This window comes from Klebsiella sp. RHBSTW-00484 (assembly GCF_013705725.1).
Taxonomy (GTDB): Bacteria; Pseudomonadota; Gammaproteobacteria; order Enterobacterales; family Enterobacteriaceae; genus Klebsiella.
Genome location: NZ_CP055482.1, coordinates 1 through 57,671 on the forward strand (window position 1 = coordinate 1; position 57,671 = coordinate 57,671).

At 43.4% G+C, this 57,671-nt stretch carries 53 protein-coding genes; 48 read left to right on the forward strand and 5 right to left on the reverse strand.

Annotated elements, in window-relative coordinates; all coding sequences use genetic code 11:
• The 21 genes from HV213_RS29735 to HV213_RS29830 all read left to right on the forward strand — a co-directional run bounded on the left by HV213_RS29735 (nucleotide 1) and on the right by HV213_RS29830 (nucleotide 21,443).
• Nucleotides 1–876 (forward strand): RepB family plasmid replication initiator protein, encoded by an 876-nt coding sequence (locus HV213_RS29735; protein WP_015063098.1) that lies wholly within the window; start codon nucleotides 1–3, stop codon nucleotides 874–876.
• Between the two features lie 1,042 nt (nucleotides 877–1,918).
• Nucleotides 1,919–2,104 carry a hypothetical protein gene (locus tag HV213_RS29740; protein ID WP_032610388.1) on the forward strand — a complete coding sequence of 62 codons (186 nt, stop codon included), beginning with the start codon at nucleotides 1,919–1,921 and terminating at the stop codon, nucleotides 2,102–2,104.
• Nucleotides 2,105–2,393: 289 nt separating this feature from the next.
• Nucleotides 2,394–2,747: a hypothetical protein gene (locus HV213_RS29745; RefSeq protein WP_015063100.1), complete on the forward strand. Its 354-nt coding sequence runs from the start codon at nucleotides 2,394–2,396 to the stop codon at nucleotides 2,745–2,747.
• 51 nt (nucleotides 2,748–2,798) lie between these two features.
• Nucleotides 2,799–3,116 carry a type IV conjugative transfer system protein TraL gene (locus HV213_RS29750; RefSeq protein WP_022652151.1) on the forward strand — a complete coding sequence of 106 codons (318 nt, stop codon included), beginning with the start codon at nucleotides 2,799–2,801 and terminating at the stop codon, nucleotides 3,114–3,116.
• An 11-nt stretch (nucleotides 3,117–3,127) separates the two neighbouring features.
• On the forward strand, nucleotides 3,128–3,913 hold the full coding sequence (locus tag HV213_RS29755; RefSeq protein WP_022652152.1) for a TraE/TraK family type IV conjugative transfer system protein: 786 nt from the start codon (nucleotides 3,128–3,130) through the stop codon (nucleotides 3,911–3,913).
• A gap of 2 nt (nucleotides 3,914–3,915) precedes the next feature.
• Nucleotides 3,916–5,154, forward strand: a complete 1,239-nt coding sequence (locus HV213_RS29760; protein WP_015063103.1) for a TraK domain-containing protein — start codon at nucleotides 3,916–3,918, stop codon at nucleotides 5,152–5,154.
• Between the two features lies 1 nt (nucleotide 5,155).
• Nucleotides 5,156–5,596 (forward strand): plasmid transfer protein HtdO, encoded by a 441-nt coding sequence (gene htdO / locus HV213_RS29765; RefSeq protein WP_015063104.1) that lies wholly within the window; start codon nucleotides 5,156–5,158, stop codon nucleotides 5,594–5,596.
• Nucleotides 5,586–6,944 carry an IncHI-type conjugal transfer protein TrhB gene (gene trhB, locus HV213_RS29770; protein ID WP_022652153.1) on the forward strand — a complete coding sequence of 453 codons (1,359 nt, stop codon included), beginning with the start codon at nucleotides 5,586–5,588 and terminating at the stop codon, nucleotides 6,942–6,944. Before htdO ends, trhB begins: the two co-directional genes overlap by 11 nt.
• Before the next feature lie 8 nt (nucleotides 6,945–6,952).
• On the forward strand, nucleotides 6,953–7,123 hold the full coding sequence (locus HV213_RS29775) for a hypothetical protein (RefSeq protein WP_228288644.1): 171 nt from the start codon (nucleotides 6,953–6,955) through the stop codon (nucleotides 7,121–7,123).
• A gap of 45 nt (nucleotides 7,124–7,168) precedes the next feature.
• A complete protein-coding gene (locus HV213_RS29780) occupies nucleotides 7,169–8,149 on the forward strand; it encodes an IS5-like element IS5 family transposase (RefSeq protein WP_000019403.1) in 981 nt (326 codons plus the stop codon).
• A 170-nt stretch (nucleotides 8,150–8,319) separates the two neighbouring features.
• Nucleotides 8,320–8,658, forward strand: a complete 339-nt coding sequence (locus HV213_RS29785) for a transcriptional regulator (RefSeq protein ID WP_228288645.1) — start codon at nucleotides 8,320–8,322, stop codon at nucleotides 8,656–8,658.
• Between the two features lie 105 nt (nucleotides 8,659–8,763).
• Complete coding sequence (gene htdT, locus HV213_RS29790) at nucleotides 8,764–9,516, forward strand: protein-disulfide isomerase HtdT (protein WP_185757620.1); 753 nt, start codon at nucleotides 8,764–8,766, stop codon at nucleotides 9,514–9,516.
• 9 nt (nucleotides 9,517–9,525) lie between these two features.
• The gene (locus HV213_RS29795; RefSeq protein ID WP_181486535.1) at nucleotides 9,526–10,482 is read left to right on the forward strand and encodes a TraV family lipoprotein; all 957 of its coding nucleotides are present in this window, start codon (nucleotides 9,526–9,528) and stop codon (nucleotides 10,480–10,482) included.
• Between the two features lie 40 nt (nucleotides 10,483–10,522).
• The gene (locus tag HV213_RS29800; RefSeq protein WP_000019450.1) at nucleotides 10,523–11,503 is read left to right on the forward strand and encodes an IS5-like element ISKpn26 family transposase; all 981 of its coding nucleotides are present in this window, start codon (nucleotides 10,523–10,525) and stop codon (nucleotides 11,501–11,503) included.
• Nucleotides 11,485–11,676 (forward strand): hypothetical protein, encoded by a 192-nt coding sequence (locus HV213_RS33635; protein WP_327021807.1) that lies wholly within the window; start codon nucleotides 11,485–11,487, stop codon nucleotides 11,674–11,676. The genes HV213_RS29800 and HV213_RS33635 overlap by 19 nt, the downstream gene beginning before the upstream one ends.
• Nucleotides 11,677–11,684: 8 nt before the next feature.
• Nucleotides 11,685–14,366: an IncHI-type conjugal transfer ATPase TrhC gene (gene trhC, locus HV213_RS29805; RefSeq protein ID WP_015063109.1), complete on the forward strand. Its 2,682-nt coding sequence runs from the start codon at nucleotides 11,685–11,687 to the stop codon at nucleotides 14,364–14,366.
• Nucleotides 14,367–15,225: 859 nt separating this feature from the next.
• Entirely contained in the window at nucleotides 15,226–15,630 is a 405-nt protein-coding gene (tnpA, locus tag HV213_RS29810; protein WP_003031976.1) for an IS66-like element accessory protein TnpA, read from the forward strand.
• The gene (tnpB, locus tag HV213_RS29815) at nucleotides 15,627–15,974 is read left to right on the forward strand and encodes an IS66 family insertion sequence element accessory protein TnpB (RefSeq protein WP_000612626.1); all 348 of its coding nucleotides are present in this window, start codon (nucleotides 15,627–15,629) and stop codon (nucleotides 15,972–15,974) included. The genes tnpA and tnpB overlap by 4 nt, the downstream gene beginning before the upstream one ends.
• A 48-nt stretch (nucleotides 15,975–16,022) precedes the next feature.
• Nucleotides 16,023–17,561 (forward strand): IS66-like element ISKpn24 family transposase, encoded by a 1,539-nt coding sequence (locus HV213_RS29820; protein ID WP_004201219.1) that lies wholly within the window; start codon nucleotides 16,023–16,025, stop codon nucleotides 17,559–17,561.
• A gap of 1,627 nt (nucleotides 17,562–19,188) precedes the next feature.
• Nucleotides 19,189–20,442 carry a ParA family protein gene (locus HV213_RS29825; protein WP_015063110.1) on the forward strand — a complete coding sequence of 418 codons (1,254 nt, stop codon included), beginning with the start codon at nucleotides 19,189–19,191 and terminating at the stop codon, nucleotides 20,440–20,442.
• Entirely contained in the window at nucleotides 20,439–21,443 is a 1,005-nt protein-coding gene (locus HV213_RS29830) for a ParB family protein (RefSeq protein ID WP_022652164.1), read from the forward strand. Before HV213_RS29825 ends, HV213_RS29830 begins: the two co-directional genes overlap by 4 nt.
• A 185-nt stretch (nucleotides 21,444–21,628) precedes the next feature.
• Here the strand turns inward: HV213_RS29830 and HV213_RS29835 are convergent, their stop codons facing one another.
• From HV213_RS29835 to HV213_RS29850, 4 genes are read right to left on the reverse strand one after another with little or no spacing between them, the layout of a single operon-like run.
• A complete protein-coding gene (locus HV213_RS29835) occupies nucleotides 21,629–22,021 on the reverse strand; it encodes a hypothetical protein (RefSeq protein WP_022652165.1) in 393 nt (130 codons plus the stop codon).
• A complete protein-coding gene (locus tag HV213_RS29840) occupies nucleotides 22,018–22,539 on the reverse strand; it encodes a hypothetical protein (RefSeq protein WP_015063113.1) in 522 nt (173 codons plus the stop codon). Before HV213_RS29840 ends, HV213_RS29835 begins: the two co-directional genes overlap by 4 nt.
• Entirely contained in the window at nucleotides 22,532–23,371 is an 840-nt protein-coding gene (locus HV213_RS29845; RefSeq protein ID WP_015063114.1) for a hypothetical protein, read from the reverse strand. Before HV213_RS29845 ends, HV213_RS29840 begins: the two co-directional genes overlap by 8 nt.
• Entirely contained in the window at nucleotides 23,371–24,318 is a 948-nt protein-coding gene (locus tag HV213_RS29850; protein ID WP_015063115.1) for a metallophosphoesterase, read from the reverse strand. Before HV213_RS29850 ends, HV213_RS29845 begins: the two co-directional genes overlap by 1 nt.
• Before the next feature lie 372 nt (nucleotides 24,319–24,690).
• Between HV213_RS29850 and parM the strand changes: the two genes are divergently transcribed.
• The 11 genes from parM to trhN all read left to right on the forward strand — a co-directional run bounded on the left by parM (nucleotide 24,691) and on the right by trhN (nucleotide 39,531).
• Entirely contained in the window at nucleotides 24,691–25,725 is a 1,035-nt protein-coding gene (parM, locus tag HV213_RS29855; RefSeq protein ID WP_015063116.1) for a plasmid segregation protein ParM domain-containing protein, read from the forward strand.
• Nucleotides 25,726–25,751: 26 nt separating this feature from the next.
• Nucleotides 25,752–26,429, forward strand: a complete 678-nt coding sequence (locus HV213_RS29860) for a hypothetical protein (protein ID WP_015063117.1) — start codon at nucleotides 25,752–25,754, stop codon at nucleotides 26,427–26,429.
• A 564-nt stretch (nucleotides 26,430–26,993) separates the two neighbouring features.
• The gene (locus HV213_RS29865) at nucleotides 26,994–27,446 is read left to right on the forward strand and encodes a hypothetical protein (RefSeq protein ID WP_015063118.1); all 453 of its coding nucleotides are present in this window, start codon (nucleotides 26,994–26,996) and stop codon (nucleotides 27,444–27,446) included.
• A complete protein-coding gene (locus tag HV213_RS29870) occupies nucleotides 27,436–27,870 on the forward strand; it encodes a hypothetical protein (RefSeq protein WP_022652166.1) in 435 nt (144 codons plus the stop codon). Before HV213_RS29865 ends, HV213_RS29870 begins: the two co-directional genes overlap by 11 nt.
• A gap of 2 nt (nucleotides 27,871–27,872) precedes the next feature.
• On the forward strand, nucleotides 27,873–28,430 hold the full coding sequence (locus HV213_RS29875) for a hypothetical protein (protein WP_022652167.1): 558 nt from the start codon (nucleotides 27,873–27,875) through the stop codon (nucleotides 28,428–28,430).
• A 121-nt stretch (nucleotides 28,431–28,551) separates the two neighbouring features.
• Nucleotides 28,552–32,850: an IncHI-type conjugal transfer protein RSP gene (gene rsp / locus HV213_RS29880; RefSeq protein WP_040113304.1), complete on the forward strand. Its 4,299-nt coding sequence runs from the start codon at nucleotides 28,552–28,554 to the stop codon at nucleotides 32,848–32,850.
• 278 nt (nucleotides 32,851–33,128) lie between these two features.
• A complete protein-coding gene (gene trhF / locus HV213_RS29885) occupies nucleotides 33,129–33,641 on the forward strand; it encodes an IncHI-type conjugal transfer protein TrhF (RefSeq protein ID WP_015063122.1) in 513 nt (170 codons plus the stop codon).
• The gene (gene trhW / locus HV213_RS29890) at nucleotides 33,628–35,136 is read left to right on the forward strand and encodes an IncHI-type conjugal transfer protein TrhW (RefSeq protein WP_015063123.1); all 1,509 of its coding nucleotides are present in this window, start codon (nucleotides 33,628–33,630) and stop codon (nucleotides 35,134–35,136) included. The genes trhF and trhW overlap by 14 nt, the downstream gene beginning before the upstream one ends.
• Nucleotide 35,137: 1 nt before the next feature.
• Nucleotides 35,138–35,269, forward strand: coding sequence for a hypothetical protein (locus HV213_RS33640; protein WP_022652169.1), 132 nt, complete (start codon nucleotides 35,138–35,140; stop codon nucleotides 35,267–35,269).
• 11 nt (nucleotides 35,270–35,280) lie between these two features.
• Complete coding sequence (gene trhU / locus HV213_RS29895) at nucleotides 35,281–36,336, forward strand: IncHI-type conjugal transfer protein TrhU (protein WP_022652170.1); 1,056 nt, start codon at nucleotides 35,281–35,283, stop codon at nucleotides 36,334–36,336.
• Between the two features lie 18 nt (nucleotides 36,337–36,354).
• Nucleotides 36,355–39,531, forward strand: a complete 3,177-nt coding sequence (trhN, locus tag HV213_RS29900) for an IncHI-type conjugal transfer protein TrhN (RefSeq protein WP_015063125.1) — start codon at nucleotides 36,355–36,357, stop codon at nucleotides 39,529–39,531.
• Between the two features lie 28 nt (nucleotides 39,532–39,559).
• On the opposite strand, the gene HV213_RS29905 is transcribed toward trhN, so the two are convergent.
• A complete protein-coding gene (locus tag HV213_RS29905; RefSeq protein ID WP_015063126.1) occupies nucleotides 39,560–40,432 on the reverse strand; it encodes a hypothetical protein in 873 nt (290 codons plus the stop codon).
• Nucleotides 40,433–40,614: 182 nt separating this feature from the next.
• Here HV213_RS29905 and trhI point away from each other — a divergent pair, with 182 nt between their 5' ends.
• From trhI to HV213_RS29985, 16 genes are all read left to right on the forward strand, one after another.
• Complete coding sequence (gene trhI / locus HV213_RS29910) at nucleotides 40,615–42,423, forward strand: IncHI-type conjugal transfer helicase TrhI (protein WP_015063127.1); 1,809 nt, start codon at nucleotides 40,615–40,617, stop codon at nucleotides 42,421–42,423.
• Nucleotides 42,424–42,796: 373 nt separating this feature from the next.
• Complete coding sequence (locus tag HV213_RS29915; protein ID WP_015063128.1) at nucleotides 42,797–43,672, forward strand: hypothetical protein; 876 nt, start codon at nucleotides 42,797–42,799, stop codon at nucleotides 43,670–43,672.
• A 58-nt stretch (nucleotides 43,673–43,730) separates the two neighbouring features.
• Nucleotides 43,731–44,108, forward strand: coding sequence for a hypothetical protein (locus HV213_RS29920; protein ID WP_022652171.1), 378 nt, complete (start codon nucleotides 43,731–43,733; stop codon nucleotides 44,106–44,108).
• A gap of 60 nt (nucleotides 44,109–44,168) precedes the next feature.
• Entirely contained in the window at nucleotides 44,169–45,155 is a 987-nt protein-coding gene (locus HV213_RS29925) for a hypothetical protein (protein ID WP_022652172.1), read from the forward strand.
• Between the two features lie 59 nt (nucleotides 45,156–45,214).
• Nucleotides 45,215–46,267: an ATP-binding protein gene (locus HV213_RS29930; protein ID WP_022652173.1), complete on the forward strand. Its 1,053-nt coding sequence runs from the start codon at nucleotides 45,215–45,217 to the stop codon at nucleotides 46,265–46,267.
• A 38-nt stretch (nucleotides 46,268–46,305) separates the two neighbouring features.
• Nucleotides 46,306–46,575: a hypothetical protein gene (locus HV213_RS29935; protein ID WP_032610391.1), complete on the forward strand. Its 270-nt coding sequence runs from the start codon at nucleotides 46,306–46,308 to the stop codon at nucleotides 46,573–46,575.
• Nucleotides 46,576–46,646: 71 nt separating this feature from the next.
• Entirely contained in the window at nucleotides 46,647–47,774 is a 1,128-nt protein-coding gene (locus tag HV213_RS29940; RefSeq protein ID WP_015063132.1) for a DUF3150 domain-containing protein, read from the forward strand.
• A gap of 77 nt (nucleotides 47,775–47,851) precedes the next feature.
• Nucleotides 47,852–49,864: a vWA domain-containing protein gene (locus HV213_RS29945; RefSeq protein ID WP_015063133.1), complete on the forward strand. Its 2,013-nt coding sequence runs from the start codon at nucleotides 47,852–47,854 to the stop codon at nucleotides 49,862–49,864.
• A gap of 70 nt (nucleotides 49,865–49,934) precedes the next feature.
• Nucleotides 49,935–50,156 (forward strand): hypothetical protein, encoded by a 222-nt coding sequence (locus HV213_RS29950; protein WP_015063134.1) that lies wholly within the window; start codon nucleotides 49,935–49,937, stop codon nucleotides 50,154–50,156.
• A 114-nt stretch (nucleotides 50,157–50,270) separates the two neighbouring features.
• Nucleotides 50,271–51,503, forward strand: a complete 1,233-nt coding sequence (locus HV213_RS29955) for a DUF7146 domain-containing protein (protein WP_032610499.1) — start codon at nucleotides 50,271–50,273, stop codon at nucleotides 51,501–51,503.
• A gap of 273 nt (nucleotides 51,504–51,776) precedes the next feature.
• Nucleotides 51,777–52,301, forward strand: a complete 525-nt coding sequence (locus HV213_RS29960; RefSeq protein WP_022652175.1) for a hypothetical protein — start codon at nucleotides 51,777–51,779, stop codon at nucleotides 52,299–52,301.
• Nucleotides 52,302–52,378: 77 nt separating this feature from the next.
• A complete protein-coding gene (locus tag HV213_RS29965) occupies nucleotides 52,379–53,257 on the forward strand; it encodes a hypothetical protein (RefSeq protein WP_015063137.1) in 879 nt (292 codons plus the stop codon).
• A gap of 67 nt (nucleotides 53,258–53,324) precedes the next feature.
• A complete protein-coding gene (locus tag HV213_RS29970) occupies nucleotides 53,325–54,260 on the forward strand; it encodes a hypothetical protein (RefSeq protein WP_015063138.1) in 936 nt (311 codons plus the stop codon).
• A 77-nt stretch (nucleotides 54,261–54,337) separates the two neighbouring features.
• Nucleotides 54,338–55,258 carry a hypothetical protein gene (locus tag HV213_RS29975; protein WP_022652176.1) on the forward strand — a complete coding sequence of 307 codons (921 nt, stop codon included), beginning with the start codon at nucleotides 54,338–54,340 and terminating at the stop codon, nucleotides 55,256–55,258.
• Between the two features lie 73 nt (nucleotides 55,259–55,331).
• Nucleotides 55,332–56,267 (forward strand): hypothetical protein, encoded by a 936-nt coding sequence (locus HV213_RS29980; RefSeq protein ID WP_022652177.1) that lies wholly within the window; start codon nucleotides 55,332–55,334, stop codon nucleotides 56,265–56,267.
• Between the two features lie 176 nt (nucleotides 56,268–56,443).
• Nucleotides 56,444–57,400 carry a hypothetical protein gene (locus HV213_RS29985; RefSeq protein ID WP_022652178.1) on the forward strand — a complete coding sequence of 319 codons (957 nt, stop codon included), beginning with the start codon at nucleotides 56,444–56,446 and terminating at the stop codon, nucleotides 57,398–57,400.
• Nucleotides 57,401–57,671 lie beyond the last annotated feature (271 nt).

A 57,671-nucleotide genomic window follows, 5' to 3' on the forward strand; every position in this document is an offset into this window, starting at 1 on the left:
ATGAGTGATAACAATGAGTTAGCACATCCGTTTGATGTGACCAACACGGATACAGGGAGGACTTATCAACTGAGTCCAAACTCTTCGAAATCGGTCCAACCCATTGCTTTACTGCGCTTAAGTGTTTTTACCCCGGTGGGAACTAAAGAGAAGCGATTCAGAAATTTTGAGGTTGATGCTTCTGATGAGTTGTCGAGCATGGAACTGGCCCGGTCAGAAGGATACGATGACATCCGGATCACTGGCCTTAAGCTTTCGATGTCCACGGACTTCAAGTGTTGGCTTGGGTGCATTATGGCGTTCAGTAAATATGGATTCGCCTCCGAGAAAATAACATTGTCGTTCAATGAGTTTGCAAAAATGTGTGGTATCAGTTCTACAAATATCAACAAGCGAACCCGTTCACGATTTCAGGAAGCGCTGGCAAACCTCGCGTCCGTTGTTATTTCTTTCCGTGATTCTAAAACTGAACGCTTCACTGTCACACACCTTGTGCAGAAAGCTATGATTGACCCTAAGAAGGACACAGTAGAGCTCGTGGGTGATCCCTCGATGTGGGAGCTTTACCGGTATGATCATAAAACCCTATTAAGCTTACAGGTACTGTCGGTTCTCGCCAAAAAAGAAGCTGCACAGAGCCTGTACATCTATTTTGAGGCAATGCCTGCCGGAACGTTATTCGTTAACATGAAGCGTTTGCGTGAGCGGCTTCTTTTGACGACTCCAGTACGTACTCAAAACCAGATCATCAGAAAGGCTATGCTGGAGTTAAAATCAATAGGATACCTTGAATATCAAGAGGTTAAGAAAGGTAGAGATATTCAGTTCCAGATTTTTAAGAGAAGTCCAAAGCTTGCTCTGGCAAAACAAAGCTGATCCTCTGGTTCAGTTCGCAGAAAAGTAACTTTGGATGTAATGAGGCGTACGGGCATTCATCCAAATGCTTTTTTGGACGCCTCTGCTGATATGAATACCCTTCCCTGCTTCCCTGCTTCCCTGCTTCCCTGCTTCCTTTCTTACTTTTGCTTAAGCACCCTGGGAATTTTGAGCATTCGATCGAATGCTTTATTTAACTAATTTTCACTGAGTTAGATAACGAATACTAAGCAATTGATTTTGAATGATTTAATCAGAAGTCATTCATCCAGATGCCTTTAGATAAAACTACCCATCAACGTTTGTGCATAGTGGCTATACGTGAAAAATCCCTGTCCTTCTCATGTCACACTGAGATTTGCACAGAAAATTAAAGCCTGTAATTGTCTGGGACATGATTAGAACAGAGGCGTTTTGATAAATATCCAGTTCAAAACAGAGGTCCCATAAGTAAACATAACCTCATGAAAATAAAAGCAAATCGTTTAAAAATCCCATAGTGGTGGTGAAAAGCATTTGCTTCAATGGGGGGAGAAAAGTGACCTTTGTGAAAAGCACTTGCTTCAATGGCGACAGAAAAGTGCCTTTTGTATAAAAGCATTTGCTTGAATGAGTTTGTGTAAGGTGCCTACGTTGGAAACCCCTGGCATGAATGAGGCGGGAAGATGCCTTTAGCTGAAAAGCATTTGCATGAATGGGACAGTAAAAAGGTGCCTTTAGCTGAAAGCATTTGCATGAATGGGGCCGCAAACGGTGGCATTGGTCGAAAAGCATTTGCATGAATGGTGCAGCAAACGGGGCATTGGTCGAAAAGCATTTGCATGAATGGGATAGTAAAAGGTGCTTTTGGTTGACAGGCATTTGCATGAATGGCGCCGTAACGGTGTCTTTGACCGGAAAGCATTTGGATGAATCGACCTGAAAAGGTGCCTTTGGACTGAAAGTACCTCTCTTAATGGGATTCGATAGCTGAATTTCACCAAAAAGCATTTACATGAATGGAATAGTAAAAGTTGCCCTTGGTCGAAAAGCAACTGCATGAATGAGCCCGGAAAAGGTTCCTTTGGTCGAAAAGCATTTGCATGAATGGGTTTCGGATATGTGTCTTTGCTACAAAGGCATTTGCATGAATGAGGCTGGAAAAGGCGCATTGTTTGAAAAGCATTTGCATGAATGGGGCGACACACAGGATGTGGCTGAAAAGCACTTGTATCAATGGGAAAAGTGACTTTTTTAGAATGACATCCTTACACAGAGCTTTCTCAAATATCGGACTGGATGGTTATCACAAAAATGGTGAAGAGATAGACGATGAACTTCTTCCCTATAAAGAAAAAATAACCTGCCTCACCTTCTTCAATCCGATATACACACGGTATTCACATGTGACATTCATAGGCTAAAAAAACACCAGGCGCAATTAAGGGAAAAAAAGGGTGGTTAACAGAAAAATGAAAGAAAAATAAAAAGTATTATGCAAATGCGTTTACGTGAACTCAAATCAACACGGAGTAATTATGGAACTGACATTGAATACTAACGTTGAAAGAGAACAAACTAACGCTTTTGCATTTCTGAAGTCTAAACATGCAAAAGTGCCTTTGTTTATTCTCCTGTTTTTAGCAAGTTGCGGTTTAGCGTACGCGGGTTCCGACGACGGAGCCTTCGGCGATATCTGGGCCTACATGAGCGAAGCATTAACTGGTGCGCCGGGTAAAATCATCGCTTGCGGCATGTTGTTCTCCGTAGCTTATTTCGGCGTTGTAAAACCTAACCTTGGTTTGGCGCTGGTTTCAGCATTAATGATGCTGATTATGGCAAACGGTGAAAAAATTATCAGCACGTTCCTGGATGCTGGTATCCCGCTGTGATTTGTTAGAACAATAACGATGAGGGGGATATTCCCCCTCTCTGGAGTTTTTATGACAAGTCAGTACGAGGTACCTCCACATACCTATCGTTTCCCTTACAGAATTAATATGCCTTTGTTGATTCTATTCTGGGATGCAAAGCAATTGGGTATAACATTCGTGACTATCGCGAGTGGTAATATTTTTGATTTCTTTATAACTTCTGTAGTTGTTGCGGTTGTGTTTTGGTTTGCATATAAAAAAGCAGCTGAAGAAGGAGTTAGAGGAAAACTCAAACACAAACTGTGGTGGTTCGGCTTGTTTCCAGGGAAATCAGTGTTTAGTAGTCGTTACTTTACCGATCCATTTATCAGAAACCTCTATTCTTGATGGAGCTAAGAATGAAACTTCTCAGCAAGCTTAAAATTCCATTCATTAAAAGTGCCAGTAATGGCGATTTTGATAAAAAGGACGAGACTTCGCAAAATGGAGGCGAAGACTCAAAAGGACGCTTTCGGGATTCTAAAGCTCGCTTTAGTAAAGAGATTGAAGCTTCTGAAATTGGAATTACTTATAGTGCATTGATTAAACGTGACGAAAAACTCTTACGTGTGAATTCAATTGCTATATTAGTCATCGCAGTTTTAGTGGTAAAAAATCAATTTCTTACCGATCCTGTGACTATTGTGCTTCCGCCTAATATGACGGAAGAAGTTAAAGTTGTGGGAAATAAAGCCTCAGAGTCATATAAAACTCAATGGGCCTTATTCTTCAGTACTTTAATTGGGAACATAAACCCAACAAACATAGGCTTTGTAACAACAACCATATTGGATGCGCTTTCTCCGGATTTACAGGCGAAAACCCGTGAGTCATTACAGCAGCAGACCAATATTATGCAAGCTCGTGGTGTTGAACAGTCATTTAAACCGATCGATATGTATTATGACACCAAAAATGACATGGTCTATGTCTGGGGAACGAAATCAACGCGTTTGATTAATGTTCCGGACAAAACAGAATCATCAAAATGGACGTTTGAATGGGTGCTGGGTATGAAAAACGGACGACCACGCATAGCCTATGTAAATCAGTATTCTGGTACACCAAATATTAAGAAAATTACAATCAACGGCAAAGAACAACTGGCAACACTCGATAATCCCCCGCCGTCTACAGGTAACTAATTATGACTTCTAAAAAGGGCTTTCGCTGTCACGCGATTACAGCAATGATCTTGCTGGCAACTTCGAATGTAGTCTTTGCTGAAGACTATCAGTTACCGGCGACAGTAAATAACCCGGTTGTTATGCCTGTCGGGGCAGATGAATTTCAGAATGGTGTGAAAAATGCGATTATTAAAGAATCTGGCACCGGCCCCGCGCCTGAGACGTCACAAGCAACAAAACCGACCACTGAACTACCAAGTCTTTCACCTGCAAGTAGTGCCTCCCCAGCTGTCAATGAGATAACTGGCGCATTGTCAAAAAACCCTACGCTTGTCGGTTATCAGCAACAGGTTAAATCCGGAAATTTTGATAGTTACGGAAGACCGGCAGGGAAAGAGCCTCAACAAAATGCACAAAGCACCGGGGCCCCTTCAAAAGCAGATGAGTTATATGTAGAGGCTCGTAATCGCTACAAAGAAGTGCAGCGAGTAAACGTCCCACCGGGTGGGAATATTGTACTGCCAGTTTCACGGGGTCTGCAAAACAGAATTTCAACTTCATTTAAAAACGCATCTGTAAGTACTTCAACGCCAGGTGATGAAGCCAGTATTTTCGTTAACGGCGGCGATGTATTTATTTCAACAAACACGGATAAGCCAATTGGAATAATGCTTTCAGAAGATTCAGTGCCTGAATCGACTTATAACCTGACACTGGTTCCACTGGATGTTCCTGGTGCAATGATTTCGGTCACAACTTCTTTGAGCCCGACAATGCAGGCGAAACGTGAGACATCTTTGGATAAACATAATTATGATGAGATGCTGGCACGATCCCAGTCAGAAGAGTTGGCACCATCTGACCCTCGTCAGGATGACCATAAACAGCGGATCATTGATTTACTGACTCCGGTTGCGCTAGGTGAGGTTCCTTCTGGTTTTAGTTTACAAGAAGACCGCTTGTCACGTATACCGAGCTCAGAGCAGTCCCCGTGTAATTTCAATATGTATTCAAAGTTAGGGCAAAGACTTGTGGGATCTAGGGAATTGATAGATGTCATTCTTGTTAAAAATGACAAGCCTTACGGACAAGTTGTCGCTGATCAGCAATGTATAACTGAAGGAGTAATTGCAAGTGCTTTGTTCGATAAAGCATTTCTTCAGCCTGGAGAGGAAACCGAGCTTTACATTGTGCGGGATAAATTATTTAAAGAGCGCCAGACTCGTGTAACCACACGACCAAGCCTGATTAAAAGATAAAATGAGAAAAGCTACTTTTCTTACAGGGGTCTCATTTGGACTAGTCGTTTTTTTGGGTACCAGTTATTACTACCAAACTGAGTACATTCCAAAAGGAACAGTGAATATAGTTCCCGATGACCACCGACCGGGTGAGACAGTTGACGATGCGTTTGAAGAACATACGATAATTATAAGCGACCCTACCCTTGCGCAAAAATTCGTTGGAAGCTCAACCGAGTTTGAAAGTCGGCGCGGAGTTAAGGAAATTAAAGAAGTTGGTTCGCTTAATAATGGTAAGGATTTTGCCCCTGTTGAATCCGATAATTCAGGATTGAATTTTAAAGATAAATGGCCCAGGGCGGGTGAACCTTATATCGTGCCTCAGATGACAGAAAACGAACGAAATTTGAAAGTTAAGCGCTTCCAGCAACCAAAGAGTGGAGTTAATAATGGACATTAAAAATGCCTGGGAAAATAAAACTGTCAGAATCTCAGTAATTGGTGCTGCGTTGATTGTATTGATTATCGTTATTAGTCAATCAATTTTTTCCACTCCGGTTAAAAAAGAGAAGAAAACCCAGAAAAAAGATATGCAAACTGGGTTCCTGATTGATGATTCACAAATGACTAAGCTGAGTAACGAGGAAAGCCAGAAGACTTATAACGAAATGGTCAGGCAGAACCGCATTGATCAGAATGCGGCAAAGGCAGATCGTGATAAAGCTGAAAAGGCCCAGCAAGAAAGCAAAGTACAGATTGCCAACCTTGCTTCACAAGTCCAGCAGCTCTCGACGCAGTTGACTGACATGCAGACCTCACGAAACGGTAATCGTAATCTCGACGCAGGTGGGTCACGCAAAAACGTCAATGAGCAGGCCCCAGCAACGCCATACCAGCTAAATCCAAATGCTGCGGTGAATGGGGCTAGTTCCGGATACGCTCCGATCACACCGACCCGAAATAGCCCAATGCGGACTATCACGCAGAGTTCAATTAAGACAAATGGTTCTGATGGTGTCATTCAGGTTATGCCGATATCCGAAAGCCGGATAAGAGAGGGGCGTGAGGTCGTTGCTGGCGGTGACAAAGCCCCGACACGAACTATTCGCGGCGACGGGACCGCTCCTGTAGACAGTAAAGCTCGGCATGCGGCACGTAAAGACGAAATGTTTCTCCCAGCGACGTCAATTATCACAGGGGTGCTAATTAATGGTCTGGAAGCCCCAACGAGTCTGTCGTCTAAAGCTGAACCCATGCCAGTCACTATGCGTATTAAAAAAGACATCATCATGCCAAACAATTTCACGATGGATTTGCGGGATTGTAATTTGTTGGGTTCAGCTGTGGGTGATCTGGCGTCACAGCGAGCATACATTCGGGCAACATCAATATCTTGTGTGAACTCGAAAGGAAAAGCTTTCGACGTCAAACTGGAAGCATACGCAGTTAGTGAAAATGACGGGAAAAATGGTATTCGTGGAAATCTGATAAGTAGAAATGGAAATGCGATCGCAGGTTCTGCTTTTGCAGGAGGCCTGTCAGCACTGGCTGGTAGTCTGAGCCCATCTAAGGTGTCTTCGTTAAATATCGATCCTAACTCAACGGCTGAATACCAATCGCCGAACATCGGGGCATTAGGAGCGTTGGCCGGAGCCGGAGCAGCTCAGGGCGGTCTAAACCGTCTTGTGGACTACTACACATCAATTGCTGAGCAGCAGTGGCCAATAGTCGAAGTTAGCCCAGGGCGCCCAATTACGTTTATCGTTCAATCAGGCGCAACAATACCTACAAACCTGACGAGTCGCTGAGGTTAATTATGGAAAATAACATTGAACCAGGAACAAAAAGTGATTCTGCTGAAAACGTGAAGCTTGAGGCGGCTAAACCTGTTGGGGGTATACGTACAACCAAAAAAGTAACTTTGGAAATAGATATCGAGAAAACCCTCAAGTATTTGATGCTAGGGAAGGTGCGAACAAGTCCCTGATATGAGATCATGTTTGTCATCTGGAGCCATGGAACAGGGTTCATCATGAGTCATCAACTTACCTTCGCCGACAGTGAATTCAGCAGTAAGCGCCGTCAGACCAGAAAAGAGATTTTCTTGTCCCGCATGGAGCAGATTCTGCCATGGCAAAACATGGTGGAAGTCATCGAGCCGTTTTACCCCAAGGCTGGTAATGGCCGGCGACCTTATCCGCTGGAAACCATGCTACGCATTCACTGCATGCAGCATTGGTACAACCTGAGCGATGGCGCGATGGAAGATGCTCTGTACGAAATCGCCTCCATGCGTCTGTTTGCCCGGTTATCCCTGGATAGCGCCTTGCCGGACCGCACCACCATCATGAATTTCCGCCACCTGCTGGAGCAGCATCAACTGGCCCGCCAATTGTTCAAGACCATCAATCGCTGGCTGGCCGAAGCAGGCGTCATGATGACTCAAGGCACCTTGGTCGATGCCACCATCATTGAGGCACCCAGCTCGACCAAGAACAAAGAGCAGCAACGCGATCCGGAGATGCATCAGACCAAGAAAGGCAATCAGTGGCACTTTGGCATGAAGGCCCACATTGGTGTCGATGCCAAGAGTGGCCTGACCCACAGCCTAGTCACCACCGCGGCCAACGAGCATGACCTCAATCAGCTGGGTAATCTGCTGCATGGAGAGGAGCAATTTGTCTCAGCCGATGCCGGCTACCAAGGGGCGCCACAGCGCGAGGAGCTGGCCGAGGTGGATGTGGACTGGCTGATCGCCGAGCGCCCCGGCAAGGTAAGAACCTTGAAACAGCATCCACGCAAGAACAAAACGGCCATCAACATCGAATACATGAAAGCCAGCATCCGTGCCAGGGTGGAGCACCCATTTCGCATCATCAAGCGACAGTTCGGCTTCGTGAAAGCCAGATACAAGGGGTTGCTGAAAAACGATAACCAACTGGCGATGTTATTCACGCTGGCCAACCTGTTTCGGGCGGACCAAATGATACGTCAGTGGGAGAGATCTCACTAAAAACTGGGGATAACGCCTTAAATGGCGAAGAAACGGTCTAAATAGGCTGATTCAAGGCATTTACGGGAGAAAAAATCGGCTCAAACATGAAGAAATGAAATGACTGAGTCAGCCGAGAAGAATTTCCCCGCTTATTCGCACCTTCCCTAGCTGGCCTAGCTGTGCTTTTCGTGATCTATGGATACAAGGGGGCGAGTTTTGTTTATGAAAGCGTCAAAGCAATGTCGAATCCGTCCTACCAAATTGCAGTACTTGATATGCAAACTTTAAGGAAAGAATTTAATAAGCAGAATCCTGAGCCGGATTTGGTACAGTCTAAAAACAACTTTGAAAATTACTTTAAAGCATTAATGAAAGTTTACCGTTCTCGTGGCTATTTGGTTATTGATGCATCATTAGCAGTAACAATTCCAGATAATGTTCAAATAGTCTCTTATATCGACCTTGGTGGAAGTTTTGGTGAGGTACAATCTCTACAAGGCGAAACAAAAGAAAGTGAGATACGATAATTGAAAAAGTTACTTTTATCTCTGCTGGTCTCTATGATCACAGTGTGTCCACCCCTTACAAATGCTGCTGAAAATGTATTAAACAACACTGATGCAGCTGCATTAATGGAAAAAGCAAAAGAAGGTGGAGTGTCCACGAAACCTTTAGAGGGCGTACTGGCGAAAATGCAAAGCTATAAGCCTAAAGATGTTATTTACATCCCGACTGGAGGTCTTTATCTGTTCCAGGATGAACGTTCGCAGTTGATGGCTGTGACCACTGATGGACGTTATACAATAACGGGTGGTAGCGTCATGGACATTCTTCAGAGAAAGTCAGTCTTATCCGTAGAAGATGTACGAAAATCCTACTTTATTAATTTAGACGACGCCCCCTTTCCTCTTGATACTGTGGCATTGATCCCTTTAGGAAACCCAAAACTAAAAAGACAAGCCGCTATTTTTATCACGCTTGATTGTGATGGTTGCCAAGATTTAATAAAAAAATTCTATGACGAAAGAGAAAAATACCGGGTTGACATCATTTTAATCCCCTCCCCCGGTGAGCCAAAGCAAGAATTACGTCAACTATGGTGCAGTAAAGAAAAAGGCAAAGTGAATGACCTTGATATCTTGCGTTGGCTTATGGGAAATAAGACCGATATAGAACAAAGGCTCCTGACAAAAAAAGAGGCAGAAACATGTCCGGCTGAGCCATTGGTAGGATCTCTGATGCTGGCAGGTATTTATAAATTACAGGGCGTACCTTCAGTTGTGAGACAAGACGGACTTGCCGGTAATGGCATACCGAAAGATTTTGATTCATGGTTAAAACAAAGTGTCGAACCCTTACTCAAAAACCCATTTGCTACTAATTAAGGTAATGAAATGAACATTAAAAAAGTTATTTTCAGCGCTCTGGTTGTTGGTTCATCTTCATACCTAGCGGGTTGTACTATCGGCAGCTCAGAATCAGAATGTCCGGGAATTGAAAAAGGGGTCGTTTGTAAAGGCCCTCGTGAAGTTATGGAACTAACGAATAACCGTGATGATCTTTCCGGCCTTGCGGAGGAAGAAGCTAATTCGGGAAAGGAGAAATCGGCTGTCAATGACAGCCAGTACCCTGCCCAAATTTCGCCGCCTGGCGCTGTGCAATACCCTAAGTCTGCCGTCTTGGTAAATAAGCCTGTGACATACAAGACGACGCAAATTAAACCTGCTGGCCAAGTCCCCGTTATGTACGATGAGACATTAAAAATGGGCGCGCCAACATCAACAATCGGGCCACGGCCGATAAGCGGCGTTCCAGTTAATTCTAATGTAAGGATGACAACGAGCTACAGCTCAACAGGTGCATCCGGTAACCCTTTTATCCATCCGACTGCTGATGTCATGAAGCAAACAACACAGGTTGTATCTCCGGCACCTGTACCGCGCTACGTTGCGCCAAATTCCGATATCAGTGCTAGTAAAGACCTTTACTCCGTTAATAATGGACAGCCTGTAAACCCTACGCTCAGCTCTGGCCAGATCCAGCAATACCGTACACAAGGGTATAAACAGGCTGTGGTAGCTCCAGAACCGCTTGCTGTACTTCAGCAAGGCCGCGTCATGAGAATCACCTTTGCACCATACACGGACGATAATGACGCTTTAAACCTGCCTGGCTTTGTCTATGTGAATGTCAAACCCCAAACTTGGATTGCGGGTAAAAATTCGACATCAAATCCGGCGCGAATAGTTCCTTTGCAAGTTCAGGATGCCGCTCGTGAAAATATGCAACAGCAACAGCGAGCAACGAAAGCAGTTTCGTCTAAGGAAGGTGCGAACAAGTTCCTGATATGAGATCATCATATTCATCCGGAGCGCATCCCAGAGGGACATCATGAGCCATCAACTCACCTTCGCCGATAGTGAATTCAGCACTAAGCGCCGTCAGACCCGAAAAGAGATTTTCCTCTCCCGCATGGAGCAGATTCTGCCATGGCAGAATATGACCGCTGTCATCGAGCCGTTTTATCCCAAGGCGGGCAATGGCCGACGGCCCTATCCGCTGGAGACCATGCTGCGTATTCACTGCATGCAGCATTGGTACAACCTGAGCGACGGTGCCATGGAAGATGCCCTGTACGAAATCGCCTCCATGCGCCTGTTTGCCCGGTTATCCCTGGATAGCGCCCTGCCGGATCGCACCACCATCATGAATTTCCGCCACCTGCTCGAGCAGCATCAACTGGCCCGTCAATTGTTCAAGACCATCAATCGCTGGCTGGCCGAAGCAGGCGTCATGATGACCCAAGGCACTTTGGTGGATGCCACCATCATTGAGGCACCCAGCTCGACCAAGAACAAAGAGCAGCAACGCGATCCGGAGATGCATCAGACCAAGAAAGGCAATCAGTGGCACTTTGGCATGAAGGCCCACATTGGTGTCGATGCCAAGAGTGGCCTGACCCACAGCCTAGTCACCACCGCGGCCAACGAGCATGACCTCAATCAGCTGGGTAATCTGCTGCATGGAGAGGAGCAATTTGTCTCAGCCGATGCCGGCTACCAAGGAGCGCCACAGCGCGAGGAGCTGGCCGAGGTGGATGTGGACTGGCTGATCGCCGAGCGTCCCGGCAGGGTAAAAACCTTGAAGCAGCATCCGCGCAAGAACAAAACGGCCATCAACATCGAATACATGAAAGCCAGCATCCGTGCCAGGGTGGAGCACCCGTTTCGCATCATCAAGCGGCAGTTCGGCTTCGTGAAAGCCAGATACAAGGGGCTGCTGAAAAACGATAACCAACTGGCGATGTTATTCACCCTGGCCAACCTGTTTCGGGTGGACCAAATGATACGTCAGTGGGAGAGATCTCAGTAAAAACCGGAAATAACGCCAGAAATGGTGGAAAAAATAGCCTAAATAGGCTGATTCGATGTGTTTGCGGGAAAAAAATCGGCCCAGATCCGCGAAATTTTAATCAGCGAGTCAGCTTGGGAAGAAATGACCTGCTTATTCGCACCTTCCCTAACGGTATTATCAGACAACTCTGAGGTCGCGAATGAAATCTGCTAACATCTATAATAAAGAATTAAGTCGCCACCAGTTTGGTGGGTTTATTCCTGTATACGACCAGATTCCTGGCACGAATTATTTTCTAATAGACGGTAATCGGCTTGGGTTTATGTTTATTTGTAACCCCTCACCTGGTGTTTTTGATAATCAGCAGGATGTGTTAGCTGAATTATTTAAAATGGATTTTCCTACTGACACTATCTGTCAGACCTCATTAACAGCACTGCCGGACCTGACCTTGCATTTAAGTGCCTGGTCGGCAGTTCGTGGTGGTCGAATGGAAGGACATGATAAGCTTAAGGGGGACTTACTCACGGCCTACCAGCTGGATTATTATGATAGAAGTCTAAATGAACCCTTAAAACCGGATCATGATAAATTAATGCTTCGTGACTTTCAGATCTGGATGTCATTTTCTATTCCGTTGAAATCTGCGCTTCCTACTGAAATTGAAATTAATCGCATCGATGCACTGTACTCTGACCTAATCAGTAAGTTGAACACACTGGGCCTTTTTCCACATAAAGTTAGCGCCGAAAACTGGCTTTATTGCATGGATAAATTAATGCATCCGGGAAAAACATCACGTTGGGCTGAAGGTCATGTTGAAGTCAACACTATGAGGCGTCTTAACGAACAGCTAAATGTTCCGGGGCGAAAATATACAGTAACTGAAAATAATTTTTCATCTACAACGCAGAGTACTGATGTTTCTGAACATCGTTATTTCAAACAATTATCTGTGGTCAAGTTCCCAGAACATGTAAATTTTGGAAGCATGTATGAACTTGTAGTGAATTGGATGAATGGGCGTAAAACTATATTTAGCCCATTTATGATAACTCAAACAGTCCATTTCGCCGATCCCTTAAAATTAGCTAGAGATAACGTCAGATATAAGGCAATTACTAACAAACAAGCTAGTATCCCAACCGTCTTAACGTTTTGTCCAAGACTGAAGGACATGGATAATGATTACATGGCGGTAACACGTGAACTGGAAGATGGGGCCCGTCTTTTACACAGTTATCTGACATTTACCGTCATGGGGAATTCAGCATTAGATGTCCAGTCTGCCGCAGACCAGTTAAAATCATTTTATCTGGAAAGTCGCGTTAAAGTGGCTGATGATTCATACATCATCTTTCCATCTTTTGTCTCTTGCCTTCCAATGTGTAATGACCCCAAGACGATACTAGATCTGGACCGTTTTGAGGTAGTCAGTAATACTGGTGCAGCGCATATGACCCCTCTATTCGGCCCATGGAAAGGTAATACTGACAGACCTGTACTTAACCTCGTCTCACGAGAGGGCCAGCTGTTGGGGCTTGATATCTTCAAGACTTCTGCCAGCTATAATATGGTTGTTGGGGCGACTTCTGGTGCAGGCAAATCGTTCTGGGTTGCATACATCATTAATAACTATCTTGGTGCAGGGCCGCGTTCTAATAATCTGATCCATTATCGTGATACTTTTGAAGGTTTCAAAAACAATGCTTATGATGCATTTGACCCTGATGGAGCCCAGATTTTTGTAGTTGACGTTGGTCGCTCGTATCAGGGTATTTCGGAGCAATATACAAATAGTCAGTTTATAGATTTTGGTAAAAAGCCTGATTTTACTCTGAATCCGTTCGCATTTTTGACCGATGTCACTGTTGCAGACCGAGTTTTTGATGAAGCGCCTGTTTTCAATGACGACTCAAATAATAACGATGAAGAAAAGGATAAAGTTGCACAGACCATTATGGTCCTGAATCAGTTAAAAATAATGGCATCTGAAAAAGGAAATATTGACGACTTTCAACAATCGGTCATGCTTCAACTGATTGGTGATGAATATAACGAATCACGTAAAGTCGGAAGTACAGGCTCTATTACAGGATTTGCACGCCGCTGTTCTGCCCATGAAGATAAGCGTATTAAAGATATCGGTGAGCAATTAGGGCAATGGTGTGAAGGAGGCATTTACGGAAATCGATTTACCGAAAAGCTCCCGCCAATAAACTTCGGTAGTCGGTTTATAGTTCTTGAGCTTGAAGAGTTGAAGGGTACCCCTCACCTCCAGACAGTCGTGCTCATGTCGATCATTCAAGCTGCTCAGCATGCAATGTTTATCAAAAAGGACGGTCGCCGCCGGTTGTTCATCCTTGATGAGGCATGGGAGTATATTCGCCCGGATAATGCTTCAGGCTCCAGTAATCAGTCAAATCAGTTTTTCTCATCTTTCCTTGAAGCTGCCTGGCGCCGATTCAGGAAAACGAACTGTGCTGGTATTTGTATTACCCAGTCCTTTGAAGATTACTTCACCTCCTCGGTAGGTCGAGCCCTGACGGCCAACTCGCCGTGGAAGATCATCATGAAGCAGGAAAAGGAGAGCATAGAAGCCATGAAGGCTAATAACTACTTCTCCACGACTGATGCTGAATATGAGCGTATGAAAAACATACGAACGATAAAGCGTGCATTTTCTGAGATGCTCGTCCGATTCGAGAATTTCCAGGAGATATGTCGCCTCTATGTAGACAGGAAAATGGAGCTTTGTTTTACGACTGACAGTACCGACCGTGGAAAGCTATGGGAAATACAAAGCCGTCTTGATTGCTCTTACGGCGAAGCAATTGAGATACTGTATGAACAGGAAGTTGCTAGCAATGCAGCTGCATAACGTTTAAGTAGTACTGGATACCTCATCTTTACTGGATGAGGTATCCGTACTTTACTCAAAATACAGGTTTTTAACTGTGTTACACTGCCCTCCCCCGCAACAATTGTTCAGGTTCAGAATTTCTGGATCGAATTAACTCCCCTAAATATCCCTAAATATCCCTAAATTTTATTTGTAGATACTGTTGATTGGCTTCTCTGGGGCTTCTACTTAAGTTGATTGGTGATGTAGCTTTTATACGGCTGATGTTTAATCATGCTCGGCCTGTGCTGAGCTAAATTTCCTGCCTTGGATACGGATGTTGTGGTTGCAAGTGATAACCAAATTTGTCGCGCTACTGTATATTAGATATAAACACTATCTTTATGGTTAGCTAAGCAACCCATAATTTCTTATGTATCGATTTAAAGTTTTGTAAGGCATTGAAAAACAAACAATAACTCATGTCTTGTTGGTTTGTTTAACAAGTTAGAGATAATATTTGTGAGTTGGTTTCTTTTTGTTTTGTTAGTCAATTTTCGTATTTGTGGTTATCTAAACCAACCATAACTATTAAGTTGCAGTTTTGTTTTGAACTAAAATGAAATGCCTTCTATTTAGGTTGGTATAGTCAACCATTTTCAGCTTCAAGTGATTACTAGAATATGGTTAATCGAGATGTTGTAACTGGTTGCTATCTGTAAAACAAGCGTAGTGCCATTTACCAAAAAACCTGAAATTCGCATCTTGAAATTGGGGAAGTTTATTCCTAATAAAACAATTTACTGACGATCCAACCGTAAGCGTCGTCTCAGCACCGTCTGGCAGATCCTGAAATTCCTGAGAGGATAATGGACACCAAATATGGTGGACGCTATCCATGAAATCATTAACCGCAGTGCGTAAAAAAAGCCCTAATTATCCCGTTGAGTTCAAAATCAAAATGGTTGAACTCTCGCATCGACCAGAGATCTCCGTAGCGCAACTCGCTCGTGAGCATGGGATCAACGATAATTTGCTGTTCAAGTGGCGCCAGTACTGGCGCGAAGGAAAACTACGTCCTCCTTCAACAACAGAAAACAACGTGCCTGAGCTGCTCCCGATAACACTTGATGCCGAAGATGTTGTCCCTGCAACCTCCCCCCGGTCACAACCTGTAGCTGCTGCGGCACCTGAATCACTCAATATCAGCTGTGAAGTGACGTTCCGGCACGGATCACTCCGTCTGAATGGTGCCATCAGCGAAAATATCCTGAACCTGCTGATACGGGAGCTCAAACGTTGATCCCATTACCATCAGGGACAAAGATCTGGCTGGTCGCTGGCATCACCGATATGAGAAACGGCTTCAACGGCCTGGCGGCAAAGGTGCAGACGACGCTGAAAGACGATCCGATGTCAGGTCACGTTTTTATCTTCCGTGGGCGTAATGGCAGTCAGGTAAAGCTCCTCTGGTCTACCGGCGATGGACTGTGTCTGCTGACCAAACGGCTGGAGCGCGGCCGCTTCGCCTGGCCGTCAGCCCGGGATGGCAAAGTGTTCCTCACACCGGCACAGCTGGCGATGCTCCTTGAAGGTATCGACTGGCGGCAGCCTAAAAGACTGCTTACGTCACTGACTATGTTGTAGGCCTCTTTATCCTGGTCGACGCTGAATGAGCCTGGTAATATACCCGGTATGAACAGCTTACTTCCTGACGATATCGATGAACTGAAACGTCTCCTTGCCGAACAGGAGGCGCTGAACCGTGCCCTTCTGGAAAAGCTGAACGAGCGTGAACGCGAAATAGATCACCTGCAGGCGCAACTGGATAAGCTGCGCCGGATGAACTTCGGCAGCCGCTCCGAAAAAGTCTCCCGCCGTATCGCGAAGATGGAAGCCGACCTTAAGCAGTTGCAGAAAGAAAGCGATACCCTTACCGGCCGGGTGGATGACCCGGCCGTGCAGCGCCCGCTGCGGCAGACCCGTACCCGCAAACCGTTCCCTGAATCACTTCCCCGTGACGAAAAACGGCTGCTGCCGGCAGCGTCATGCTGCCCGGAATGTGGTGGTGCGCTGAGTTACCTGGGTGAAGATGCCGCCGAACAGCTGGAGCTGATGCGCAGCGCCTTCCGGGTTATCCGGACAGTACGTGAAAAGCATGCCTGTACTCAGTGCGATGCCATCGTGCAGGCCCCCGCGCCTTCACGGCCCATCGAGCGGGGTATCGCAGGACCGGGGCTGCTGGCCCGCGTGCTGAGTTCAAAGTATGCAGAGCACACCCCGCTGTACCGCCAGTCTGAAATATACGGCCGCCAGGGTGTGGAGCTGAGCCGCTCACTGCTGTCGGGCTGGGTGGATGCGTGTTGCCGGCTACTGTCACCGCTGGAAGGGGCGCTTCAGGACTATGTGCTGACTGACGGTAAGCTCCATGCTGATGACACGCCTGTCCCGGTGCTGTTGCCAGGTAATAAGAAAACGAAGACCGGGCGGTTGTGGACGTACGTTCGTGACGACCGTAACGCCGGGTCAGAGCTGGCGCCGGCAGTGTGGTTCGCTTACAGCCCGGACAGAAAAGGTATCCACCCGCAGAGCCATCTCGCTGGCTTCAGCGGTGTTCTGCAGGCGGATGCGTACGCCGGGTTCAACGAACTGTACCGCAATGGACAGATAACGGAAGCTGCCTGCTGGGCTCATGCCCGCCGCAAGATCCACGATGTGCACGTTCGCACCCCGTCAGCGCTGACGGAGGAAGCCCTGAAACGGATCGGTGAGTTATATGCCATCGAGGCGGAAATAAGGGGGATGCCGGCGAAGCGACGCCTTGCAGAACGTCAGCAAAAAGCTAAACCGCGGCTGAAATCCCTGGAAAGCTGGCTGCGTGAAAAGGTGAAAACGCTGTCGCGACACTCAGAACTGGCGAAAGCGTTCACGTACGTACTGAACCAGTGGCCGGCGCTGGCTTACTATACTGACGACGGCTGGGCCGAGGCAGATAACAACATAGCTGAGAATGCGCTACGGATGGTCAGCCTGGGCCGCAAAAACTACCTGTTCTTCGGTTCGGATCATGGAGGAGAGCGGGGAGCGCTGCTGTACAGCCTGATCGGGACATGCAAACTGAACGGAGTGGAGCCAGAAAGCTACCTTCGCCATGTGCTTGATGTTATAGCTGACTGGCCGATAAACCGGGTCAGCGAACTACTCCCCTGGCGCGTAGCACTGCCAACTGAATAACACATCCCCGTCAATACGGTTCTCGCTGCACGCTTACATCCAACCAATTCGCTCCGCCGGGTATGTGCGCCTTAATCTCCAAAATTGGTATATAAACACCTTAAAGTTTATCCCGGGTGTTGAGTAACATTGCTTTGCATAATTTAGCCAAAGGGTTATAGGCTCAGATTCGGCGTGCTTTCTTAGTATTCTGAATGCCATCTTTTGGATCACGAGGTAAGCAGGAAGGATTTAGTTCATTCCTGAATGGCGCCTTAGCCGTCGAAAATTTTGCGGGGGCCTGGCATATTCTACTCTTTTGCCCGGTATTAGAGTCCAGGCTTTAAATTCCAACAAAGTTCTAGCACACCGAAACCTTATTTCGAAAACACTAGAAAAGGTAAAGGAAATTAAATGTTAGTAACATAGAGATAATTAGAACGGCCTACGAGATTTCAGAAGAAGTAATCTGCACAAGTCTCCACAACTTTTGTGAGAACGCCCTCTTATTTTGCTGCGAAGAATTAACATTATTGTCTGGGTTCACGCCGAACCACACGGTACTCTTTCAGTCTGTGCGCTTCAGACCGGACGTCGTCTAACCAGCTTCCCATAAATATGTAGATTTATGTTTGCACCATAAGTCATTACCACTAACGTTAGAGAGGTCCAACCCGCGTTTCATATTTCAACTTTGTACTTTTCAGTTCTTACAACCAAACTTTAATGTTGTTTTGCTTTTATCGTAGGTCATGTATAGATCCCTCCCGGGAACTGATTCATATAACCCCTTAATCGCCAGCTCTAGGCGGGATACTGTCCGGGTGCCGGAACACATTTAACCCCCTTAATCGCCAGCCCAGGGCGGGATGCTGTTCGGGTGCCTGTATATTTAACCCCCTTAATCGCCAGCTCAGGGCGGGATACTGTTCGGGTGCCTGAATATTTAACCCCCTTAATCGCCAGCTCAAGGCGGATACTGTCCAGGTGCCGGAACATTTAACCCCTTTAATCGCCAGCCCAGCGCGGGATACTGTCGGAGCGGCGGTACATTGAACCCTCTTAATCGCCAGCTCAAGGCCGAATTCTGTCCGGGTGCCGGAGCATTCAACCTCCTTAATCGCCAGCCCAGGGCGGGATGCTGTTTGGGTGCGGGAACATTTAACCCCCTTAATCGCCAGCCAAGGGAGGGACGCTGTCCGGGTGTCGGAACATTTAACCCCCTTAATCGCCAGCCAAGGGAGGGACGCTGTCCGGGTGTCGGAACATTTAACCCCCTTAATCGCCAGCCCAGGGCGGGATGCTGTTTGAGTGCCGGAACATTTAACCCCGTTAATCGCCAGCCCAAAAAGAGATGCTTTTGAATACAGGGGAATTGACGTTAGTTGCCACATAGCTGACTCTTGTTAAGTCGGTAGTTTGCTATCGCCAATGTTGAAAGTCATTCCTTATAACTCTCTTTTTACACATAACAAAGTAAACCGATGAGGCTGATATCCCATAATCGACGAAAAAGAAACAGAACGTTAGCGTATAGTTAGAATTACGGTTACAATTAAACGCATAAGGCACGAATGTACGCATTATGCGTAAAGTGTACATATATGCGTTTAATTTCATTATTTAGGTTAAAAGGGATCGGAAGAGAATGAATCTAATTGATAAGATCGCCCTTGTCGGTCAACGAATGAAGAGCGAGCAGATTTCCCTGAAGGAGTCATTATTGGTCTCTTCAAGGGTTTCGGTCTCGGATGATAGTGTTGAAGGTGTAGATCGCCTCATCTATAACCATTGTTTGAATAAAAAAAATCTGTCAGATTTTTTTGGCAAGTCACGCGTCACCTTTAATAAAATCCTTGCCGATCTTGAAGATAGAGGTCTGGTTGGTGCTCCTATCTTTCAGAACAAAAACCATCTCTATACCAGGTGGGACGTCCAAAAAATCATGGATGCTCTGGGCTGTCCTCGGTACAGCGACTATTACCATAGCCGTGCAATCGTAACGCAGAACCATAAGGGCGGCACGGGTAAGAGTACAACTTCAGGGGCTCTTGCTGTAGCCGCAGCGCTTGATATGCATCTAAACGCAAGGACACTTTTGATCGAATGGGACCCACAAGGCTCAATTGGTAGCGGGATGATACAAAGTGTAGCGGAAGATGATGTTTTCCTCACTGCTATTGACGCCATCTTAGGGGTTTATGAAGAGGACTCAGATTACAAAAAATACCTTGATTTAGGGTATTCGGAAGAAGAAATCATTGAGAGTATGCCTTTTTCGACACACCTACCGAATCTTGATGTTATTACAGCATTTCCTACAGATGCGCGATTTAAAGATAAATACTGGCAGTGTTCCAGAGAAGAACGAACAGAGCTATTACTTCGATTCAAAGAAGTTATTCTGCCTGTTTTGAAGAAAAAATACGGCCTGATTATCATCGATACTCCACCAGAGGATTCGCCAATCACTTGGGCAGCTGATGAAGCCGCTGATGGCATTCTTGTTGCCGTATCACCTCGTGAATACGATTATGCTTCCACAACTGATTTCATGTTGACCATCAGCGAGCGTTTCAAACAATCGCCGAGCAAGGGCGAAAATCTGAGGTGGTTCAAAGTGCTGGCTGTTAACGTAGACGATAAGAGTCCATATGAAAAAATTGTTCTGGATAAACTGGTAAGAACAGTGCAGGAACTCTTTATGTCTGCAAATATTAAAAATTCCGAAGCGTTTAAAGCCGCAGCATCAAGGGGCAGAACCGTATTGGATATTAAAAAGTCTGAAGAGCTTTGCTCACCTAAGCAGCTTGATGTGGCTGAAGAATCTGTAATGGCGGTCTACCAGCAATTTATAAATGAGATTAAGAGTTTTTCTGTGAAAGAAAGGAGTAACGCATGAGTGATGAGCAGCATATCGGGAATGACAAATCCCGTTATATTAATGCACCTAAGCGTACTGAAGTCAGCCATCGCTCCGGGCTTCCAGGCCTGAAATCACAGCCTCGACTGAGGAAGCTGTTTGCTTTACATAATGGACGTAAGCTGGAAGCTGAACACATCATTGTACCGGCTGAGAAGGTGGAACTGGAAACCGCAGTACACCCTATGAACCCACGAAACCAGGAAGCTCTCACTGTAAATGCAGTTCGAGATATCCTGGAACAAATTAAGGTACGTGGTGTTGATACAGAAGGCGTTGCTGTCAAACGAAATGGGGTGTATCTGCTTATAGAGGGCAGTCGTAGGCGTTTCTGTTGTATTCAATCTGCGAAGGATTTGCCACTATGGGTGTTGCCGGATGAATTATCCCCGGAAGATATTAATTCCATCATTACAGCAGCACAGACATCACGGAGATTTTCTTACCGTGAAGTTGGATTCCAGTATTTACAGAAAATGAAAGACCTTGGATTTGCAACTAATGAAGAGCTTGCTAATTATCTCGGAATCAGCCATGTATCTGTTTCTAAGCGTATCCAGGCGGCGAAGATAGATAATTCTCTTATTGCTCTCTTTCCTGACTATGAAGGTATTCCTAACTCGTATTACAATCGCTTATCCCGACTACAGAAGTACGTCGAAAAGAATTTATTCTCTCTTGAGGAAGTTGTAGATAATGTTCGGGAGGAAATAAGGAGCTTGGATGTAACCGATATTTCCGAAGCACAGAAGACAGTAATAGATAAAATTACTACAGTAGTTGAACAGCTTGACATAAAACCTCCTAGCAAGGGGTGGGAAACTCGTGAATTAGCCGTGTTTGATAATAAAGATAAATATGCAAGGATTAGCAAAAATGCGTCTGGAAGAAAAATTAGGTTTGAATTTAATAGAATTAATAGCGAATTGATCGCAGAAATTGAGGAGTTTATAAAATCGAAGTTGAAAGAAAAAGAATAATTAAATTTTGCATTAATCCGCATCGCAAGGATGCGGATTTATTACTATGTTGACCTTAATTTCATTCCCTCCATTATCAATACTGTAAAGCCTTAATCATTCTAGATGCGTGTAACTGCATGATCTTTAGAACAAATATCCTTATAAATGAGATTGCAGGTCCCCATGACAGGGACCTAAATTAACTATTGAATGGGTTGATGTACAGGTTCAGAAAGAAAAGGCCTGAGATCTATGTGAACTGCTGCTGCATTACTGTCATTAATTACGTTTAAAGGGGCTTTACCTGGTAAAGACATTGTTGCAACGTCGGGACCTGAAACAGTAAAGTTATTTTCCGCGCTTGGCATTACTGTGAATATTTTTATTGCAACATTCTCATGCCGATACATAGATATCCCGAACGTGGAGCCTGCTTCAGTATTACTGACATCAACTTCAACCGGTGTCCTACCGATCACTTCATTGGTCAGTATATTTTTCACAATGGCACCATCAGGTGCTGTGTAGATGCGATAAGGATAAGCAAAAGCCACCTCGCAGCAGCAAATACAGATGACGGCCAATATAGATTTCATGATTGCTCCTGTTCCAAAAATGCAAGACTTAATGATTGCGTAACTAGCGTTGTGTTTGTTTCACCCGAGCCGGGAAATTCATATCTAATACTGAACAACAATGGCAATGTGGGTCCATCACTCGACTTTTGTGAAATTTTGGTAAATGCGTTATTAATAAACGTTAATTGGTCAGTGTTGTCGTAGCAAAGGCCGAGTAAACCAACAGTCGGAACAGTAAACAATGAAACTGAACCAGGTGTTAATAACAGTTTCCCACGCGATGAATAGGTGCAACGGCTTCCGGCTAGATTTAGATCCGATAACTCAATAAATTCCTTGGTACCATTCTTGGCGAGCAGCCAGACATCAGTGCCTGAACTCTCAATCAGAAAAGTAACTTTTCCGTCGGTATAGGATTCACTTTTGTTGCTCATCACAGGGTCGAAACCTACTGAGGGGAGGTCTGCAATTTTGCTTCCAACCGACTGACAGCCAGTCAAAAGACAGATAAAAATCACTCCGGCTGCTTTAATCATTACTAGCCCTCATAATCGTTTTCTGTATGGTGCTGATATCGAATTCTTCACCTGGGTAAACCGTCAAATTTTTGGAGAAATAATTAGAACCAACGAGGAAGCTGTTACGTTTACCAACCCAAACAAACTCTGAAAACATAAAAGACCTGAGTTTATCAGTCGCTATAATCTCGTAGGTATGTGAGGACGGTAATGATGCAGTCGCGACATCTGGGATTGTGACGGAAGAGTGAATTTTTTTGGGCACATTGAGACGTAGTGCGACTTCTGGTGAAGGGTCATACTCCTTTGAAAAATCCTGTGATTTTGAAGTTTGGGGGAGGGTGAATTTTTTACCCTGGTCTGGTCCAAAAATCGCAATAACGCTTTTATTCAATTTACTTACGGACACTATCGCCTGTAATGGGGTACTGGATAGGTCATTGACGAAAGAGATTGTCAGGCTGGAACCCGGCTCTAACCATAGAATTTTTTTACCGGCTGCATCTTCATCCAGGGATACAATATTTGATAACAAAACGCCATTTTTGGCTATAACGTCAAATGCAATTTTGGGTATCACAAGGTTCAAAGGCGTAAGTGTTGACTGATTTGCGATCTGGAGATAGTTACGCTTAGTCATGCTTGTTTTAATTACAGGTCTTTGTTGACCATTAACAAGCCACATACCGTCGACATATTTTGCAGAAATAGAAATAAATTCATAGTTAGCCTCAGATTTAGCAACTGACTGCTGAGAAGTAGGCATTGGTGTTTTAGTCGATGCGGTTGCATTGATTGATGGCCACACAAATGCCAGCACCGGTAAAATTATCAGTTTTAATTTCTGCATTATAAAGCAGCCTCTATGTTGTTATCTTTTAAATCCAGGTCAAGTGGTGTTGTGTTTTGTGTGTAAATGCCGTTCTTATTAAGGATCATTTGGTGGCAAATTAGGGTTGGTGTTGAGGCCAGTATCAACTCGACCAGCGTTATTGCCGGAACTGTAGTACGAGGTATACCTGGGGCTAGTAGTGCTGGATCGCTAATTGCTGACATGAACAGCGAGCCAGTATTGATATGGAGACAGTTGCCGACGAGTACAGGTAAGTTAGTCAAAGGTAACCCATGAGCCTTTCTGATGCTATTGACCGGATTCCGACCCAGTACAACGAGGTTGACATCGCTAATATTCATTGGGCTGACTGCGTGATCCATACCAAAAAGAAACTGACTCTGAAAGATATTCACGTTTGCCTGATTAAACGCGAGGAGAGCGTTATAGGTATTGTCGAAACCCTGTCGTATGTCCGTGTAGTCGGATGGACAAACACCGATAGTAATATTTCCTTTAAAAAGCACCTTCATCACCGTGGCCAGCTGGGTGGAGAGCAGTTTGCTGATCTCCTCTTCAAGATAACTGCGGTTAATTTGTTTATGCCAACGTCCGCCTCTTGCACACCACCGTTCGTTAAGAAATGTGCTTGGGTAATAAGTCCTACGATCATTATTTGTGGGTAAGAGCTTCTTCATCATCTCTTCACCAGCCCCGGCTGCTGAGAACACTCGCACAGAACGTCCATCAAAAATACCAGTGTTTATCGCTGTCATTAACTCCATGGGCTCAGGACCATAATCAAAGAGATTCCCGGTAGGGAAAATGATTAGTTCCTCATCTGGGCTCGATATCGAATGGATAAGATTACAAAGCGTCGAATAATGTCCATGGGGGTCTGCCAGAAAGAAAACCCTTCCGGAATAATTAGTCAGGTCAATTGTCTGGACGTGCTCAGATGCCATAAATGCCTCTTCTAGAAAGTACAGTAATAATACCGGATGAGTGTCGGCAATATTTTCGTTAAGAGGGCTAATTTCTGCGCTTAGGCAAAATAGAAGTTGAATTCATCTGTAGTATCCGCACAGAGAGACTTTTAAGTGCCGTCTTTGGATAGGATTTTTTAGTGTCGTAAAGCTGAAGAAAACGTCATTTATGTGTGTTTTTATCAAGTGTACATAAAGTAGAGCAAGACAATTTTTAAAAACGAAGGATTCTTTTTTAACAATAACTTACGTGTGTTTCTTGCCTCGTTTTTGTTGGCCTAAAGCAACCATTAGTGTATAAATCCCATATCAAAAGTGGTGGGTTAATTAAACCAATTCGAGGGGTTCTGCATGACTGAATTAGTAAAAACAAAACTGGCTGTAGCTGAATCAAACTCTACTGAATTAGAGACACTTAAAGTTGTTATTGATGATGGTAGTAAAGCGGCAAAACTGGTTTGTGTTAACAATCAAGGTGACCTTGTTCCCTTATTGACTCAAAATAGTTTCGTTGCAGATTTCCGGGTAAGCCATGACGGGCTTATTCCGTTTAATTACCTTATTGATGGCCTTCAACGATTCTCTCATCACAGTGAATCTAGTAATGCCCTTGAAACTACCGACGTTGCGCATCAGTACGATGAGATCAGTCGTCTGAATGTTCACCATGCTCTTCATTCCTCTGGTTTAGAGCCGCAGGATGTTCATCTCTATGTAACATTGCCACTTAGTCAGTTTTATACCGCTTTGGGTGAAACCAATGACGAAAACATCCAACGGAAAAAAGACAACCTGATGAAGCCGGTTGAACGTTATATTGATGGTAAGCGTGTTTCATTTAATGTTGTTTCAGTTACCGTGTTTCCTGAGTCACTTCCGGCGGTAACTCGTGCAGATGAAATTGAGTTAATTGAATCTTTTGAATCAAGCCTGGTTATCGATTTAGGTGGGACAACACTTGATGTAGCAAGCATTACTGGTCAGCTGGAACAGATCTCCCGAGTCAAGGGTTTTGACCGTATTGGTTGTTCTATCGTATATGATGAAGTCCGTCGTTATCTGGATTCTTCAAAGCTGAACGCAAGCTACGCGTATATTCAACACTTGGTCGACAATCGTGATAACAAAGCCTCACTAAAGGTTTCTTCCGATGATCTTGATGGTGTCTTCCAAGCCGTAAATAGTGCCGTAGCGCAACTTCAAGAAAAAGTGATCAAAGCAGTCACTCAGGTGGAAGAACGTCCGCACAATGTATTCCTAGTCGGTGGGGGTTCTTACCTGATTGAACCGGCAGTGCGTGAACATTTTGATAAATCGAAAATCATCATGGTAGATAATCCGCAATTCGCTCTCTCACTGGCTATTGCAGATACTGTTTTTGCGTGATGATGGTTTTGTAAAGGGGGGGGGGTATGACAAAAAAAACTGAGAAGGAAAACGATCGCATCCAGATTAGCGCGTTTTGGTTATCGGAAAGGCAATCTCCGTATGCCTATAATTTTCTAAAAAAAAGTGACTTAACACATCGTGGCGAACAGCTTTCCATAATAAGGTCTGCAATCACTACGGGGTTAGTGCTAAATAACCTCTTCCCCGAGCTATCAAGTTTTATTAATGGACTGAATGAGAGATTAACGGCTGCTGATCTAAATCGGTTTTTTAATGATGAATTTAAAAAGAGTGATTTAAGTAATGAACAGTTGAAAGAACAAATAAGTCTTATGCTTGATTCGAAATTCAACGATTTAATTTTAAAGATTAATAATTGCAAGAATCCTGCTGCTGTATTTTCAACTAATTGTCAAACTGATGTCAGTGATGCAGTAAAGCCTGAGACAGCAAAGGAACAGCGGTTGGAATTAATGTCTACAGAACTGGCCAAAAACTCCATGCCTGTGACTGTAGAGACCTTGCCGCCTGTTGCGATCGCAAATCAGAATGATTCAGTTCTAAAAACTAATCATGGTTCTCCGGACGTTAACTTAGCTCAAACCGAAACCATGGCGCTCAGTGAACAAGCGCAAGTGCAGGGTGTGACAACAAAGCAGAAGAAAAGGGCAAATGCAAACCTCGCAAATCTTGCAAAGTAAATATAGAAGTATCAATTGATTAAAATTTGTAATCTCTCAAAAAAGTCAGCTTACCAGCTGGCTTTTTTGTTGGTATATTATTAGTAGATGAGGTTGGATGGTGAACCGGTTACATGTAGTTAATGGAACACTCAATGCTGCATAGCAAGTTAAATAATTTCGTAGAATTATAGATCCAACTCAAAAACTCATTATGAACCTCTTTGGTTGTTTCAGGTCTAACCAGTTTGTTTTATGAAACCTAATTTTAGTTATGTATACTACTAAAAAAAAGGTGGTTTAGCTCCTGTTTATGGTTGTTCGTTTGCACGATTTAAGAACAGGTGTTAAAACGGGTACAGATTTGTCCTAAAGTATTGGTTGAAGTAAGAAATATCTTACTAAAATTGGTACTTATTTATTATTTTATGTAAAAAATCTCTATGCTTTACTGGTCAAGTTAGGTTTTTTTGTTACCCTAGCACCCTATGATCCTAAGAGTTTCTGCCGTGCAATCTGGATGAGCGTAAAGAAACTAACGGCATCATGTGTAACTGTTTGATTATTATAATGAAGGCTGACTGAATGTTATCACGCAACTCACTAATACATGGTTTACGTCGAGATCAGTTAATCGAAGTTCTGTCTATTTCTGAATTCCCAGTTGTCCTGGTCGAGAATCCCTTCATTCAGCCTGAATCAACGGGCAAAAAACCTGTAATTTTTAATATTGATGAATTTCATGTTTCTATCGCTCCAATTTCCTCCCTTAAGTACGACTGGGAATGGGCTCCAATTGATACAATACTCATCGAAGTGGTCATTCCACCTGCGGAAGCAGACCTCGTAAGCGCCGAGAATGATTTTCTTCGCGATGCGGGTATTGGCCATATTCAATGCGAGCCTGGTGGTGTATCGATACGCCGTACAGTGACATTTGTTGGTGGTATCACCGCCGACAATTTGCTGTATCAGCTTAGGCTTATGTGCGTGAGTGCTTTACACCTGATTGGAGAGGAACTGGAGGATGAAAGTTAATTACAAGAAACTATTACCTCTTGTAGTGCTCGGTTTAACAATTGCGGGGGCTTACTCGCTTTTCAACGCAAGACCGGCGGAGCCCGACTTGTACGATTTTACTGGCAAAGTTCTTAAAGCCACGTCTGTTTTCCAACCCTGTGATAAAGAATCCACACCTTCGTTAAACGTTAAAATTGCAGATAACGGAAACATACATATCAATGGTGTTGCATCAAAAGTTACTTTTGTTGAAAAAGTTTCGCCTGATGAAATTTCTGTTAAGTGTGCTGGGTTACCAATCAAAAATGCTCGGCTTGTGCATACGAGCTCTTACACCATGATAATTTCGGAAGGAAAAGGTGGTTTTGTTATTTCGGATTTGATACGCATCCAGGATAATGAAGTCATCTCCGGTATATGGTTCTTTAAGAAGAGAGCATAGCAATGAAAGAACTGGAAGCTATTGGAACGAAGGCTCTACGGGCTAGGGTCTTCAGCCAGTCAGTGGCGATGGCATTTGAAGTGAACGTCGACATAAGTCGGTCTGCTGATAATTCAGCCTTCATAAGCGAGGCTGAAAAATATTACCTTACTCTCCAATTCGCCCCTCCGGCTGACAATAGAGAATATGGGTGGAATTCAGAGGGAAGTATTCTCATGAAACTATCCCAAAACGAAGCCATGGCGCTGGCTTCTGTCTTCCTGAGAATTAAACCTACACTTAAAATTGAAAAGAGAAAAACCACGCATCGCACACACCAGGCTTACAAAAATATCACTATCGGCCCAAATGACCGTGGGGGCTTGTTAGTCACGTCAGGCATTGTTCCGGTCGAAAGGGGTTCATTTAAACCCATAAATTATAATCTTCCCGTAACGCAAATGGATTGTGTTTCAACAGGACTTTTTTTGCTTGGATTCTTGACGCTTAAGATGCCATGGGTATCCTCAGAATCGATAATAACTGCTCTGCGCCTTTCGGAGTCGAAAAGCTGTCAGTGAGTTAAAAATCTTCAATTTTTAGCAAAAAATTAATATTTTTTTTTCCTCTTAACGAACAAGATTTCAGATTTTTTTATCGTAGAGTAATTTTAATTCTGCGTAAAAAAAACAGGTGTTCGTCATGAGAAAATCAGGTTTATGTTTAACCCTGTTGTTTTCTTTAATTGCCTCGATTAAGTCGGTACATGCCGAGGCAATTATGATTTCCGGAAAACTCCAGGCTGATATGCCTGCCGTCACGTTTAATCCCGGCCCGGGCGATTTTGTTGCATTCGTAAACAATAATATAATTACTGCCTCAGGCTCTGGAACCGCATGTAATGTGACGGTTGATGATCGTGCGACATCAACGGTGGATAATCTTGTCTGCTTCTTTGAGTGGCTTCCAAATAGCTCTGGATTTACTGCTAACGGGTTCACGTTAACCGGGATTCCAAACAGCTCAGGAGACCTAAAACTCCCTTACAAAATTTCCTATTTTTCCGGTACAGAAAGGCAAAAAGTAGAAGTAGTGAAAGGGGAGTATACAGTTAATGCTCTCGTACCGGTTAAACCGACGATCACCGGCCTAAAGTCGTCTATGAATGGGCTGGTTCAAGAGGGTTACACACTTAAATCTTATATTAAGGATGAAGTGATCAGGAGTTTTGCCGTCTCAGTAGAACCCCGCAATTTTGTGCAATATATTTCTATCGGATCGGGTTCTGCCTGTGAAGTCCCTATTGGTGGGACCAGTTGCACGATCGATGTAGGAAGTATTAAAGTAAGTGATTCGGATTTATTGATAGGTTCACGGGAAATAACTGTCACCGCTAATTCGAAAAATAATTACTTTGCCCCTCCTGAAGCGCAAAAGCTTACGCTGACCTGGGACTACCGTCCTCCTGTTGTTGACCATACTCTCTGGAATTTCACTGATGAAGCTAAAACTATCAGTATTGGCGGTCAGCAAATCTATACCGGCGCTAAAACGGTAGCTGTAGCCGTCAAAGTGCCCCAGGAAGAGACTGAAGGCGAGTGGTGGCTACCAACAGCTATGACGCTGACGATGGTGCCGGACGGGGTTTTCAAGCCGACAACAAAAGTAACTTTGGATGACGGTACGGTTATCGACTTTAAGCAATCCTGGGTAACACCGATACGGCGTACCCTCCAGCCCGTGAGCGGACCCCAGAAGGTCGGCGATGAGTATCTGTATATCTTTGACTTAACAGACCTGACGAATGGCTCTTATGCCGCCACGTTCACTATAGAGAATACTAGCAAGAATACGTCTACGTACAATGAGCCCGAAAGCAAACTGATGCTTTCTGATAACCCCACACTCATGGTACTTAAGGATGGGGCAGCGCTGGCAAAACGAGCACCTGTTTATTTCTTAAATGAAATTATTGTTGCCGCATTCCAGGGGCAGGCCGGGGTTGCGGATATTAAAGCCGTTACTATCGATAACAAAGTTGTTGAACTCACCCCAACGAACTACAAAGGCATTTATTATCTGCCGGTGGGGGATGATCTAGATGTGAATGCTGACCACGAAATCACAGTCGTGGCGGAAAACCTGTATGGCAAGATTGTGACATTCAATACCACTTTCACGTATCAACCGACAGGGTTTGCGCTTAAAAACTTAGAAAAAGACGTCACCTTGTATTCTCGCGTTCGGCAATATACCGATCTGATGAGTCAGACAGCCGGTGATAAATGCACTCTCTTTACTACGGAAGAGAACGCGCAGGCTTATCTTGAGTGGTATGGCGGCAAATCTGATATCACTGCCTGTTACCCTCAGTGGAACAATGTACCGGACGGGCTTGAATTTTACTTTAAAGGCAGGACGCCAGGACTTACGGGGTTCTTCAATAAAACTGGCGAAAACCTGCTCGATTACCAAGTCTATATGATAAACGGTAGAGGCTCTAAAGCTGTGTCGGCCAAATACCGCCGCGTATTGACAACTCAACTGCCATATAACCCAATCCTTACTTACAAGAAAAATAAGTTGGTAACTGGGATCAACCCTAACACTGCACTAGCGTACACGACAGGTGGGGAAGCTGCTCGCCTCTTGGCAAAAGTGGTACCTGCTGATGTGACAGTCTATGTTTCGCAAAACGGGGGTGAGAACACAAAAACGACGTTTAAAAACCGTTCATCAAACAACGATGCAACTACATTCGTTCAGCGTCTGAAAGTAGCCGCAGCCCCACTGTGGACGAAAAATGTATTCGACATTGCTGTAGAGTACTCGAAGGACCCGACAATGCGGACCGCCGATACACTTAACGTGTATACGGTCCCCGACTTCAGCATTCGGGCTACGATGGAAGTCGAAGACAAAAAGACGGCTACTACAATGGAATTACCGTTGAAGGTGTCAGTTGGGCGCTATAACAATTCAACTCGCAAAAGCTCATTTAGCCGGACGACAATGGGTGACTGGGATGTAACCATTTACGCTCAGAAAAGTATCTATGGTAAAGATCCAGAAACAGGCCGTTTTAAAACGACGTATGAACGTACCCCATTAACCGAGGCATTGCCGGTGAATGATGCCGGGGTAGTCGAAACAAAAATCAAAATCGAGAATATGGACCTTGGGAACATGCGTCTTGTCGGGATAGCTAAAGTCCGTTCGCCTTTCGCTGATTTTGAATTGACCCGGGAAACAAGTGCGGTCGGCATACGTGTGTATAAGGGTGAAGAGCTGGAGGGTAATCTCTCAAAGAGCCTGATTATCGGCCGTATCCCGCTCAGTACGCTTGTGAACTTCAAATCGGCCAGCACAGCTAACTCTGATGCGCTTGCTCCTACCGAGTGGCAGGAGTCGTCAGACAATGGGCAGACATGGACGATGCTTTCGGACATGACTGGGAAGAGAAGTATTTCAATCAGAAAAACTGACGTCGGTAAGTGGCTCTACAGGGCCAAGATGACCAACAAGTTTACGTCAAAAGTGTCTTATAGCGACGTGCTGACAGTTGTAACGTACAAACAGCCTAAGCTAAGTATTGATGTTGCGGAAATTCTTGAAGGCGATGATTTACCAGTCTCGTTGCTGGATAATGATGAGCCGATTCCGCAGGGTACGGCTGAAGTAATGTGGTCGGAAGATAAAATTAATTGGGTCGCGGGTGACACTACCTATACCGTGACTGCCGCTGAGAAGCTTCCGCCAACTATCTACGCCCGGATGCGCTATCTGGATTCAGACGACCTGGCTGAAGAGTCCTCCTGGAAAGAGACGTCTGCGCGGTTAACGGTCGCTAAACCCAAGCGCCTTTCCGTTTCAGTGAGCAGCATTTCAAAGGTAGAGGTGGGAAGTAAAGTTACTTTAGATGGTAAATACTCCAACCCGAACAGTCGGTACCAGAACGGAAATGACGTCATTGAAGAATGGACTGCCCCTGACGGACAGAAAATCAGAGGGCCTAAGTTGTCGATGACGCTGACAGAGGAGATGCTGGATAAGCAAGGCTATGCGGCATTTACATACAGTGCATGGCTCGCTGACAGCAAGGAAAGTACCATTTCCACGCGGAAAGTATCGATTAAGTCCTGGGTGTATAAGTTCCCTGAAATGAAAGTCAGTACGAAGCTAAAATACACTATGGCCCCGTCGACCTTACACGTCGCCCTGACCGGAATAAAAGACGGTGACTATCCGGGAGTAACTTATTCACGGGAGTGGATCTACGATAAGGAAAATATCTCCATTTCAAAAGATGAAGGAGATACGAAAGAGTTTGCAATTGCGAAGCCGGGTAAATATACGTTGATGATCGTTTTCCGCGATAACCGTAATAACGAACAGCGTATTGAAAATACCTTCGTCGTCGATGAGCAAACTCCGATGACTGTTGAAATGACCCCAAAATTCTCTAATAAGTTCATGAGGGCTCCTCTTGATGTCACACTAAGATCTAATATTAAACTGGCGCACTCTGCTGACAGTATTGATACGGTGACGTATAAAGTAAATGGAGAGGTTGTCCAGGGTAGTAAAAACTATTGGGCTCAGGGAATTCCCGGTCTTACTGAGAAAAAATATGAAATCACGCTGGATGTTGTCAGTAAAATGGGACAGCGTGGTACAGCATCAGTAGATTTTGATGTTGTAAAAAACGCCGCTCCGCAATGTGTGCTAAGCCATACAGAATCCAATATGAGCTGGAGTTTCACAAATAAATGTGTCGATACTGATGGCAAACTGGTTCGTTATGAATGGTATATCAATGATGAACTAAGGAATGTTTTTGGCAGCACTGCGACACTATCGAAAAATCTTAATCGTGGGAAGCAAGATATCCGTGTAGTCGCATATGATGATAGTGGAGATTCAGCAACACAGCGCACGGTCGTATATGGCCCAGATGAGGAAAAATCAAAGGCTGTAGAAACAACTGGTACATCGCAGTAAGACAAATTTATGTACTGAAATAGAAGCCGGGACAGTAATGTCCCGGCTTTTTGTCTTTGGTCTTTTGAATTGATTTCGTCGGAAAAGTTACTTTGCATGAACGGTGATACAAGTCTCATGAATCACCAATCAATGGCAATAATGAAAGAAAAAGAGGGGCGTAAATTATCAGAAATAACTGGCTTTGTAGAAATAATGACGGTCCAAAACATGGATAATAGGTATTAAGGTAATGTAAAAATTAGTCCTTTGGTTCCGGTATCTGAGAGAAGCAGGTTATGAGCGAATACATACCTAAGAAGCGTGGGTTACTGAGTTTTGATTGGTACGTGCCGATCAATTTGGCAATTCTGATACTGGTACTGGCCATCTTCTTTACTCGATTTACATTTGGACATGGGCTATTAAATGGTTGTTTACCTGCTGATTTTTACATGATTGACTTGAAGGATAAATCTGTCAAGGCAGGAAACATCATTGCATTTCATATGCCAAAATCAGTCCGATTTATACGTGAAAATGAGAAGGTTATTAAAATTGTGGCGGGGGTAGGCGGAGATCGCCTAAGAGTCACAATGGATGGCGTTTATAACGGGAGCAAGTTTTATAAAGCTAATGCCAGACGTATTTCAATGAAATACAACATACCTGCTGAGTCTATTGAAAGAGAATTAACTATTCCGAAAGGAGAAGTTTTTTTAATTGGCCAAACGGATCACTCATGGGACTCACGATTTTGGGGGCCGGTTAAGTTGACTTCAGTTATTGGGAAAACATATGCGATCTATTGAATTAAAAACAACGATTAAGCCTCTGGCCACCTGCCTGGCGTTTTACGCCTTGATGTCCACCGCTACGGCTAGCCCCCAGTATCAACAGGTTGCTGACGACATTGCTAGGCAAGCTCAAGTATTGGGCGCTCAGTCAACGCCGCCGGAAACAGCAGAAGGCCCGCTCTCGTCAGGCTCTCTGGATTCTCCGGATGTCCAGAAGTACGTCCGCCAGGCTGAAGCTTTGAAGCAAAACAGGGACATCAGTCAGCCAACGAATCGGGGCTATGTACCGGGTATGAATGCTGACAGTGTGCAGGCGGTTATCGATCATACTCAGGCTATACGCGCTCAGAATAATAATTCTGAAGCAGTTAATGACATTATTCGCAGACGTGATGAAATTCAGGGAAATATTCAGCTGAACGACTCAGCACTGAAGTCTGTCGAAAATAAACCAGAAGTAATGCGCAGCCAGTCGACGAATATCGAAAAAATGTTTGGTACCTCAGGGATCACCGCCGCTGACTTCGAACGAAAAATAGATAGCAGACGGGAAGAGGTGCTTTCGACAGAAAACGGTATCACTATCTTTGCGTCATTTAGCCTGCCTGATTACGTCCTAGAAGATCTACTCCGTACCGCGTCACAAAATAAGGCGAGAGTGGTTTTTAATGGTCTGAAGAAAGGCACGACGCGTCTTCCGGAGACTCAGGCTGCAATCAATCAGTTGGTGGTGAAGGGGAAGTTTGACTCTCCACTGATTACGATTGACCCTGATGCGTTTGACCAGTACCAGGTCACGCAGGTCCCGACAATTATCTCCCGTGAGGAATCCCGATTCGCTAAAATGGTCGGTTCGTTTAACGTTGATTTCTTCCAGCGAGAACTGGCCAGAAATCCCGATCAGGATATTTTACCTAATGCTGGTACGACCTATCCGGTCGAAGAGAAAAGCATTATTAAAGAGCTCGAAGAGCGAGCACAAAAGTATGACTGGGAGGGCGCCAAGAAGCGAGCTGTTGCAGACACATGGAAGAACCAATTCATGGTTAATCTGCCTCCGGCTCAGGAGCACAAGGAATGGTTAATTGACCCGACTATCAGGGTCACTCAGGACGTGAAAGATAAGCAGGGCCGCGTCATTGCTTCTGCGGGCGAGCTGATTAACCCGCTGAGCAGGTTCCCGCAGAACCTCACCATGATAATTTTTGACCCATTGAATCCGGGGCAGCTTGATTGGGCTGAGAAGCAATATCGCCAACTTCTTGGCAGCGGACAGGTTATGCCGATGTTTACGCGAATTAAACAGGAAAATGGTTGGGACCATCTGAATGATCTGCGCGAGAAATTTAACGGGAAAGTATTCAAAGTCAATGAGCAAATTATTTCCCGCTTCCAGATTAAAAACACTCCAGTGTTGATTTCAACTGAAAAAGATAAATTCCGGATAACGCAATTCAGTGAAGCTGAAATACGTGGTGTTGGAGAAAAAATCTCGGCAGAGGAGAACTGATATGAAGATCGGATTTATTTTAGGGGCGCTGCTGGCCACATGGCTGACTCTGAATTACCCGGACCTGATGAGAGAGTATTTCAACAAAGTGGTTACGTATATGGAAAGCGTGACAACATTCATTACTAAATAGTGAGCGTGCCGGTGAAGAAGCTAAAAAAGTTACTTTTGGAAATTTTGGTTGCTGTCATGCTGTCATTTTCCCTGCCTGCAATGACCATGGCCGCAGATACCGGCGTCCCGGGAGCAATGTGCCAGTCAGCTGGTGTGTGGCAGGGACTAATCAAAAATATCTGCTGGAGTTGCATCTTCCCGATGCGGATCATGGGAATTGGTGCGGCACCTGAAGGTGCCGCACCCTCACGCCCCGGCTGCTATTGCACAGACCAAAATGGGATACCAGAAATCGGATGGCAGTTAAGTTTTTTCCAGCCAGTTAAAATCGTAGAAGTAGTGAAAAGCCCATGGTGCAGCCCATTTTTGGAGGGAACCATGTTGCAAAAATCACAGTTCGATATTGGCAAGAGCAATACTAACCAGCCTATGACTGCTACAGAAGCCGGATTCTACGACGTACATCTCTGGGAATTCCCGATCATGACAATGTTGAAATTGCTGATAATCGGTGAATGTACAGCAGAACCTTATATTGATGCCAGTCTGACGTATATCAGCGAAGTTGATCCAATGTGGGAAAGTGATCTGTTGACGCTCGTGCTGAACCCCGAAGCTGTGGTATTTGCAAACCCTATTGCCTCAATGGTATGTGCTGCTGACTGCGTGGCAGTGACTGCCGGAAAGGATAATTTGGCTGCCTATTTTTGTGCCGGTTGTGATGGTAACTTGTACCCGCTTACAGGGCACGTCTATGCGAATGATGATGCCGTCAGAACCAGTTCCCTTATTACACAACGACTACTAACTAAGTTACATCGGCAAGGAATGCTAATGAGAACAATGGGAGCAGATGCAATGTGTGAGAAAACATGGGAATACTTCACTCCTCGTTCACAATATAGACTTTCAATGCTTTACCCAACGCCAGAAGCTAAAGGGCCTGATTGCTGCCATAGGCTTGGTGACTCCGTACATGATTGGTCAACGCTGAAAGGTGGACGAAAGAAAATAGGCATAGATAATTATGTCTATATGCTATGGAGATATAATGACTGTTGCGTGCGTTTTAATCCCGGCGCTTAATTGCAGGAGGCTTTTAATATGAAAACTAGGAAATTAATTGCTTCAACAATTATTGCGTCTATGCTCGCAAATACTATGAGTTGGGCATTTTACGTTTCGCTCATTAACATGGTTATGACACCAAAAATATACGCAGCTGATGCGATATTTGATCAGTTGGAAAACAATTTTGACCTTGCGAACCCCAACGCAAATCGAAATGCAACAACAAGTGCTCAGGATATTGTAGAGAAGTACAAGAATGCTGATTCCGGGGAAAACCTGAGCGGAAAAATATCAGATAAATATGTAGGTAAAGCAGATTCAATAAACTTAGACGTTGGGAAGTACGGGGCGCTGAACTCAAACGAAAGTGTTATGAGTAATGCTGCATCTGACGGCAAGTCGATCGGTAAGACCGTACAGTTACCGAGCATGACGGGCGGTACGATCAACTCTAATTATACGAAAGAGGGGGCAAAGTTACTTTCCAGAGACAGTAGCGGTAACATTGGTATAAGTAACAACACGAATACAACGGCAGGAACCAAAACCAGTACAGGAGAGCTATTCAGCTCAGAGCAGAAGCACAGTGATATTCAGTTTAATTCCGGTGGCCGGTATGGAGATGAGGATGGATTCATCAATGACATCAAAAATCGAAAAAGTCAGCTGTTTGAAGCGCAGAGTTACGATGGGGTTGCCTACCGTACACTGGTGAATGCAAATAAAGACAACCCAGCATCTAATATTAAACCTAACGACCCTATGTTCAATGCTGGCCGAAATGAAATTGGTAATGCTGTAGCCGGTACAGGCAACTGGCTACAGAGTTGCAATACGGAAACAAAAAAACAAACTATTACTACACACTATCCAGATTATAAAGAGTTTTACTGCAACTCACCCAAGAAAGATAACTTTAATAGTTGCACAATAACTCGTGATTTTTCCGTACCTGTTTATATCTCAGGTGGTAATGGTGATATGTCTATGTGCGGGGATAATTGTGTGAGGGTCTGGTTCGGCAGAAGAGACGACAACTATTGGAACGATGGAGTATATGACAACTCATTAACCTTAAAATTTCATCCTGATGCAAAGCTTGCAACTGCGAAAATAATTAATGCAGAGTGGGATGATCATATGAGGGTCACGCTTGATGGAACGCAGATTTTTGCTCACATAGATGGAGAATATAGAAGTAGCAATTATCCATCACCACAAGGGCCATGGGAGCTGAAAAAATCATGGAAGCTTGACAAAGTCTACGATATTACCGACCAGGTAAGAAACTCTGTATATCAGGAGGTGGACCGTGAAGTGACAATGGCGTCACGCGTTTGGGTAGGTGGCGGTGGGGAAGGCTATTTTGAAGTTGAGCTGACTTTTGAAAATATGAAGCTGGAGGATAAACATATACAGGAACCCGCAGGTTGTTTTGATGCAGTACAAACGCCGAATTCATTCTGTCGGTTTGACCGGTTTGTGAACATGGATGTCGGTACAAAGCGGCTCCCGGAAACTGTGCTTAAAATGGCCACACCGCTTTATAAAGGCGATACCGGGTTCTTAACCTGGAAAACAAACCTTGAAGGTTACTTCTGTGATCCCCTGGCGAAGGAAAAGCTGTGCTCATATGATGCGAAGGGAAACATCATGAAAGACGCCGCAGGAAAAGACCTCTGCTACAACTACGACGACATTAAAAATATGCCTGACGCTTGCGGCACATATAAAAATGATGCTGCGTGTGTGCTCGATACACAGACTTGTGCAGAAGGTTGGTTCGATGAAGGCACAAATACATGCTACATGTATGAGCAGAAATATACGTGTGACAGAGGTAAGGACGTCGTCAGAGAGGTAGAGTCACAGACTAACGCCTGTGTAGGTATGATCCCATGTTCTGGTGGAACATGCGAAACCGGCCCAAAAGAGGAAAACAATGATTTTGGGAAAGTGGCCGCGTACTCAAACATGGTTCAGTACATGCAGGGTGAGGCAAAATGCGAAGATCCCAACGACCCTAATTCCTGCTCCGTCTTTGAGGGGAAAGCAGAATGGTGCGGCAGGTCCGTTGGTTTTGTGAACGGGCTGGCCAAAACAGATTGCTGCGAACAGCCACAGGGTACCGCTGGCTCACTAGAGGCGATTATGCTGGCTGGGTCGATGATCCGAAACACGAACTGGACACGAGTGAATGCTCAGCTGGTAAGCTGGACCGGTGGGGAGAGTGGAACCTGGGCTTCAATGGCTAACTCGGTTGGTGAATGGACAGCATCGGCAGGTAAAACTGTTGGTCAGATGTGGAACAATGTCACCAGTTCGCTAACCAGCGTCTACGAAAATGTGGCCGGTAACCTTGGGCGAACAGTAGGTTCATCCACTGCTGGTGGAAGTGGTCAACTTGCTAAGGAGACAATGAGCTCTTTCGGGCTTGGTACCCTTAAGAAGATGGCCATGGAAAAAGCATATGACTTGCTTCCCGATACAGTAAGGGACTTCGTTTTTAAAAATGTAGCGACAACGGGTGGCGAAGTAGTCTTTTCAGCAGCAATTCAAAACTTTATGCTTGCATTAAATGTCATTGGCTGGATTTATACCGCATATCAAATAACAAAAATGTTGCTTGAAATGCTTGTGGCCTGTGATCAAAAAGAAATGGAAGCGTCTATTCATAAAAATCAGAAATCCTGTTTCACACTGGATACTGAACGCTGTGTTAAATATCTCAATATGGGATTTACAAAGAAGTGTGTTAAAAAAGCAACAGACATGTGCTGCTACAATTCAATGTTATCTCGCGTGATTATGCAGCAGGCGTATCCTCAACTTGGAATAGATCCGGTTGCTTCGAGTTGCGTTGGATTATCAATTAGTCAAATACAGAGATTAGATTTTGATAAGATCGATTTAACTGAATGGATTAACGATGCCGTCCAGGTCGGAGAAGTTCCTGATCAGTACGCTACATTCTCCGAGTCATCGATAACAGAAAATTTGCCATTTAAAAATGAAAATTACCAACTTCCATCCCAAAGAACGAAAGAATCAATGGGTGGTGAGGATAATATGATAAAAGCTAGACAGGAAAATAATCAGGCAATTAAAGAGGAGAATGTGGACTGTAGCTATCTACCACGGCCCGCGATTTGTGAAGTTGGGTCAACTTATGTAGACCCAATTACTGGGAAGGAATTACCAAAATACTAAATGTAGGGGCTGTAAAGCCCCTTTATTTTTATTTTGCTTTAAGAGTTTTTTCAGGGAAACCCTTCTGACCATATTCTCCTGCGAAAAGATAATAATCTTTACCGTTAATAGATGCAGCAACGCCACCTGGGGTAGTGAATTTTGGACTGTCAGAACGGAAAATAATACCTGAGAAGTTAGTACTAGATTCATTGCCTTTAAATGGAATGAATACGTAACGAACTACTGAATAATCACCGGCAGGTAGATTAAGTTGAGGGATTTCAGATCCAGACGCTGGGCGAATAACCTGGAAGCTGTACATGGACTTAGTCGGCATTACGTCGGCAGCTGGCTTTGAAGGGAGGTCGCAGGTACTCCATTTATTCATCACTGCCATATCAATCTTGCATGAAGCCAGAGCCGCACTTTGCTTCGAAGGATTGAACCCGAGTGCCACCTGTGACTCTTTGGTGTGATTATAAACATATGCAGCACCGGCACGTACTAAGCTTTCATCGTTATAAGGAAGTTTTTTAGGGTTCGGGACAAAGACGACGTATTGGTTAACCTGGATATATTCAGCGTCAGAGGAGCTGTACATTGATCCCAAACTCATAATACTTAATCCACTGAGCCCTCCTGTAACATAGCCCATAGAGCCACTAATTAGCAGTTTGGAAAGCAAGTTATCTGCATCGCCACCCGGCTGGACTGTTTCTTCATTAAAAGTAACGTCAAAACCGGCCAAAGAGTAAGCATTTTTGGCTACCGAGTCTTTAGAATTAGCATGCCAGTAGAGCCCATGAGTGTCGCTGTGCTGTGCAGAATTCGGGGTTTTACCAGCATCCCGGGCACAACCAACCAGCGATGCACTGGCAACAAAAGCAGAAACCAGAGATACAAAACGTTTAGTTTTCATTTGAGACCCTTCTTTGAATGATTTTTTTGTCTAGAAGCATTATTTCATACTCGTCAGTTTCTCAAACAACCAAAATGCAGAAAAAATGAAAAAATGTGAAGCGAACAAAAACCAGTCTTGTAAAGAAAAATCCCTCTAAATTAAATCGTATAATCAGTGGGACTAAATATTCAGAGGCTTTTATGGGTAAACCAACAGATGAGCAAAGGGTCATCATTGAAAATGCAAACGCAAATAATATGGTTATTGCAGCACCAGGGTCTGGGAAGTCATTTACGATGATCGAGGCTGTGATCTCAATCCTCAGGCAGTTCCCATATGCCAAGGTTGGAATGGTCACATTTACTCGCGCTGCAACAAATTCATTGGCTGAAAAGCTGAAAAGTCGGTTAAGTAAAAAAGACCAGGATAGGGTGCTGGTAAATACTTTCCACGGCTTTATCCGGATGCAACTGGACATGGTCAACTGGAAGGGCAAGATGCTGATTAGCTCGGCACAGCGTTCTGTAATTCATCGTGCGTTAAAGGAGTCAGGCGCGCCTTTCCGTTACCCGGAAGCTGAATTTGCTATTGATGCGATTGGAAGGGAAATGGATACAGACATCATTTCAGTTCGCCATACGCGTCAACAAATCCACTTGTTCAACACATACCAGGCAATATGTCAGAAAGACCACGTAGCTGACTTAAATGCACTCTCACGTTTTGTCGTGGGCCAGATGCACTCAGGAAAAATGCAGCCACTAAATTTGACGCATTTAGTTGTAGATGAGGTGCAAGACACCGACTCGATTCAGTATGCCTGGATCGCACTACATACAAGGGGTGGTGTTAACACGAGCATCGTAGGGGATGATGATCAGGCAATCTATTCTTTCAGGGCCTCCGGCGGGGTAAAAATATTCCAGCAATTTGAAAAACAATTCAGGCCAAACATATTTTATCTAAATACCTGTTTCAGGTGTGAACCAGAAATTCTTAAGGTTGCAGGGGCATTGATTGAAAAAAATGTTTACAGATACGTTAAGGATCTGCGTTCAGCTAAAAGTGGTGGTGGAAAAGTTAATTTCCGCTCATATGTTGATATGGATGAACAGATTCAAGGCATCCTCAATCTAATTAACCAAGACCCAAATGGCTGGGCAATCCTTAGCAGAGGTAATGCACATCTTGATCAGCTTGAAAGCCTCATAGAGCAGCCGGTTCTTCGTTATGGAGGCAAGTCCTTTTGGGATGAGAAAGAGACGAGCGACGTACTGCATCTGATGGCTTTCTTTCGGCAGTCCAACGATGTTCGATTAATGAAGAGGGTGCTGGCGCTTTTCGGTGAAAATGAAGAAGTTTTGGATCAAACAGCATTTAGCATGAAAGGGAGAAAAGTAACTTTTGGTGAACTGAGCATCCCAGATGCAAGTTCCCTGGAAACAAGAACACTTCACTCAAACTTCACCCGGTTTACACAGGAGACTCGGGATAAAGTTGAAATCGAAAAGCGCTTCGCAAATCTGATTAAATGGATGGAATTGTCATCAATAAAAATGAGGACTCAGAAAGGTTCACCTTCACTGACACGAATTGCGTTAGATACCTGTAAGCAATGGGCTGAGAAAAATGGCTGGCAAAACATGATAAATCGAGCTGCGGCGATGTGTTTGGGGCCTAAAAAGAAGGATGAGGAATATACGCCGGATAAAGTAGTTTTATCGACATTGCATGGTTCGAAGGGGCTAGAATGGAAAAAAGTCATTATTATGAGTTGCAATGCTGACCAGATCCCAAGCAAGAGATCAGTGGGGCAGGAAGCGATTGAAGAAGAGAGAAGACTTCTATTTGTAGGATTTACACGAGCAGAACAACAGCTGCATGTAATGTGGTACGGTGATCCGTCCTTCTTTTTAAGCGAATGCGCCGAAGAAAAATTGAAAGAGGCAGCGAATATGAGAATAGAATCAAATTTAACAGAAGAATTTTCCAATCAGTATTTACAATAATGACTCTATGTTGTATAAGAATATTGAGCTTTGTATTATCGCTCCCACATTTCAAGTAACTGACAAAAGTTACTTTGCGCATTAAGCGCGGATTCAGCCGTGAAAAGCGGCCAGCTTACTTAAGCTGCAAGGCACCACCGGCAAAATGTCACCTTTGTCGCTGGTGCCTTTCCTATGCCCGTAAAAAGGCAAACCGAATTTACCAAATCGTAACTAATTTAGCTCTTGATTGAGCTATTTTCGTTGCGTACTTCTAATGCCAGAAAGTATAAATCAGGCGGTTCATAGCTTACGGGAGATGAATGACAGGCTTTGCCTTTGTGTTGGAATATTCCATTATTCCTTCCTTCTTACTATATATAGGTGACCCCAAATGTCTAAAAGCAAAGCACGCAGTAAAGCCCTTCTTCTGGCCTTCGCCGATCTGATTCCGGATATGGACAAGGCAGTTAACAAGAAGTTATTGGAATCTCTGATTATTTACTCAGGGCATGATAATGACCTTATTGTTATTTTGAATGAAGACGGACCAACTATAATTGAACTGAACTCTTTAAAATCGGTTTCTATGCTGGCCCAAAAGCTTTCAGCTTTTTCAACTTATTATCATGTAGAAATGCAGCAAATTCATGTCAATCCAATTGACTTTGAGAAGGCTTATAAGCTACTCAAAGAAGCACCTGCAATTCCCATGTTTAAAACTTTAGCTGAACTGGATAAGTTTTTAAATGAAGAGTTTGAAAAGTATGGGTTGAACACATTCCTTGATGTGGATGACCTAGATTATTCACTCGATAAATCCAGAGAGTTAAAAAATGATCAGTTGATTGCCTGGGTTTCTGAAATTATTGTGAAGCGCGATAAATTAGCATTGCGTAATCGCTTTAATGAAGTGACAAAGGCACATTATGAAACTGTAGATGCATTGTATGCAGCCGTCCGTCCCTTAATGAAAGAATTAGGTTTTCCTGATGAACTCATGCTACATACCTTTAGTGAATTGAGCGTTTTCGATTCCAAAGGCTGGGACCATGCTATCAAATCTAAAATTGAATTTCTCACAAAACGAGAAGCGCAATATTTAGATGACAAAATGAAGGCAGAAAAACGGCAGTTAACAATTGATGAACTTTTGACTCAAGTCAATAGCGCTAAAACAGCTAAAGAACCAAGACCTTTTGGTCAGACGTTTTGTTTTGCTGTTCTTGGCATGATGTCATTGATGTTCATTGTAAATAAATTTATTTAATCCTGTTAAGGGGGAACCCTGACAGGGCTTCTCTTTGATTAAAATGAGGAGAGAAGAAATGTCACATCTTGAATATGTTAATGAAGTTAAAGTGTCCGGGATAGTTATCAGTGCAATGGAGAAAGAAATGACTGACGGTAACGTTGGGTTATTAATAAAGCTCAAAAACAGAATGAAGACTGAAATTAATGGTGAAATCGCTGAGAGAGAATTTTCTATTCAAATCAAAGTGTCACCAGAAATGTATTCAGGCTGTTTCACTGGTATAAATCAAGGTGATGAGTTAATGGTCTCCGGTTATCTTGTTGTGGATATTGTCACGTTGGAAGGGAGAGAGCACCCTCTTGACTACATGAGAGTCGTTGCAACAAGTAAGTTAGCTCACATACCTAAACCCCCCAAGGGTTTTGGGCAAAGTAGCTTTAGACAGATCTGACATTTAAACCACCCTAAAGGGGAGAAATCCCTTCATGGGAGATCTCCCTTTGGAGGCCCCATGAAACAAAAAATTAGCTCGACATCATTTATTGGTAAACAAATGGATTTTTTCTCTATATTCGATTTTGAAGAAGAGGAAAATGAAATAATACCCATAGTTGAGTCTCCGCTTGAATATATAAATAATGCAATAGCCCAAAAGCAAAGCATGCAATCAGAAGAAAAACATTCTGGCCCGGAACTGGTGCCTCATGTGTCGGATGATGTTGCATTGCTAGGTCATTGTTCCAAATTACTCAACAATCAAATTCTGCATGGAATTAGTTTTGCTTCTGAAACTGATTATCTCTTCACTTTAGAAGAATACAATGCAGAATTAGGTGGTCTGGTTATCGACTGGGCTCCTGAAGATGTATATCAGTTATACGTCGTCGCAATGGAAGAGTCGTTGGAAAACGTTAAATATCTTGTCTTTACAAAATCACTCTATACAACTGATGAATTCGGAAATATCAAAGTGAATCCGCTTCTTGAAGCAGAAACACGTTGGTATATGTCGCAGTCATTTGAGCTTACATGTGCCACTCATGGTATAGATGCTATTGAGTTTAGGTCAGAGCTTAAAAAAAGCTTGTATGAATACACGCACAGTTTTGAAAGTGAAAATGTTAAATTATCTCAATATCATCAGGATAAAGAGATTATTTTGCATGATTGTAAGGAAGATATGGGATGGGATATCTTTTTCGACCGTGACTATTTATTGGCAGAAAATAAACTGGCAGTAAAATGGACTGATCGGGATATAATGGATGTCTATTCTAAAGCATTTAAATCAACAATTAATTTGTTTGAAAAACTTGTCGTAAATAACAAGTTAACATTAAGGGATACATCAGGTTGGGTTATCGTAAACCCTACATTTGAGCGCCAGTTCGAATGGATTGAATCTGAAGTATTCGAAATTGTAGGGACTCATCTTGGTTACAACGTTGATGCTATCAGAAAACAGATGGTTACAGCGTGTAAGATGACCTTCAACTAATATGCCACTGGCAAACATCTGCCAGCGGGCGGTGTTTGCATTTTACCGGAGTTTTAAAAATGACTAACGCCGCAACTATATTAGAAACCGAAAATTCATTACTGGAAGAAAATATTGGTAATCTGTTACCCGCAAATGTTATATCTACAAAAGCATATGCGAATAAGGAACAATATTACCTGGTTAAGGCCAAAGATTTGTTTGGTATTCCTGAAATGTCCGAGGATATGATAGTTCCAGTATTTAAACGTTTATCTCCACATCGTGCAAACCTGAATAAGGATTATATACCGAATGCTCGTATACTTGAGCAAGTAGTACAATTGCTCGTAAGTAACGATATAGATTTAAGTGTATGCCTGAAAGGGGAGTCTGGTTCTGGTAAGACTGAAATGGCAATGTACATTAGCCATATGCTGAATTGGCCGCTAACCATAAAGCAAATCAACAGTAATATTCGTGCTGATGAACTTGAAGGTGAGCGTAGTCTCATTAACGGAAACACCAGTTTTGTGCCCAGCGAGCTTGTAACGGCGTTTCAGGAAGGCCACCTCATTCTTCTGGATGAAGTGGACAAGATTGACCCTGATACCGCCGCGAAGCTGCATATGCCTATAGAGCGTAAGCCCTGGTCACTAGCCGCCAACGGTGGCGAAGTGGTTAATGCCAATAAGTTTACGCGGTTTATGGGTACAGCAAACACAAACATGAGTGGGGGATCTCGTAAGTTCGTTTCATCACAGCGGCAGGATGCAGCGTTTATTAAACGCTTCCTGATTGTGGAGATGGAAAGGCCTTCAGAGGTTGCATTAACCAACGTTTTGCTTAAACGCTACAATAGCCTGCCTATGCTGGTAATTGAAAAATTCGTTTCGGTAGCCGTTGCAGTAAACAACATAGGAACTGAAGACAGTGTAATGGATATTCGTCAGCTTGTGGCATGGGTTGGAACGTCGATGACGTTAAAGACCATGTCCTTACTGGATACGTTTAAAATTGCTTTTGCGTCGGCTCTGCCTGCACATGCCAGTGGTATGGTGCTGGAAGCCATCGATTTAAAACTCGGTGACGATAAGAACCGTACAATGGAGTATTACACTGCAAAAAAGTAGTTATAGATGGGACGAGTTATCAGAAGGCTGAATGCCTTGTGACAGACTTTGCTCATCTTTCGTTTTACGGTTTTTTGAGTGCAGACGGGGATGAAACTTTCGCGATTGCACAGGAAGGAAATCAATATATAGGTCTTAAGCAGCACAATAATGACTATTCATTTATTTGTTATCAAGATTGTGACAAAGATATGGAAGCCATGATTAAGGGCCTTGAATCAAAAGGATTCATGTATCAAGGAAGTATTCAATCGACGTCTGTCGAGAGTGAATTTCCTGGAATTCTTTTAACAACACTTGAGAAGTAATAATCTTAACCCTATCGGGAAATCTTTCCCGACAGGGAGGTTTTCCCATTTTTTTAATCTGGAGAAAACCTATGACTTTCAATACTTCTAAACTTAATAAAGTTTCCGCTAAGCAAATCTGTGATAACTTTGTAAAAGCACATCCTGATTTGTTGGAAGGTGCTGTTATAACAAAAATCGAAATCAGTGGTTGTCAGGGCTCTCGGCGTACCGATAAAATCGAACTGTCCTATGGCGGCGATGATATAACGGACCAGAAGAGCGTGTCTAAAAGTGAAGTTCGCTGGATAGACATAAAGGCACTGAGTTTCAAAAGCACTATCACTAGTCGAATTTCAACACTCTGTTCACGGTTGTGTATCCGCTATAGCAATATGTGGATTTTGCCTGTCGAAAGAATGGAGGAGTTTCTGGAAGAGGCACAAGAAATTGAACGTGAATTTCAAGCCGGTATCCAGAATGTGGTTGATAACTATGACACTCATATTCAGGCTGAGAAAGATCGCAGTCCGTTGATGTCAGATTTAATCGACCAGTTGAAATTAACGAAAGATGATTTTATTAAATCATTCCGGTTTAATCTGGCGCATTTCATTCCGTTTTCACCGATTAGTGTGGAGGGGGATGAAACACAGGACTTTTATCAGGAACAACTGATAATCGATTTGGCCGATGAAGCTATGAAGGTTTATGCAAAAATCAGTAAAAATGATAATTTGCGTTCCAGCACGATTGACCGATTAAAACAGATGCAAGATAAAATCATTAGCTTTATGTTCATTCATAAAGAGGCGGTTGTTCTTGCAGAAGCTATCAAGCACGTCATGAATAATTTACCCAAAGGCGCCATTTCTTCTCCCCGTGATGTTGCGGTGTTAAAGCAATGGTTCTATTTCATGAGTGATGCGTCAATGCTGAAACGTATTATTTCTGGTGAGCAGAAAGTAACAGATTGGCTGGATTCCATTACCCGGTCATTCAATATTGATTCACAGGATAATACGGCTAACTCTCAGAATGCTTTTGAGGATGATGTTTTTTCTTCAGCAAATGTGTTCAGAGAAGATCCGCTTGAAGAAGTTGAGAAAAACGCAGTAACTGCACCTTTGTCTGCTGTTGTCCCTGAAGAAGATGTTTCCCTTCAGGCCAGTGGTAGTAATAGTGCTTTTAACAGCGAACTCGAACTGAACGGCTGGTGATTTAGTCTTGTAAAAATAACCCCAGATGGGTACTTCACCATCTGGGTGAGTACCCTTTATTAATTAAAGGTACTCAAATGAAATTTGATTTGAAATCTTCACCCCGCCATATTCAACGCCTGACGAATATAGCCAGCGTGATAAGCGGTATAAGTGGTCTTAATGTTGTAATAGACAATAAGGTACATACACCTTATTTCAACAGCGAAAAGAACGTTTGTGTATTACCTAATGGTGATTATAGCGATGAGAAATTCGTCAAGCTAATTGAAGGGTTTATATGTCATGAAGCTGGACACGGTCGCTATACAGAACATGAAGTATACCGTGAAGCTTTTGTTGGGGAACTGATTAATGCAGATGGCTTCATCAGTATAGATGATAAGCTGAACGCTGAATTTCAAACCCTTAAACAAAAGAAAATCGCATATGCCCGGGCTTACCGTCTACATGGACTTATTAATCTCTTTGATGATGTCCAGATGGAAGAGAAAACGGGTATTGACTATCAGGAGGCAAAAAAGCGCCTCGCGGTAAGTTATGCCTTGATGGTTGAAGCTGGGCGAATGACGGTTGATGTTTCTTCAAGCCCTCAAAACCCTGTTCAGTTTATTGAAATGTTCCTGCTTAATACATTGCGGGTTAACGTTCTCCAGCAAGAAGGGCATAAAGAAACGCTTGATCCATTTTTCGATTATGCAAAGAAAATCCTTGAGCCTGTAATTTTAGAAGTTGATGAGATTATTCATCAGGCTCTAAGTTGCAAAAGTACGCAAAATTGCGATTCTCTGGCGCGTAAAACCTTGGCTCTTTTAGAGCGTTTACGGGATGAAGCCAAAGAGAAACAGCAAGAAGAGGATCAGAATAAAGACCCGCAAAACGACACAGACAATTCATCTGGCTCTGAGAATGAACCTGATTCCGAAACCAATGGTGACAACCAGGGTGAAGGGGATGGAGATTCCGAAGAGCAAGACGATGATGCTGGTAATGGTAAAGCACCTATGGAAGATAATGAGCCGTCAGAGCAATCTAAAGGGGATGAAGAAAGTGCTGAGAGCGGTAACGGTGAACCTGATGGAGAGCCCGAAACCGATGAATCGGCTAACCCTGACTCGTATGATGCTGACGGAACTCCTTCCCAAATCGACAGTTCCAATGGAAATCCTTCCGATGGGGAAAGTAACTTTTCTCCTGAGCAGTGGAGTATCCTTGCCAAATTGCTGGATGATTTTCTTAACAGCGATGAGGAAAGTGAAGATTTTCATGAGGCTCTTGCAAATGAAATCTCCGTAATTGCTGCCAGTGTGTCGGATGAGGTTAAAGCTGAATTTGGTGCAAATGAGTGGGATCTTCCAGATTTGCTTATTGATCTGAATGTCTACAATGAAGCATTAAATATCAGTCAGACTCTTGGGGCAGACTTATCTGTTTTACAGCAGGTAAAAATGCGTGGTCAATTTAAAACCCGTGATAGAGGCTTGTCATTCGACATTAATCGATTGATCCAGTCTCCGATGGGTGTGAGGGATGTATTCCGGTCGCAAAGCGAATCTAAAAACCGGGGCCACGTCGGCTTGGTTATTGTTCGTGATATTTCAGGTTCTATGATTCTGGATCACCGTTATATCCACGCAATTAAGACTGACCTTGCATTAACTTTGGCGATTGAAGCTAATTCAAAAATGCACGTTGCTAATGTGATTTATCCGTTTGTCGACAAAGACTTTGAAGTTATCAAAACGTTTGATGAAAACGCGGAAGAGACGCTTTCAAAATTTTCACTCGGCTGTAAAGGGAATAATACCCCAACGGGTTCCGCCTTAATGGCTGCTGTAGAATTGTTACTTGAAAGCCAGTTTGACAGGAAAATTGTTTTCCTTATTACTGATGGTTATCCGACAGAGTCTGATTACACCATTAGTGATGTTCTTACGGTAGCTGAAAGTAACGGTATTGAAATCGCTGGTGTAGGCATTAAAACTGATGAGTTAATTGGTTTTGATGAGGGCACCTTCGTAAATGTTGATGATATTTCTTTACTGCCGAATGTGGTCAGTAAATTAGTACATCAAATTCTATCTAATTAACTCTACCCAATCGGGGCAAAATGACGCCCGGTTGGGTCGTTTTGCTCCCTGAAGGATTAAGGAGCAATATATGACTCAGATAAAGACTTACCGTGTCGAGTATGAAAAAGTCGGGATGATGCATCGTGTCCGTATTTTTGGTCGCATGGGTGAAGTTGTCAAAAGTGAATTGCCAAAAGAAGTAATTCTCCGGGATGTATCTATACCGGAGGGTAATGTAAAAATGGCAACATCAATGGTTGATGGTTTTATCCAGCGTCTTGAAAATAATGGCTTCAAGTCTGAAGCGTAATTGTTAAGGGCCATTATGGCCCTTATTCTTAGATTCTGCGTTGTGGGTTTCTCCCTGTTTTCTGCATCGCAGAGGGCATTGAGAAACCCACAATGCCAGATAAGAGAGAACAAAATGACTTATGCATCACCGGCTGTTAAGCGTACACCACATGAAGTATCTGAGCACTTTATTAAAATGGTTCACGCTCGTGTTGCGGAAGCCTCTGGCTGGCGCTATGTATTCGATAGAATACCGGCATTTAAAGATGCTTGTGATAAAGCACCTAGCCAGGTTCCTTGCCCCTTCACCGGGGACGGGAAATCAAAGTTCCGTTTCCGAAAAAAAGACCTCTATACCGGTTGTGCTATTCACAATGATTTCCCTGTGAATGCATTTTGTGACGGTATTGATGTGCTGGCAGAGTATTACAAGTTGAGCAAAACCCAGACTTGTAAGAAGATCTTGACTGATTTCTTTGGTATGGATCTGTACGCTCCGTTAACTGATGCGGATCTCGAAAGTGAACGGCGTTATAAATCAACAGTTCGTGCAACCGAAACGCTTGATAGCGATGAAGTTGAAAAACGGCTGCGTAAACTTGAAGTGTTATATCACTATACAGGTGAAATCAAGCCAGGGAGTCCTGTGGGCATGTATCTCCGAAATCGTGGTCTTAAACGAATTCTGAGTAATCTGCCTAAGGATCTTGGTCTGAACAACCGACTTTACTATATGGATAAGTCACTAGAGAAACCGTCAACTTACCCGGGAATGATCGCAATTTATCGTGATACACGGGGACGTCCTCTGACAATCCATAGAACGTTCGTAGAGAAAAATGGTGATAAGGCTCGGGTAGAGAATCCGAAACTGATGATGAAACCGCCTGCCGATATGACCGGCGGCTCAATTCAGCTGTACGACCCACACTACAACTCAGGTACCCGTACCTGGACGTTAGGTGTGGCTGAAGGCATAGAAAACGCGCTGTCAGTAACTGAAGCGACTTCAACACCGTGTTGGGCTGCGAGCTCTGCCTGGTGTCTTGAAAACGTTGAAGTGCCGGATAGTCTACTGCCTCCTCCGGATGTGAAAGAAATACAGTTTTACGTCTGGGCGGATAAGGATGTTGTGAATTCAAGAGGCGCTTGCCCGGGTATGGAGTCAGCAATACGACTTCAGGCCCGAATGGAAGAGTTTTTTGCAAAGCGATATCCCACTTCAGAGCTGACAATTAAAGTCTTTGAACCAGATTTCGATATTCCTGAAGGGACGAAAGGAATCGACTGGAACGAAGTATTGAAATTAACAGGACCTGATGGCTTCCCAGTAAAATGGGCTCCTGAATGTCTTGCTCAGCTTTAAACCCGATAACTCCCCCGCCTTTTTAGGTCGGGGGGGGTTATCTCTTTAGTGTTTAATTTCATAAATACTAAACAGATAATTAGATTTCCTTCGTGAAAATCACCTGTTATTCAGGTTTTTTTTACGGCTGAGATGCTTGCTCAGTTAAATAAATGTGCGGTACATCTGGCTACGGTCGGTTGTATGACGTGGTATATCCATATAACTCAAAACCCCTGACGGGAGTATTACCGTTAGGGTGATGCTCATCGTTTAATATAAGAGAGCATTGTTATGAAAACTGAAAATCAAGACTTATTTAATAAGTTTGCTGCTGTGATTTCATCTCGTATCGTTGAGCAACCATCATCATGCTATTATCTTCATGATAGTGAAGTTGACCTTACGATTTTAAAACACAGCATAATAGATAAGGACAAAAACCTGTTGTATGTAATTCGCCCTTCAGGTACATGTTTGTTACGCTGTGATAAATATTTTTTTCCGAATTACTATCTTACCTGTCGTGGAGATTATAAAGCATTCATTTATGTGCATTTTAATCTTGCTACAGGAAAAGCGGAAGATATCACGTGGCAACAAGCTTTAGAAGTTTTGTCCAAACCGGGAAGGCCCCCATTGAGAGGTTCTCTTGGAAGATTTGATTATTTAAAACTTGTGGTTGATGATCTTCGTACCCGTGGTTATGCCGATTTTCTACCGGCATATAATCTGGATGGACTTCGTCATTTTGCAGTAAAGGATGAGCGACCATCTCTTGTCAGTTATATCGACAATGTCATAGCTCTTTGCGCATAAACATATCACATATTTTAACTACATCCCTGATGGCCAATCCCATCGGGGGGGCCCTCAGCATTTAACCTGGAGGCCTTATGAAATTAGCTACAGATCTTGTCAATGCAGTTCTGATAAAGGATGGTGTTGTACCGGTTTCCATTACTGAGATGCCTGTACAGTCTCTTGTAAATCCTTTGACACAAGTGCATCTCAGCCTGTACCTGAAAACAACGCATTTATCGCGGTTCGTCCCTGACTATGTCGAGACTCTGAAAGATTGTCCGGTATCGTATGATATCGGCCTTGAACTTCAGCAGTGTATCAGCAGTGCTGAATTGCTCTGCGAAGACATGGAATCGCTTGAATTTATCTCTGTATGGATAGAACTCTATACGTGTAATTCAAAGCAACAACGGTTTGAGGAAAGTAACTTTTCTCTTCGTTCCGAAGATATCGAGCTGGCTAAGATGCTAGCTTGTTCCCATGATCTCTTGATTAGCCAGGCTGCTTGTTTCTGGCTTTTATATTTTGATGACTTCATGAGATATGTGCGTAATAGACTCTGTACTTTACTCAGAGAAGTTTTAATACTGATTGCCGGACTGCGGAATGCATTCTTGCACCGTAATGAAGATCAGTTAATTAAGAGAGTGAAGTACGGGAATGAAATGCTGGAGGTAACTCTTAAAGCTATTGCACTATGTTCAATGGACCGGTATCTGAAATCATTTACCTCTTTACGAACAGAAGCGGCAGCTTCGGGTTTTATCAAATGTGTTAAGTCTTATATCAGTACAGGGTGGAGACATGGTTATATAGTCTGTCACTATTATCGAAATGGACAGTCTCTTGGTAAGTCATTACCACTTTTTATAAGTGAGACGTCTGAATACAGTATACAGAAACGAGTAAATCGTCTTATATCTTCCACGATATCAGGGCGAAATAAAGATTTAGGTCTTTCTGATTTCTGATTAACACTACCCATCTGGGGATTACTCCCCTGATGGGCGTAATCCCTTTTTATAACGAGAGGATTACATGAAAATTATCGAGAAAATCATTAATGCATTTCTGATGTCACGCAATCACGCTGTGAAGGTCAGCAATGTTATCTGCTTAACTGGTTGTGACGGTAAATTTACTGGTATACGCTGTGACGCCGATGTTTCATTTGATTTTCTTCATTCGTATGCTAACGCATACAGTTCAATATTTTTAGATATCCCGTTCCCTGGGTTCGAAGACCAGAACATTACGGATTGTGTTAAACGTCAGTTAGATGTAGTGAAAAATAAGCAGAATCGGTCTTTCTTTATTGACCATATTAGATTCCCGGTTACTGTCAAGGAAGGATTCACTCTACAGCGCGGTGGTAGTTACGACGTGACTGATAGTGAATATAACAAGCAACGATTGCTGCATTTAACTCGACATGGACGTTTTGGTGAAGACTATCTCACGTACAAAGAAGGACTGAGTCCCTTCTTTTCATTTGTGAATGTAGAATTACATGAAACTATGAAGGAAGGTATTCGTTTAGCACTTGATGTTTTAAATAAGATAACAACTGACCAACCTGACCGTCTTATAAAGGACTTTAAATATCATGACTGTTACAATAGTTATAATGTTCAAATATTTTGTAAGGGGTTGCCAGTTGATATTCTGGAAACGATGATCGCACCTGACTTTTTGTCATCCGACATGTCTGGTAGTCGTCAGATCATCAAAAATGCACGCCGCTATCTTAAAGGCTTTGCCCACAGTAATCGTGTTTACATGAAGTACGGTTGGCGCTTAGCGGATATCGACACGTCTGATTATGCTAAAGTCATGTCAGATAAAGAAATGCATGCCAGAGATGATCTTAAAATGTTTTGCGGTGTCTTTGTTAAAGAGTGCTTCGCATCCGGAAAAGATGAATACGAAGCCTACCTTCAAGAAAGACAACACGCTATTCGTTACGGGTATTAAAACTTATTTTCAACTTATCTAATCCCTGAGGGAACTCTTCCCTTGGGGAGAATTCCCTCTTAACCGAGGGCAATAAAATGAAAGCTATTTATAAATTAATTGAAGCGATGCTGGTGAAGATGGGTTTTGAAGGTGCTGCGATCCAAAGTGTCAATCTGGAAACCGGAGTCATTCAGAGTCTTGTTGTGAAGGTTGATATTCCAGTCCGGACTTTAAAACCGCATTTAATGCGTTATCTGCGCGACTGGGAGCCTTTATGGGGCCCTGACGTGGATAACCATCCTGTTGCACAATATTGCTCAGGAGCTGCGTTGTTGAAGGCTGGGCCGGTCACTCTTGAAACCTTGCAGTTTGAGGTTTCAGTGTCAGCAGCTCACCTGCGTCTTGTTGATGTTGAGCCAGACTGGCTGAATGAAGGTGTGAACCGTGAAAAACTGGACTATGTCTATTATCGTTCCAGCAATGCAGACAAGGATTTAATCCTTGGTATGGTTGAAAACGGTCACAATTTCATCAGCCATCTTCATGGCCAGTTACGGTCACGCTTATCTCAGGTTCTTCCGCTTATTTTCGCAGTTACAGAAAAGGTTGCGGAAAGTTCAGTTCCACAAGTGTTAACCAGGTTCTTCAGTGTTGACCATCAAATCAATACTCAGATAGTAGTTGAACCGGTACCCGTTTCAGTTGCAGACCAGATAATTTCTGCCAACTGGGATGTGAGTAGTATTTCTGGGGCTGACAAGTTCCTGAACCATGTTAATCGTTACCTGTCGGGTAGGGTGATGAAGCGGCGCATTTACGCTGTTATTGAATCTTGCAACGATGGCCCTTTAACTCTCGACGCGAATCTAGGTTGCTTTACTTCACCTCTTCTCGTCACTGAGTACAAAATGGTTCAATCGCATTCTTCATCGCTGTACAGAAAGGCTATAAATAACTCGCTTAAGCAAATCAATTCGTATGCTCCAGAGCATTCGGATGATCTGCTTTACATGTAATTAATAAATAACCCTAAGGGAAGCTCAATCCCTTTAGGGGATGCTTCCTTTATTCTTTCAAGAGGAAGTAGATATGTTTAATGAAAACGATGATATAAATTTTGTTAGCGCCATGCTTAAAAAACAACTTGGTCTGACAGTAATTCAACAGGATATTAAACTGTTTGATAAGTCTAATTTCTTTGAACAACTCTCATTCAAAGCAGAAGTGGCGACTGATGATTTGTTATTCTATCTTGATTCATATATCGAAGAGTTGATAAAACATAAAGCGCCGTATTCTGAAACCGAAGTTCTCCGGAATAAAATCAAATACCTTTTTAAAGTATATGAAAAGTCTGGGTTTCAGAAAATAACAATTCGTGGTTATCATAATGCGCATAGCACTATGAAATTTTTCGATATAGCAACATCAATATTGGCGGCCTCAGAATCGTTGCCTGAATATGATGAATTTCAGAAAGGTCTCAGAAAGGAAATTTATCAGAATAGAATGAGTGTTGACGGGAAAGTTCTTATTGCCCGGTATGCACTGAAGCAATTTTTCCATTCTGATTTTGGCGACTTTATCTATGAGTTTGAGAAAAAAATAACAGAGTGTCTATTTAATTCTCTTCAGGTTATCAAGTCTGTTAAAAATTCATTTCATAGTTTAGGTCAATATCAATATCACCGTCGTGTAAATCATGAACTGATGTTGCATCTTGAGCTGAACACTGATGAATACCCGGCTTGCATGCCTGATCTTTACATTGGTTTCAATGAGTCTGAAGGCACGACGGGGGCGTATTGCGATGATGAAAAACTCATTCGTCTTTATACCTGCGTAAGTTCCGGACACGATGTGCCGGTTATGATGAACGTTCGTTTCACTGGCAGTGATGGGAGTGTTAAGTGTGAATCCTCGCACGGAACCTTCTCTTCTGTGGGACCTTGTGGCCGAGTACAAATCTGTGACAGAGCAGCGTTGATCCATGAAGCGATTGAAGAGTTTCGGGACGGTGTTTAACCGGTCCTCATTCTCACCTCATCGTAAAAAGTAACTTTGTTCGACTAAATGATTGCGTTCACTTTCCTGTTTAACTGGCAGGATAGAATGATTTAGAAAAACATATTTTTATCCACCCACTGGGGAAGTTGCTCCCCTATGGGGCACTTCCTTTCAATTTTCCTGAGGAAGTGAAAATGACTAATTATACTGATAATCAAAACTACGTTCGTGCAGTACTGGCAGACATTGGCATTGATTTTGATGAGACAGAGATTCATATCAATGTCTCTCACTGCCAGGGCGACGAGGTTTCTTTTTCTTGCAGTATATCAGCCAGTGAATTAAGACAGTCTGTGGACCATTATGCGGAAACGCTTAATGCTACTCAACTGGATGGACTGGATGCTAATACCCTCAAGAAGCGCCTGGTTTACTTCCTTGAGGTCTTCGACCAAGTTTCCGGTCAGTATCTGGATATCTCTGGTAAACACTACGCGACTAGCCGCTTTGAATACGATGATGTCTGTTGTGATATCCTAAGTCTTTCTGCGGATAGCACACAACCTGGTGGCTATGATCGTGAAGAATACAAAAAACTGATGGAAGTTGATGGACAGGTTTTAATCGCCCGTTTTGCACTGGAACAATTCTGGAATACGCATTTTATTGGGCTTATCAACTATGTATCAGATGAAATAACATCCGGTCTTCATGATGCTTATCGCACTTTCAGTGATATAAGCATGGCCGCTTATACATTTAGTGAGTATTCATATTCACGTCGAATTACCGACGAACTGAGTCTGCATATTTCACTTCAAGAGGACGATTTCGACGATCAATTAACCGATTGTTATATGGATGAAACAACGCTGCCGTCCGGCAAAGTAGTTTTACGTCGTAATAATGAATCGATTATTGATATTTATGAAAGTTATGCTGCAAAATCTTACTTTCATATGGTTGCTCATGTTCGAGTCCTTGATCAAGATGGTGAAGTCGTTAATGAACTTTACCAAGGGGTGAATGTATCTGAATTGACTGGTGGCCGGGTTAAAATCCATGACCGTCAGGATCTAATTTATGAAGTATTCTCCACATTACGTAAACTCATCCCCGCTACAGAGGTTAAAGTCTCCGTTGCGGCATGAGTGCTGAAGATAGTTTTATATCTTCAGTTTTTTATACTCCCAAGAAGGCACGGTTATCCGTGCCTTTTTTTATTCCTCAAATCTGTTCTTTAATCCGCTATATTTCAACGTACTCATTGACCGATATGATTAACTGCATTGCTCTCCGGTCACAGCTCTTCATAAACCATCCGTTACCTTCCGCATCAACTCCAATCCAAAATGACACTCTTTCTGCTGCTTCCTTTCCTGCTCCGGTTAGTTTCAATTTTTTGACACGTGTTTCCGTTTC

What these genes read in the sequence shown, in the direction of transcription:
- HV213_RS29735 (WP_015063098.1), top strand. Translation starts at nt 1, where the DNA reads ATGAGTGATAACAATGAGTTAGCACATCCGTTTGATGTGACCAACACG.
- HV213_RS29740 (WP_032610388.1), top strand. Translation starts at nt 1,919, where the DNA reads ATGAGCCCGGAAAAGGTTCCTTTGGTCGAAAAGCATTTGCATGAATGG.
- HV213_RS29745 (WP_015063100.1), top strand. Translation starts at nt 2,394, where the DNA reads ATGGAACTGACATTGAATACTAACGTTGAAAGAGAACAAACTAACGCT.
- HV213_RS29750 (WP_022652151.1), top strand. Translation starts at nt 2,799, where the DNA reads ATGACAAGTCAGTACGAGGTACCTCCACATACCTATCGTTTCCCTTAC.
- HV213_RS29755 (WP_022652152.1), top strand. Translation starts at nt 3,128, where the DNA reads ATGAAACTTCTCAGCAAGCTTAAAATTCCATTCATTAAAAGTGCCAGT.
- HV213_RS29760 (WP_015063103.1), top strand. Translation starts at nt 3,916, where the DNA reads ATGACTTCTAAAAAGGGCTTTCGCTGTCACGCGATTACAGCAATGATC.
- htdO (WP_015063104.1), top strand. Translation starts at nt 5,156, where the DNA reads ATGAGAAAAGCTACTTTTCTTACAGGGGTCTCATTTGGACTAGTCGTT.
- trhB (WP_022652153.1), top strand. Translation starts at nt 5,586, where the DNA reads ATGGACATTAAAAATGCCTGGGAAAATAAAACTGTCAGAATCTCAGTA.
- HV213_RS29775 (WP_228288644.1), top strand. Translation starts at nt 6,953, where the DNA reads ATGGAAAATAACATTGAACCAGGAACAAAAAGTGATTCTGCTGAAAAC.
- HV213_RS29780 (WP_000019403.1), top strand. Translation starts at nt 7,169, where the DNA reads ATGAGTCATCAACTTACCTTCGCCGACAGTGAATTCAGCAGTAAGCGC.
- htdT (WP_185757620.1), top strand. Translation starts at nt 8,764, where the DNA reads ATGGAAAAAGCAAAAGAAGGTGGAGTGTCCACGAAACCTTTAGAGGGC.
- HV213_RS29795 (WP_181486535.1), top strand. Translation starts at nt 9,526, where the DNA reads ATGAACATTAAAAAAGTTATTTTCAGCGCTCTGGTTGTTGGTTCATCT.
- HV213_RS29800 (WP_000019450.1), top strand. Translation starts at nt 10,523, where the DNA reads ATGAGCCATCAACTCACCTTCGCCGATAGTGAATTCAGCACTAAGCGC.
- trhC (WP_015063109.1), top strand. Translation starts at nt 11,685, where the DNA reads ATGAAATCTGCTAACATCTATAATAAAGAATTAAGTCGCCACCAGTTT.
- tnpA (WP_003031976.1), top strand. Translation starts at nt 15,226, where the DNA reads ATGAAATCATTAACCGCAGTGCGTAAAAAAAGCCCTAATTATCCCGTT.
- HV213_RS29820 (WP_004201219.1), top strand. Translation starts at nt 16,023, where the DNA reads ATGAACAGCTTACTTCCTGACGATATCGATGAACTGAAACGTCTCCTT.
- HV213_RS29825 (WP_015063110.1), top strand. Translation starts at nt 19,189, where the DNA reads ATGAATCTAATTGATAAGATCGCCCTTGTCGGTCAACGAATGAAGAGC.
- HV213_RS29830 (WP_022652164.1), top strand. Translation starts at nt 20,439, where the DNA reads ATGAGTGATGAGCAGCATATCGGGAATGACAAATCCCGTTATATTAAT.
- HV213_RS29835 (WP_022652165.1), bottom strand. Translation starts at nt 22,021, where the DNA reads ATGAAATCTATATTGGCCGTCATCTGTATTTGCTGCTGCGAGGTGGCT.
- HV213_RS29840 (WP_015063113.1), bottom strand. Translation starts at nt 22,539, where the DNA reads ATGATTAAAGCAGCCGGAGTGATTTTTATCTGTCTTTTGACTGGCTGT.
- HV213_RS29845 (WP_015063114.1), bottom strand. Translation starts at nt 23,371, where the DNA reads ATGCAGAAATTAAAACTGATAATTTTACCGGTGCTGGCATTTGTGTGG.
- HV213_RS29850 (WP_015063115.1), bottom strand. Translation starts at nt 24,318, where the DNA reads ATGGCATCTGAGCACGTCCAGACAATTGACCTGACTAATTATTCCGGA.
- parM (WP_015063116.1), top strand. Translation starts at nt 24,691, where the DNA reads ATGACTGAATTAGTAAAAACAAAACTGGCTGTAGCTGAATCAAACTCT.
- HV213_RS29860 (WP_015063117.1), top strand. Translation starts at nt 25,752, where the DNA reads ATGACAAAAAAAACTGAGAAGGAAAACGATCGCATCCAGATTAGCGCG.
- HV213_RS29865 (WP_015063118.1), top strand. Translation starts at nt 26,994, where the DNA reads ATGTTATCACGCAACTCACTAATACATGGTTTACGTCGAGATCAGTTA.
- HV213_RS29870 (WP_022652166.1), top strand. Translation starts at nt 27,436, where the DNA reads ATGAAAGTTAATTACAAGAAACTATTACCTCTTGTAGTGCTCGGTTTA.
- HV213_RS29875 (WP_022652167.1), top strand. Translation starts at nt 27,873, where the DNA reads ATGAAAGAACTGGAAGCTATTGGAACGAAGGCTCTACGGGCTAGGGTC.
- rsp (WP_040113304.1), top strand. Translation starts at nt 28,552, where the DNA reads ATGAGAAAATCAGGTTTATGTTTAACCCTGTTGTTTTCTTTAATTGCC.
- trhF (WP_015063122.1), top strand. Translation starts at nt 33,129, where the DNA reads ATGAGCGAATACATACCTAAGAAGCGTGGGTTACTGAGTTTTGATTGG.
- trhW (WP_015063123.1), top strand. Translation starts at nt 33,628, where the DNA reads ATGCGATCTATTGAATTAAAAACAACGATTAAGCCTCTGGCCACCTGC.
- HV213_RS33640 (WP_022652169.1), top strand. Translation starts at nt 35,138, where the DNA reads ATGAAGATCGGATTTATTTTAGGGGCGCTGCTGGCCACATGGCTGACT.
- trhN (WP_015063125.1), top strand. Translation starts at nt 36,355, where the DNA reads ATGAAAACTAGGAAATTAATTGCTTCAACAATTATTGCGTCTATGCTC.
- HV213_RS29905 (WP_015063126.1), bottom strand. Translation starts at nt 40,432, where the DNA reads ATGAAAACTAAACGTTTTGTATCTCTGGTTTCTGCTTTTGTTGCCAGT.
- trhI (WP_015063127.1), top strand. Translation starts at nt 40,615, where the DNA reads ATGGGTAAACCAACAGATGAGCAAAGGGTCATCATTGAAAATGCAAAC.
- HV213_RS29915 (WP_015063128.1), top strand. Translation starts at nt 42,797, where the DNA reads ATGTCTAAAAGCAAAGCACGCAGTAAAGCCCTTCTTCTGGCCTTCGCC.
- HV213_RS29920 (WP_022652171.1), top strand. Translation starts at nt 43,731, where the DNA reads ATGTCACATCTTGAATATGTTAATGAAGTTAAAGTGTCCGGGATAGTT.
- HV213_RS29925 (WP_022652172.1), top strand. Translation starts at nt 44,169, where the DNA reads ATGAAACAAAAAATTAGCTCGACATCATTTATTGGTAAACAAATGGAT.
- HV213_RS29930 (WP_022652173.1), top strand. Translation starts at nt 45,215, where the DNA reads ATGACTAACGCCGCAACTATATTAGAAACCGAAAATTCATTACTGGAA.
- HV213_RS29940 (WP_015063132.1), top strand. Translation starts at nt 46,647, where the DNA reads ATGACTTTCAATACTTCTAAACTTAATAAAGTTTCCGCTAAGCAAATC.
- HV213_RS29945 (WP_015063133.1), top strand. Translation starts at nt 47,852, where the DNA reads ATGAAATTTGATTTGAAATCTTCACCCCGCCATATTCAACGCCTGACG.
- HV213_RS29950 (WP_015063134.1), top strand. Translation starts at nt 49,935, where the DNA reads ATGACTCAGATAAAGACTTACCGTGTCGAGTATGAAAAAGTCGGGATG.
- HV213_RS29955 (WP_032610499.1), top strand. Translation starts at nt 50,271, where the DNA reads ATGACTTATGCATCACCGGCTGTTAAGCGTACACCACATGAAGTATCT.
- HV213_RS29960 (WP_022652175.1), top strand. Translation starts at nt 51,777, where the DNA reads ATGAAAACTGAAAATCAAGACTTATTTAATAAGTTTGCTGCTGTGATT.
- HV213_RS29965 (WP_015063137.1), top strand. Translation starts at nt 52,379, where the DNA reads ATGAAATTAGCTACAGATCTTGTCAATGCAGTTCTGATAAAGGATGGT.
- HV213_RS29970 (WP_015063138.1), top strand. Translation starts at nt 53,325, where the DNA reads ATGAAAATTATCGAGAAAATCATTAATGCATTTCTGATGTCACGCAAT.
- HV213_RS29975 (WP_022652176.1), top strand. Translation starts at nt 54,338, where the DNA reads ATGAAAGCTATTTATAAATTAATTGAAGCGATGCTGGTGAAGATGGGT.
- HV213_RS29980 (WP_022652177.1), top strand. Translation starts at nt 55,332, where the DNA reads ATGTTTAATGAAAACGATGATATAAATTTTGTTAGCGCCATGCTTAAA.
- HV213_RS29985 (WP_022652178.1), top strand. Translation starts at nt 56,444, where the DNA reads ATGACTAATTATACTGATAATCAAAACTACGTTCGTGCAGTACTGGCA.